The sequence below is a fragment of the Haloarcula marismortui ATCC 43049 genome (assembly GCF_000011085.1).
Lineage (GTDB): Archaea > Halobacteriota > Halobacteria > Halobacteriales > Haloarculaceae > Haloarcula > Haloarcula marismortui.
This window is the reverse complement of sequence record NC_006397.1, coordinates 57672-114502: the sequence shown is the minus strand read 5'-3', so window position 1 is coordinate 114502 and position 56831 is coordinate 57672. Positions and strand designations below refer to the sequence as shown.

Here is a 56831-nt window from a genome sequence, read left to right as displayed (position 1 = left end):
CGGCAAATCCAAATGAGACAGCGGTATCAGCTTGCACGCCGCTAAATGTCCCTCTCACCGCAACAGTCTCGTCTTCGCTGGTGAGCGAGTGGATTTCATGGGACCCAGCAGACAGCGGCCGTTGGTTGAGATAAAAGTCCTTGAGAGCGTCTCTGTTACGAATGTTGTCCTGCCCAGGGCGTTCATACACTATACTCTCATCAAAGAGAGCAAACACTGTATCATACTCTTCAGCATCGACCGCCGTGTAGTACGCTCGAACAGCATCTTCGTTCGTCTGTGACACAGTGGTTCATATTCCGCAGAATAAAAGTAGTTCATCATTTTTCTAAACTCGGTACTGTTTAGTTCCGGATAATTTCGGCTGGTGTTCTCCTGTTGAGTTGTAGTTGGGCATTCGTCTTTAGCTAAGATTCACACCTCGGTTGTGTAGCGGTAGCGAGCGTTTCTTGTAAGATCGGTCGTTGTTGGTGGATCTTCTGAGCATCCTCGATCAGCCGCTCCAGCAACGGTGGTGGCGAGTAGCCAAGGTACTCGCCGAGTTCGTGGAGGATGAGCTGGGCGTGCGACCGGAAGGTCGCCGCCCAGCGTTCCGGCGGAAACACGATCTCATCGTCGGCCTGCTCGGTGACCAGATCCAACAACTCACGACTCACCAGCAGTGACAGCAACGCAGCGTATAGTAGAATTTTCACGACATCAGGGTTGTTCGTGTCGAATTCGTCCAGTTCGTACTGCGTCTTCAACTCACGGAACAACGTTTCTACCTCCCATCGACACCGATACGGCGTCGCTAGATCCGCTGGGAGAAACTCCTCTCGCGGCAGATTCGTGATGTAGAGATGGTAGTCGTCGGCGTCGTCGTTGCGGACGCCGACGACGCGAAACCGCTTCGTGTCCAGCGACCGTGTGCCGTTGTACGGCCCACGTTTGAACTCTGCCTTGACTTCTACGTCGATATACTTCCGCGAGAGATCATCGACCACGTCGTGGATCTGCTTGTCCTCCAGGGGAATGGTGCGGCCGCGCCATTCCCGTAATTCCGTCGTTATCACCGGATTTGCGTTCTGCTTCAGCCAACTCACAAAGTAGCCGTCATTCTCATCGATCAACGCAAAGCGGCGGTACTTGAAGTACGCTCGATCAAACAGAACCAGTCGTCCTTGCAGCCACGATCCTGTCTTGAACAGCGCGCTATCGTGCGTTTTCTCATCAGTCACATCGATCCGTTCAATCGTCTGGTCGGTGGCATTGTGGAGCAGGTGGAGCTTCGCTCCAGCCTGCTCCTCGTGGCGGGCTTGAAACTCATCAGAGAGAAACTCGTGCAACCGCAACACCGTTCCATCAGCGATCATGACGTCCCTGAATCGGTCGATATCAGCGTCAACGGTATCAGGGACAGCGACCTCGTCGAGGCCGCGCTCGACGAGGTCGCGGAGATACTCAGTCGATCACATCGACAGCCGCGTAACCCCGTTTGATGACGGTGAACTAAACCGAACTAGCTGTGGAGCATCTTCGAACCGCTGGTGAGCATGATTTTCGGGATGGACCGTCGCTGTCGGCGGCAGACTGCTGCCGACGCGACAGTGTCACCACTGACGACCGCTGTCCGGCCCGATGGACAGCTACCGGAAGAACCGGTCGTCAAGTGGTTGATTCGCTGGAACAGACCTGCGGACACCGAGTGCTGTCCAAGCTGCGCGAAGCGTCATTTCGCAAAACTCCGTGAACGACCACTGCAAGAGGCGGCGCCCCCCACGGCGGGGCGCCGCCACGTACCTCCAGTGAAGATATCGCCAGCTGTTCTGAAGCAGTAGGCTCACTACAAACATTACCAACCGCAGTCCAGCATCCTGAGAACTAGTGAAAGCGAGGCTCTGCTTGGCTAATCGGTAGCTTGATTCGATGCCGAAGCGCTTGCTGTAGTGCTCTCGTGCATCTCGTGGCGTGTCGATAAAGGGCGCGTCAGCGGCGTAGCCGTGACGCGCCACCCCATGTTCGTCGTACCGTCCCTGCTGGTACACGCAGTCGATGAACACAGGGAACTCCACCTCGCCAGCGAGATCGTGTTCGATCTCGCGGCTCCAGCCTTCGCTGAGTTTGTTTTGAATCGTCTCACCCCACTTGACGATCGGCATCACATAGGCGTAATTGTGCGCGTACAGCAGCCTGAGACAGGTGCTGTTGTAGAAACCTCAATCAAGGTAGACGGCCTTGACGCCGAGGTCAAGGCCGTCAAGGAATTCCAGAAACTCACCGAGGACATCGCTGGTGGTTTCGCCAGCAACGAGCTGGCGAACCGCCAGCGTGTATCGCTTGTTGCGTAGGCGTACGTAGAGCGTTAGTATAGGCGTGAAACGTCGTTGTTCCACGCTTGGCCTGTGAGGAGTACAGAGCCTCGGTTTCGTCCTCATCACCGTAGTAGGGATTGAGGTGGAGGTCTGCGCAGACCTCCACGTCGATCTGGAAGTGTCTCAAGCGTATCTCGTTGAAGCAGCGTGTCTCCAACCGATTCAACCGAATCCAGTTCAAACTGATCGGTGAGATGTCCACAGACGGTATTAGCGTGTGGTGAGTCGTCAGTCGTGTCGCAGACGTGGTTGATTGAGGTCCCGCCGGCGCTGGCGCCGGCGAGGACCTCGCACAATGTCTCTGTCGTGACCTCTACGTTCTCGTCGAGGTCTACCGTAAGCTCCTCTTCGAGGCTGTTGACGACAAAATTAAGCAGGTGCTCTTCCTCTATCTCGCTGTCTGCTTGAGTTGACTGCATATCCTCTCCAAGCAGACGCTTACTCTAACCCGATGTGATCGACTGATGTTCGAGCCGCTGGAGACGTCCGTTGACTCGGCGAACAACACCGTCACCGGCGAGACAGCGCACTTCTCCAAATTTGTCGTCTTTGACGTGCGCAACTGGGCCACCAACTACGAGTCCGAACGGCCGGCCAATGGAACCGACAGCGATGAGATACAGCCACTCGACGTCGTATTCATCATCGACTCCTCCGGGTCAATGCAGAGCAACGACCCACAGGAGTTCCGCAAGCGTGCTTCGAAGGAGTTCGTCGGTGCACTGGTCGATGGCGACCGCGCGGGTGTCGTCGACTTCGACAGTAACGCCTTCGTCAGCCAGGAACTGACAACCGATTTCGGTCGCGTTAATGCCTCCATCCAGCGGCTCGACGCTTCCGGCGGGACCGATATTGGTGATGGAGTTCAGCAGGCCAACCAGCACTTCGCTGCACAGAGTAACAGCTCTCGTGGGCAGTTCGCCATCCTTCTAACGGACGGCCAGGGCAACGGAGGCAGAGCGGAAGCACAGACAGCCGCTGACCGCGGGACGACCATCTACACCATTGGTTTCGGCGGTGCGAACGGTGACAAGCTCCAAGACATTGCACAGACAACAGGCGGGAACTACACGTATGTTGATAGCGCAAGTGACCTGCCGCAGGTATTCTCGCGAGTTGCCGATGACATCGGTGCTCAAGACACCGACGGCGACACTATCCCCGACGTCGCCGAACGCCGCGGTGTCCCGACAGGACAAGGGCTGATTCAGACCGACCCCTATAACAATGATACCGACGGTGATGGTATCTCCGACCAGGTCGAACTAGGACGCTCGACGAGCTTCGAGGACCTCCGGGCGATTCGGAATGGAGAGTCCAATGCAACGGCCATTGAGCAGGCACAGGCACAGACAATCATCTCGACGATGGATGCGGCCGGGTACAACCTCAGCAATGTCTCCGCAAGAATCTATCTCGAACCCGATAGCGATCTCATCTCTGCTCAAGTTGCGTATCAAGCTGGCAATGGAGGACATGCAGGGAAATTGCACAGTTCAGGGTGAATAAGCTATTGAACCCAATTAGTATCAACCAGTGATCAAAACATGATTCCCTTGGCCGGCTGTGAACAGTTTTATAACACGCTGCGTGTTGGTGCTCGTTCTGGACGGGCGTCGGCTGGAGCGTCAACCCAGCCAGCGCCAGCTCCTGGAGGACTTCAGGTGAGTCGCCGACGGTCTCCCGAAGCGCGGCGTCGAGAAACAGCAAGTCCCGAGTCAATCGCTTGTGGTAGCCTGGTCAGTACTGCTGGCTTGGTCCGAGTCAGCAATCGCTCCAGCCATGCCGAGAAGCATGAGTCCGTACCCAGCAAACCCCGCCGGAACTGATGCTTGGAGAAGTAGTGAGCCAGTGAATGCTCCGAGGCCACCGATAATGGCCCCCAGTTTCCGTGTTGACCGAGTGGGGTTCCGACGAGAAAGGGACACCCACTGCTGCTTATGTGCCAAAATCAGTGACGTTACCGCCCCATAGAGTGGGAGAAGCGAAAGCATGATCAGGTGGTCCGCTGTGGCGAATGCTACTGCAAGCGCCGTCACTGCGAGTCCAACGCATACTGAGATGATGTATCGGAGGGCAGGGCGCATGGATGACAGTACAGCTACCAGAAACAAGTACGATACGGAATCTGAATACAGGATTCCCAAGCTTACCGAGCAGTTGTTTCATTCCCTCCTGACGAATCAAGAACACACTTGGTCGGCGGCAGTGAGTGCGAATCGATCACCACTCTTAGTTGGTGAGGAGGTCGGGTGTGACAAACAAAATTACGAGCAGACTCACCAGCACGACAAGTGCCGTGAGGCGTAAGACCCCAGCGGCCCGTCGTCGAGGTTTCGGCAGGGACTCGGCAATGCCAGAGAGGGCCATCCCAGCGCTCAGAAGCAGTCCAGCATAGAACGGTGTCGCCCCTTCTATAATGACGTAGTACCCTTGCTGCCCGGCCAGCAGAAGTGCGCCACAGAGGTACACCACTGCAAGACGTCTGGAGGGTTCGCCGAACACGGTTTCATCGATGATGGAGGGCATCAAGCGTGTCGTCTCCCGCAACGGTCAAATGTTGCGGGGATTCGCGTACCCGCCACTGGGCCGAGCCTGGGTTGCTCGTGAACCGCTGATGAGGTGCTGGTTCGCGCCGATATCTCGCAGGCTACCGAAACATATCTCGGAGTCAGTACAGTCGCTACGGTAGTACGCAGGCCTACTGACCAACCAATTCACTAGCAATAGTTCTTCAATCAGCCGCTTTGTGAATTGTTCCACAGCATTCTTCTGACTAACCAACGTTGGACCGTTTTCTCCACCGAGTGTTGGGTAGTGAATCTCCCGGAAGTACACGCTATCATTATTACATCTCAGCCACACCGGTCAGAGTGCCGCCCAAGCAAGGAATCAAACGGTCAGACTACCATACCGGTGCCGAACGTGATGGTCGGTGTCAAAATCGGTAGAAGCAGGCGTTACCGCTGCTCCGCCAGTCCAGAATAGTTTTAATTTCCGACAGAAGTGTTGCTAGCATGCCCTATTCAGTATCCCCGCGTCGGTTAGCTGTTGGAACTATTGGCGGGTCCCTCTGCTCACTCATAGCGACTATCGGTACGATTGTAACGTATGAACAGCCAGCCACCGGGGGAACAAGCGTAGCTGGGCTCTTTTTTGGCGTGTTTTTGATTGTCGGACTACTGGGCCTTGGAAGCGGTGGGCTGTTGGCCGCACATACGCACTGGGGACAGTCTGGAACGTGGGCACGGCGTTTGCTATGCGCTGGTGCCGGTGCTGGGGCCGTGGCCTCAGTGGTTCTAATTTTCTGGACGATGCTACGTTTCCTCCCGGCGACTCTGTCCCTCGATCAACTGCTTCCACCGCTTGGTGGTGCCCTCCTTGGGATTATCGTGCTGACAGCAGTGGCGATGGTCCTCTGTGTGGTGCTGGGGCTTCTGGCACAAACCGTACAGATACTCACTGACAGTACTGGATATACGTGAATGGGCCACCGTCGGTCTGGACACTAACGAAACCAAATGTCCGTATCTGCCACTTCTGTGATAGTGGGCTAGAGTGATCGAGAGATTCGACGACAGGCCACATAGATGATCACTGCCGATGAGAAGGGATGGGCGTGCGAGTAGGGCTACGAAGTCATAGACCGGCCATTTGGCCCGAGTAGTTGCAACAAGATGGCTTCCCGTCCGGACCCGCTATTCTCCAAACAACTTCTGTGCCCGCCGATAGATCGGCTGTCCAAGCCAGGACCGCTGTTCGGCGAGCTGGTCAAGCTTCTCCAGAGCAGTCTGTCTATCGAGAACCTGCCGGGTTACCAGTGCTTTGAGCACGATGGGTGAAATCGCGACCTGTGCGTCGACAGCGGTCTGGAGCTCGGGCAGGGCACGAAGATCATCAGTAATCAAGAACGCTGCGTCGAGGTCGTTGCACAGGAGCGCACAACTCCCTTCGCCCTCGTCAATCCGGGATGAGGCAAGCGTGCCGTCAACGTGTCTAACAGTGATTTGCGCTGTATTGTCGAGGACAGTCTGTGCGGCGTGGCCGTGGGTATCGTCATAGGCACTGGTTGCATCGAGTTCGTCGATAACTGTCTCCGTGGTAGCGACCTCGAATTCGGTGAGCAACGTATCAAGCAGGTCGACCGACGCGAGTGAGATGAGTGCAGCTGTATCCGCGACAATCATGCAGCGCTCACAGTTGCGCGAGATCGTCGGCCATCTCGTCGCCTTGGTCAAGAAGGGTCTTGGACGCCCGGACGGATTCGGCGTCTTGCCGCCCGATGACCTCTTTCAGCGCGTCAAAGCCAATCTCACCATCGAGATAGAGGTCGACCACAGTTTCCTTGAACGTCTCTTGATCCTCCATCTCATCTAAGTACTCCTGCAGCGCCGCAACGACGATCTCTGTCCGGTTTTTGTGCGTCGCTGCGGCCGCGACATCCGCTTTGTCCAGAAGTTCGTCGGGTAATCGGAAATTGACGCGGGTCGTCATGTATGTACAGTGTACCCACAGATGGATAAATTTCCGGGGCCGCCGCTCAGGCGGCACCCGTCGCAGCGACCGAACAGGTTCTGGTGTGGCGTGGTTGGCCGACGCCCGGGAATGTGTGCGAGTGGGTACTATAGCGGGCGGCGTATGAGTGGCGGCGTGTAGAGGCTCACAATCAGTGATTTCCGCGGGGCCTGACATCCGACTCTCGTGCAGTCCCCGTAACCCCTTATTGCACCGGGTACCGGGTGTGATCGACGTGCAACAAATTACCCCAAAATCCGGAACAACTGTTACAACTTTATGAAATTCTACAAGTAAATGAAAACAAGAAAACTAGTTCTGTGGTTGAGTCTCAGGGGTTACTGTCTCTGGCGGTGTCGGGAGTCGGATATCAACGGAAGTCCCCCGAGTCGTGGCTACAGAAACTTCGCCATCTAGATTTGTAATGATCCAATGAGCTAAGAATAGTCCGAGTCCTTGACCATGGACGAGCGGATCCTCTTCCCCAGTCGCTAGTACCTTTTGCTCGGTCTCTGGGAGCCCTGGTCCATAGTCGCGGATCCTGATCAGAACCTGTTTGTCAGTTACAGTGACATCGATGTCAATCGTCGGCTCCGAACCTGTGTGCTGCGCAGCGTTGTCAAGAATTTCCCATAGCGCAGTTTCGATCCGCGGTTGTGTTTCCGCAATGGCAGTCTCTGGAATGTCCGTTGCCACTGACGCCCCAGAGTACTCTTCATTGAGTTGGGTGAGCAGCTCGCTAATAACCGGTACAATATCAAGCGGTTCTAACTTTGGGGACAGTTCACGATGGGATTCGATACGGCGGGCAGACTCGCTCAGATTCAGAAGGTGATTACCAGCATTAAGAATACGGTCTGCCTTCGAAGCGCTATCTCCGTCAAGATCAGCTGCCAGCATTTTGGCATGTCCGTTAATCACAGTGAGCTTGTTACGCACGTTATGACGCAGAACGCGGTTGATAACGCTGATTAGCCCCTCACGCTGACGGCGCTCACTTGCATCCCGCACCATCACCTGGGCACCGATAATATTCTCTGTAGTCCGTGCGCTTGACGCAACGCTGGGCTCGTAAATTGGCTCTGCCCGAATATCTCCGTAGACCGTGTTACCGGATCGAGTTTCAATTGGGTGGCCACGGACCTGAATAGCTTCACCATCGTTGAGTACGCGGGCAAGATAGTCGCGTGCCTCTTTGATTGCTTGCTCGTCAGACCCAAGTATCGAGATTGGTTCGCCATTGAGCATATCGGGTCTGTACCCCGTGAAGTCTTCGACAGACGGCGAAACAAAACTGAACCGAGCCTCTGTATCAATCTGAAAGACAAAGGCGAAGCTCGCAGAGATGATCGCTCGATAGAGCTCGTTCTGTTTATCGAGTTCACGCTTCCGCTGGATCAGGTTGTGGCGCTGGCGTTCGGATTCTGTGACATCCGAAAGCGCGAGAACTCGAACTGTTGAGTCTCCCATCGTCATCGACCTAGGAGAAATGAGATAGTAGCGCGGTCCATCGCTGCCGTCGCGTTCGATGACCTGATCAGCGTCCTTGTCCTCGGTGGCTGCAACTGCTGGAAGCGCATCGTCGAGAGGTGTGCCTGTTGCTCCATCGAGTTCCGGGAAAATATCCGCAGCAGGGGGTGAATATGCTTGAATCCGCTCTGTCTCGTCCAGTACTATTGTAGCTGCATCACCCTGGGCCGTAGTCCGAACCGCAAGGAACTGATCGCCAACAATAAACAAGGTACCAACGGCAAAGATTGCAACCCCAACTGGGGCATAAATGAATTCAATTAACTGTGGCGTTGCTATGGCAATGAGGTCTATTGTAACAGGCAAAGCCAGCAGGGCTGTCAGCACACCAAGTGGCGTTGTATCGTACCCTGACTCAACATACAGTTCGAAAATCATAAACAAACCAATAGTTGCGAGAACGTACGAAAGACTTGTCGACACCCAATGAACGAGTCCGTGTTCGATCGCTAAATACCGGAACGGAGTCGTCATTTCGGTGGTTGTAAAGTACTGTTTATGAACTGGGTTTGTGAGTTTTAGTACCGTGATAATAAGGAAGGCAACGCCACCGAGTCGGCGGAGTGTCGAATTTTTGTGGAGTGACCGGCCAGTGTAAGCGGAAGCGAAGTACAACCATGCCCAGACGGCTCCAAACCCTGAGATAAGCCCGATAATATAGATTGCCGACTGCAATGAGAGAGGGGCGATAAAAAAGGCTGTTTTGAACAATGCCCAGAGGCCAGTTAAACTGAGTAATCCGACTAAACCATACCGGACCTCAATATCAGCGACCGTCCATGCCCGGGGCAGAGACACCATGCAACCGACCCCGGTAAGAAAAAATAGTCCAATGTATGCAATGCCAGCCGGAGTGGCCCACGGTACCGACATGGTATTTTCAAGTATAATACTCACACACGTATAACCAACTTGGAATATGAGGATTTATACATCCAGAGCGGTAGTTTTGGAGGTAATATCAGACACTGCTGGCCACAGTCTCACGAAGAATAACAGCATAACTTTGCAATCGGATGCATTTATTTCACGCTTGTTTCACTGAGTGTTTGAATTCGTGCCAGCTAGCAGAGTTGCGGCGCGGGGTCACGGTTGATCGGTTATAGTAGTTGAGAAACTTGGCAACAGGCCACTCAGGCGATCGCCGACAACGTGCGAGCAGGTATTCGTCGAGCACGGCTACGTGGTCACGGTTCGGGATCAGCGGCTGGCTGCACCCGTCGCAGCGACCGAACGGGTTCTGGTGTGGCCTGGTTGATCAACGCTCGAGAGTGCGTACGAGTGGACACTGGAGCGTGCGGAGTGCGAGCGGCAGCGTGGGGAGGTTCGCAATCAGTGATTTCTGCGGGGCCTGACACCTAGTTTTCATGCAGCTCTTGTACTCCCCTCATACCATCGGGTACCAGATGTGATCAGCGTGCAACAAATTGCCCCGAAATCCGGAACCACTGCTCTTGTCGCCAACCGCACGCGACCCGGACATGCGCGTCGACATTCTCCACGTTACTACAAGCAAACAGAATCGTCTGGAAGAGGCGACCGAACAGCCTATCTACAAACTCCGCTGGACGGGCAACCGTAGAACGGAGGACCTCTCACTCGTTTTCGAGCGCTGCGTAGATATCTGCGTGGCGACGTCCATCGAGCTTCCCCATTTCAAGCGCAATCTCACGGCGTTCGGCGTCACTTTCGGCCGCCTGATATCGCTCGTACAACTGGCGGACTTCCTCGTCAATCGCCGTCGAGGAATCGGTGCTAGACGCCATTTCTCTATCTATCATTATCCAGTGTATCGGTTTATCAGTTGCGGCGAGCACATGCCCGGAAGTAGATGACTGCAGTGTCTACGTCGACTGTGGTTTCGCCGGTCGCAAACCGGTGTAAGAGCGCTCGAATTTCATCACCGTACTCAAACGTGTATCGGTTCAGTATATAGAAAACGACCACTGTTCGGAGTGCCGTTCGCTTGTTTCCGTCGACGAACGGATGATCCGAAACGAGTAGTCGCATCAGATGGACCGCCTTTTGATGGATCGTCTCAGGTACTTCCCCGAAGAACCCCTCCGAAACGTACTGTAGTGCGGATGCAATCGCGTCCTCTGACCGGACCCCCGGTTCCGTGATGTCGCCTTCTGTCACGACCTGGTCGTGGAGCTCAAGGATGAGTTCGACAGAGGGATACGCGAGATCGTCAGTCACAAGCCCGACTTTTGCATGCTCCTCGTTAACCGTTTCTCAACTGTCGAGGTTGAGTCTCTCTTGTGGGGCCTACTGGCAGTCGGGGCAGCACATCTACCTCTCACCCCGTGGACGCCCCGCAAAAACCTCGCCACTGGCCTGTGCCTGCCGGTGCTGGGCACGAATGTCCGGTCGGTCGTCGGCTTCGGTGCCTGAAGGCTGCTCGTCGACGGACTGCTGTTCGGTACTCATGTTCGGGAACCCCCTCACCCCATTGGGGGGACACAAAATCACCAGTGCGAGTACGGAACCGACGGGGACTCAGGCCTCAGCGACGTCCCAGACAGAGAGATGACCACTGGAACAGACGCTGGCGTGACGCCCGACAGCCATGCAGGGCCCGTACTCTCCGTCGACAGACGCGATGCGCTCGGCGTCGAAGATCGGCGCGTCGCACTCGTCGGTTCTGCAGGTCATATGGTTGGATGAGTCACTGCACATCACGTCTCGCCCGCCATCGCTTGGTCGGTCCCAGCCGCGGTACTCGCGAGCGATGTGGCGTGCTCGCTTGACGTTGCCCGCGCCGCCGGCTGCTGGAGACTGCTGTGCCTCAACGCGCTCTTTCAGATATGAAGGATGGGTGCGTGTGTACGTGCCAAAGCCAAGGCTGTCTGGCCCGCTCTGGCTCATGACGACGTAGCCCTTCAACTTGGTCTGGATCGCGTGTTTCTCTGACATAGCTGGTGGTCAAGACGCTCTCTCTGGAACGCCTCTCACCCGGTGGAGGGTCACAAAATAGGGGTGAGTCCGCGCCGTCAGACTATGATTGCTCTATCGGTTCAACTCAGGCACTCGCGCCGTTGTGGGACCCCCCGCAGGCCCCGGCACGGGGTCGCAAACTGTCAGGAGTAGTCTCGAAACCATCCCGACCCATGCAAAACAGTCACACAGTTCGACAGAAAGATAGAGGAATCGCCTGTCAAACACCCCGTTATCGAAGTGTCGCGTCAGCGCTTCGACTCGAGGTACTCGCAGCCGACGGTGACGAGTTGGTTCGCCTACGAATTGCGGTCGAGCCACTCACAGAACGCCGCAAAATCGTTCGCGCCAGCATCGTCGGCGATGCTTCGGAGCGTTCCCGTTTTGAGTTCATCGTGTAGCGGAACGGTAACGTGTCGTCGGTCGCTCTCGTTGGTTGGGTGCTGGTAGTAGAGTTGGGCGTGATCGCCAGTCGTCCGACGCCACTCGAAGCCACCGACATTTACCAAGACCTTCACGACATCCCGACCAGAGAACTTGCCCCGGGCCATTTACTGCATGAAGTCGGGCAGATCGCCATTACCGGTGGTATTGTCTTCGGGGTCAACTCCCAGCTCTCGGAGTTCTTCGTCGGTGGGTTCGTGGCCGCGTTCGCCCTTGTAGCCCGCGACCGCGTCGTCAAGCATTTCCAGAGCCTCCTGACGAGTCTCGCCCTGCGTGGTGATGCCGGTTTCGACATCCGTGATGATCCACGAGTCCCCCTCGCGCCACATCCGAATCTCATCCTCGTGGGGCTCTCCATCGCGCGTCGAGCTGGCCATACCTCTAGTTGCTGTATGAGTGGCATAAGCGTTCGGTCAGCGCAGACGGAATGAGGGATAGGAGAACTGGAACCGAAGTATGTTAATAAAAAAGTGGAGTATTCGGTTCTGTCAGGCTGTCGCGACGACGTGTTGATGCTCGGCCTGCGAGGGCGTCAGCCGGAGCGTTAGGCCGGCCAGCGTCAGTTCCCGGAGTACCTCGGCTGGGACGCCGTCGGTGTCTCGCGGCACGGCGTCGAGAAACAGCGGGCACTGAGTCAATTGCTTGTAATGATCAAGTCAGTCCGAGGGTGTCATAGAACAGTTACCACACCAAAGAGCAGGGTGAATGCTGAGGTGGTATGGACTCAGCGACCCTGCAGAATGAGCCTTCGGTAGAGTCGTTCTTCAATGTCGCGGAGACCGAGACGTTAGCGTTGTTTGAGCATCTCTCCTTCGAGTTTCTTGGCGAGTTCGACGTGTTCGCCCCGGCGGAGACGGGGCGAACACGAGAGCATAAACCACCAGAGATGCTGCGTGGGTTCCTCCACTGCTATTACCGTGATATCTACGGAATTCGTCCTGCTGAGCGGGAGCTTCAGAACACGGTTGTCTGGCTGAGCTGTGGCTTCGATCGACCGCCGTCAAGAGACGCGGTCGATCGGTTCCTTACTGACCTCGAACACGTCGTCGACGAAGTCTTTGACCACCTCGTCGAGCAGGCCGCCCGGCGCGGCCTGCTCGACTTGACCTACTGCATCGATTCAACCGACGTGAGGGCGATGCCCGCTGACCAAGATGCGTCGAAATGCTACGATCCAACCGATGAAGAGTACTACTACGGCTACGGCTGTACGATTGTTTCGACCGGACAAAAAATACCGATTGCAGCGGAGTTCACCGAGAGCAAACAAGCGCCAGAAGAGACGGCGATGCGCGTCACCTGTGACGCGCTCGCCGTCGCCAAGCCGATTTGGATGGTCGGTGACAGCGCCTACGACACCCTCGACTGGCACGACCACCTGCTGGCCGCAGGGGTCGTGCCAGTCGCCCCGTACAATGCTAGAAACGCTGACGACCCGAAAGATATCGAATACAGGGTCGAGGACCGCATTGAGAAACACAGCGAGGATGTACAGCTGAAACAATCGATACTAAACCAGACGTACAATCGCCGCACTGGAGTGGAACGAACCAACGAATCAGTGAAGGACTGCGGCCTCGGGCGAACGCACGCCCGAGGCCGCGCCCACGCACGAGCGCAGGTCTTCCTCGCACTGTGTCTTCGCCTGGTCGTCGCAATCACCAATTACGAACGCGGAGACAATCCGGGAAGCACGATCATCACGGTGTGAGAAGAGTTCTATGACACCCTCGTCAGTCCAGTTAATTGACTGCTCAGAGTCCGTCAGCGTCTTTCAGCAACCGAAGTAGCAGACCGAGAGTCAGAGTCATCACCACAAAGACTGTGAGAATTATAAGTAGCGTCCCCAGCCCAATCATATGTGAGTTCGAGTGGTCGGTCATAAGAGGGTACCGCCATGGCTTCCTCTACTCAGTATAGCGGACTCATGTATAGGCGAACCCGATCACTCGCTTAGAATCTGTCAGTAGCGGCGTGACTGATACGGCAGATCTCCCCGGGAATCGTCAGCGGTCGTGGCGGTTCCTCTTCAAGAACACACCCGGCCGGCAGCAGTGAATTCGAATCGATCACCGCTCTTAGTTGATAAGGAGGTCGGGTGTGACAAACAAAATTACGAGCATGCTCACCAGCACGACGAGTGCTGTGACCCGCAAGACGCCAGCTGCCCGTCGTCGAGGGTTCGGCAGGGACTCGGCAATGCCGGAGAGGGCCATCCCGGTGCTCAGAAACAGTCCAGCATAGAACGGTGTCGCCCCTTCTACAATAACGTAGTACACTTGCTGGCCGGCCAGCAGAAGTGCGCCACAGAGATAAACCACTGCAAGCCCTCTGGAGGGTTCGCCGAACACGGTTTCATCGATGATGGGGGGCATCGAGTGTGTCCTCCCCCGCGACGTTGAAATGTTGCGGGGATTCGCGCTCGGTGCAACCACATCAACGGACTCAGTCGGCACTTCCTTCTGAATCGACCGCGCAGCTCGCCGAACACGCTTGCGCTCCTCGACGGTGCAGCTCACGCTTCAACACCTCGGACAAGATCGTCGACGAGCGACCCACCGACATTCGGACCAGTCTCCCAACCGCGCTCCAAGTGCGTGTATTCGCACCACTCCGAAAGCGTCTCGGAGGAGCATAGTTCGACAAGAATTGGACTCAAATACTGCTTTGACTCTTCCCCAATCACATACTCCTACAAGCGAATCAGACAACAATGTCCTCATTATTACCCCTGAAACCCACCCCACAAACAGCTTCGGATCGTAGTTTGGAACCGAGGCTCGTTGACTTCGAAGATGAATCAGCGGAACAGATCATCTCAGCAGTTTCCTCAACAACTGCACGCCGCATTCTCAGCCAGATATACGCGGAACCAACGACAGCATCGGAGATCGCAACTGAACTCAATTCCTCGGTACAGAATATCAGCTATCATCTCGACCGACTCCAAGACGCAGACCTGGTGGCGGTCGTCGAGACGTGGTATTCCGAGCAGGGCCGCGAAATGGACGTGTACGCGCCGACCAATAGCGCGCTCGTTCTCTTCGCGGGGGCAGAACGAACAAGCCCGTCGCTCAAGACGGCGTTGAGTCGCGTCTTCGGCTCAGTGGGTATCGTCGGAGCCGTCAGTGTACTCGCCCATATACGCCGGTCAGTACCGATACCAGTATCATCGCCCCGGGCTGGTGCGTCCCCTGTTCAGCAACCCGACCCAATCATGTGGGAGACGCTCGGAACGTTTGCGACCGGGCCTGGTGGAGTCGTGCTGGGAATTGGCATCTTCCTGATTCTGTTGTTCTTCGTTGCTTGGTACTGGGGGACGTATCGGCCAGCACGGAATCACGCCCACTCGGCGTGAGTGAGTAGCCGGGACTCAAAGACGTATTTGAATCTGGGATAGCGCGATACTTCCCCCTTCCAATGGTAGGGTATGAAACGGCGAACGTTTCTGGCAAGCACAGGAATTGGTCTCACAACCGCAGTCGCCGGTTGCACCACTCAAGCTGGATCGAGTGACTCACCGCCGACAGATTCCGAGACGCCAACCTCTGAGGACACGCAAACCAACACTGAACAACAGACCGAGCGTACACACGTCGCCGCCGATGGAACTGTCGAGCGAACCATCGGCGCTGAGTCGCTCGATGAGCGCGGTCTCAGAACTCCCCACCACGTCGCGTTCGGGAATCCGACGGCGGAGTCTCATCAGGGGACGGTGACGGTTTCGACGGCGGACGAAGCCGTGTTCAAGGAATCGGTGGAACTCGAACCGAACGCGAGCATTGTGGCGTCGCTCACTGATCTCGACACGTACACCGCTCGTGTGTCCGTCCCCGAGTTGGATGCGACGGAAAAGATTACCGTCGAACCCAGCCAGTTCACCTGTAACGTGACCAAGACGACGATCAGCGTCCAGGACGACGGGACACTTGACTCGCTGGGTATTTCCACGCGGATGGCGTGCCAAGGCGTCGTGAGCGACCACGTTGCTGCTCGTGAATCTGCGTCGGAAACGCTCGGCGACGACCCGATTCCCGCAGACACGGGGAAAGGCAGCCACACGCTCATGCTCCGGAACCCATCGGAGGAGACGTGGACGACGCGAATCCTCGTCGAGAAGGACTCGACAGCGCACTTCGACGCCGTCTACACGGTCGAACCTGAGGGCACTGTACTGATTACGCTCAGCGAGCCCGATACGTACTCCCTATCGGTAGGTGTGCTCGAAACCGAGACGACCGTCACCGAACAGGTCACGCCCGAAAACTTCGATTGTAACCGATCCCCGACGCGCGCGGAGGTCGACGATACGGGAGAACTCACGGCAAGCACCATTTCGACGCTCATGGCCTGTGACCTCGAGACAAACTCGACGAGCGAGTCCCCTTAATAGCGGGACGACTGTCGCTGCTGTTCTCATCCCAATTGAGAGTTCCAGTCGCATACTCACTGAGCGGATATTTCTGTTGAGCTCGTGACAAACGAACGCCGGGCAGCAACCAATCGCTTCTCGACTAACCAACAGTCGTGAGTTCTGAGCAGCTATTGTTGGTTAGCGGCTTTTACACCGTCGCCGCCACGTGCTGATACTCAGCTTGGGACGGCGTCGGCTGCAGCGTCAACCCGGCCAGCGCTAACTCTCTGAGCACTTCCAGTGGCACACCCTCAGCATCCCGAAGCACAGCATCGAGCGTCCAGGCATCGTACTGACTCGCGTTCGGTGCAAGCACGTCCACAGACTCAGTCGGCACTTCCTCTTGAATCGCCAGTGCTGCCCGGTGCACTCGCTTCCGTTCTTCCTCTACCGATAATCAGCTCTATGTAGCGTCAGTTTCCCTGCTTATCAGGCGATACACACCGCTCAGTAACAGGATGACCCCCGCGAGCCCAACCACGATATCAAGTGGCTCCACGAAGGCACACATCCTGCATGGGTTTGATCCAGTGCCTATGGTGTATATCGTCCCGCTTTTTTCGACGTAGGTATAGTCCATTGTATCATCTGGATAGTCGAAATCTGGCGGTGACTGATTCACTGTGGCAATCCCATCAGCACGGAGTGCTTGGTCGAACACGTCTTGGCCCGCTGCTGAAAGGTCATTGTAACTGACTACCTCGTCATCGGGAGACACTTGCGATTCATTCGTCTCTGTGGTGTAAGCCTTGTTCGTCGGCTCCGGGGGAGCACCAATGAGTAAGCCAGAGATAATAAGCACTGCTACTGCAAATATAATTAGCGCCCAACCACTGAATCGGTTTTTTGATTTCATTCCCATTTTACAGATTTTCTAAAATATACAAGGAGTGCTTTTTTACTATCCTAGCTTGTCAGCCGAGTAAACAATTCCATCTTCTGTGCAATTTCTTATATCCGTTGTGTCTTCGCTTGCGTTCGTCTGGTTCAATTGTATTCTTTGCACGCTTACTGAACGGGTATTTCTGGTGAGATAGCGAAAAACAAACGCCGGACAGAAGCTAATCGGTTCTCGGCTAACCAACAGTCCGGGTACCGATCAGCTGTTGTTGGTTAACGTCTACTCTCTATACTGTCGCCGCGACGTGCTGGTACTCGGCTTGCGACGGCATCGGCTGGAGCGTCAACCCAGCGAGCGCCAACTCCCTGAGCACTTCCGGTGACACACCCTCACAGTCCCGAACACCGCGTCAAGCGTCCAGGCACCGTACTGACTCGCGCTCGGCGCAAGCACATCGACGGACTCAGTGGCCACCTCGTCACGAATAGCCCGCGCGGCTCGACGAACCCGCCGCCGTTCTTCCACAGTGCAGCTCATGCCCCAACACCTCGAATAAGATCGCCGACAAGCGATCCACCGACGTGCGGCCCAGCGTCCCAGCCGCGCTCACCACGCGTGTATTCGCACCACTCTTCGAGCGTCTCGAAGGGCGTCTCCGCCAACACGACCCCCTCAGCGTCACCACCAGCGGCGACAACAGCCACGGCGAACTCGTAGCTGTCCCAGTAATGCGCGGCACCCTCGCCGTCGACGCCAAGGAAGAGCGGTCGGCTCTGGGTGAGTGGCTCGTGTGCGGGTCAGGCAGTACAGGTTACGTATCTATCGATAGGAGGTGCGAAGGCAATAGGACTCCAGAAAAGTTAGAACAGCCACAGTCCAATGTCAGTACGTGACTACCAATGCCCCTCCTCCCCAGTGGACAAATCCAAAATACGTCGCAACTGTCATCGGCGTTCTTGCCACTGGTGCTCTCGTGTTCTACAGTTCACTAACTCAGTCTGGCCCGACTGTCGATGAAATCATATTCGTAGTGCTCGCTATCAGTATCCCTGTTACCATCGCTTACGAACTTGCTCGTCGGTTCGGATGATAGGTATACTTCCTGAACGGTTGGTCCAGGGGATCGAGGAGAGAAACAAATGACGGTTAGAAACCCGAGTGGGTAGCTAACCAACAGCTTTGGGTTCTGCCGGGGCCTTATTGGTTAGCGCTTTTCACGACACCGTGTCCTGCCACGTACTAATACTCAGCTTGTGCCGGCGAGGGCCGTAACGTCGACCTGCCGGACCCTGACGCGGTGCCTGATAGACACGTCAGATAAGATGGTCTATGGACTCCCCGTCCCGGGCTAACTCGGACTGCTCAGGCGAGGCGTCCGTAGCACGTGTGGAGAACGACTCCGGTGAGACGGCCTGTTGTATTGCCGTGAGCTTCGACCGAAGTTGGCCGCTCGTCGAGCGCACCAACTCATCGTCTGGCCAAGAGTGGACGTCGAGCCCGTCGAAGCGCGTTGCGACCTGCTGGACTGTATTCAACTGTTCGAGGGCGTACTCAACCCAGTACTGATGACTGTCCTGCACCTGCTGGAGTTCCTCGACAACGTCGTCGTAGCCGGCTTGCTCGGCGGCAGTGAGACACTGCTGGAAATTCGCGCCACGGGGATTGATTGGTTCGTGGAAGACCACAACCTCACCAAGCGCTCTGAAGTAGCTGAGTAGCTCGTGAAAGTCATCTTCGCCCATCGTCGGGTATGTGTGGTGACATCGAGACGAACACCGACACACCGGCCTGTTGGAGTTTGTCTAAGGCCTGCCAGCGCGTTATCGGTGGCGGGGCGTTCGGTTCCATCGCTCTGACGAGTGTCGCATCAAAGGAGGGAATCGACGGGCCGACGGTCTCAACAAGATCGAGCCGTTTTTACGGCAGTTCCACACTGACGCACTGGATGCGTGGGCACTAGAGAAGATGCCGTCGGTATACCGAGCGGACGTTCTGAACGAACACGAGTCACTACAGGCGTCTCTGAACGGAGTGTGGGGGTGGGTATGCTATATAGCAGTTCAATGGTGAATGCGGCTATGATGAGGAGCTACCATCGCTCGCCTGGTGCCCTGGTCTGGAGACGATCTCTTTGCACGCCTCACACAGTCGACCATATGTGTCGGTACAACTCCCCTCAAGAATGGGGACTTCCGTATCGCAGTTTGTACACTGGGTCATTTGTTGAGAGCCGGCTAGTGAAGTATGAATAATATGCCTGTATTCGGCTTGTGTCTTGCGATTGTGCTGGGTTTGACTGCTGATGAACTGTGACAATTTGGTGAGCCGAAGCGGTTGTGATCGACGAACGGATGCGAGCGGGCTCGGAGGGATTCGAACCCTCTGTCTCGGGATTAAAAGTCCCACGCCTGTGCCTCATAGGCCCCGAGCCCGGAATATAGTATATGTGCTTGACCGGTATACATCTCACGCTGCCGAAACTGGACCCGATGGGAAATCGGCTTCTGGCATTGTGGTTGCCAACCGTTGACGGCATTGGTGACGGGCTGACAAATTATACGAAGACGGCCGAGTCGGCCGGCGAGTTGGCCACTGATGTTGTCTACGAGTTGTGCGGGCTGACCAACGCGGAAACTGAGAGTGGTGAGGATGTGGTTAAGAGGGTGAACGGTCTGCTGGACTGTGGTTATCTCACACAGAGCAATAACCCATTATATGTTAGTTAGATGACCACACATGGAGATAAGCCGGTCGTTGAAATATGAATTACGCCACGACTCGTGAGAAACATAGGTTTTCTTCTGGGCGTGTATAATCAATATATGTAGTCGAATATAATCAAAATTGCCCGATAACTCGAAAATAATGCCATCGAGGGAAAATATTTAATCATGTGCTCTGAGGAACAGCTGTGGTAATAGTGTCAGATACAATTTCCATCGTCGCAATTGAATCAGGAGAAGTGTATGCCAAGTAGTGACGACCAAACCATCCACCAGCCCTCGCAAGAACGGCTTGTAGAACTTGCTGCTGCTGCGGGGTTGAGTCTAAACGACCAGGAGGTTGAGGACTACCAACAGTTAGTTAACTCGACACTTGAAGCGGCTGAGCGCGTTGCTGAAGCCGACAATCCGCGGTTTGGCGTTCACGATATCAAGTACACTGACCGGTCACCGGGGTATCGACCAGATGCTGACGAAGACCCATACAATGCGTGGATCACGAAATTCACCGTTGAAGGAGCCGAAGACGGCCCACTTTCGGGTATGGAAATAGGACTCAAGGACAATATCGCGCTCGCTGGCTACGAAATGACGTGTGGTTCCTCAGTCCTTGAAGGGTATGTTCCACAGATCGATGCTACTGTGGCGACTCGACTACTGGACGCTGGAGCCACTCTCACAGGAAAGCTCAATATGGAGAGCTTCGCGTGGTCCGGGTCGAGTGATACTAGCGACTTTGGCACCGTTGAAACCCCACACGCTGAGGGGTACCTCACAGGAGGGTCATCCAGTGGCAGTGGGGCCGCACCGGCTGCAGGTGACTGTGATGCTGCTCTTGGTGGCGATCAGGGAGGCTCTATTCGGGTCCCAAGCGCTTGGTCTGGACTTGTCGGGCTTAAACCGACCACAGGTCTTGTGCCGTACACTGGTATCTTCCCGATTGATCGTGGGTACGACCACACTGGACCACAGGCCAAGACTGTCGAGGATGCTGCAGCGATTCTTGAGGCGATTGCTGGTGAAGATCTCCACGATGGGCTCAAAATGGACCCTCGCCAACCCCGTGGTGTTGAGGCAGACGATTACACCGGGGCACTCGATGAAGACCTTGAGGACATTTCCATTGGTGTCCTTGAGGAAGGGTTTGGTTGGGAAAGTTCAGATGAAGAAGTTGATACCGCTGTCCGGGATGCTATTGAGGTTCTTGAGGGACTCGGTGTGGAAACAGAGCCAGTGTCAGTTGAGACACACCGACTCACTGTTCCGATTTGGACCGTTGCAGCAACTCAGGGTGGGATCAGTCTCCTGAAAGACGAAGGCGTTGGGACGAACTACAAGGGTTGGTACTGGGATGATCTACTTGAAGCGTTCAGTAAGTTCCGTGAGGCGCGTGCCCATGAGTTCCCGCCAACGGTCAAGACGTCACTCCTTGCTGACGCTCATCTACAGGATGAGTACAGTATTGAACTATACGCGAAAGCAAAGAACCTTGCACTCGACGCCGAACGGAAATATAATGTCCATCTGGAAGAACACGACGCACTAGTTCTTCCGACAACTCCAATGCTTCCGTATGAGCGGGATGACAGTCTGAGTCGGGTTGAGCGGGTTAGCCGAACGCTCGGTAACTTGGCGAATACGGGTATGTTTGATCTGACGAACCATCCGGCACTAACCGTTCCATGCGCGAAGCCGGATGGACTGCCTGTTGGGATGATGCTCGTTGGCAGCCATCTTGACGAGAGGACCCTATTCAAGATTGCCAGCTCATTCGAAGCTGAAGTTGACTGGGAGCAGCGATAAGTCGCGTCAGGCAAAGGACCCCAATCATCCAGTTCATCTCCGAGTAGAGCTAACCAACATCTCGCGGGATATCGGACCGTTGTTGGTTAGTCGTCGGTACCTGTTCGACAGCATCGACTTTTCAGCGCTGTTTCCGTCTGCTGCTTGTCAGCTATTGTCGGAGGGCGGCCCACGAACACGCCACAGCGGGCCAGAGACGAAAATCGGACGGCAAAAGTCCACTTCCGGTCACGCGCGCCCCAGACTTTTACCAAGTCACGTCCCAGTCCCGTCCAGATGCATATCACCGGAGGCGACTGATGACGACCTACCACGACCTGATGGGCTTCCAGCGCGACCTCTTGGAAGCCATCGCCGCCGTCGACGATGATCCCTACGGCCTCGCGCTCAAGGCCTATCTCGACGAGCGCTACGCCGACCCGATCAACCACAGCCGCCTCTACCAGAATCTCGACCAGCTCGTTGAGCAGGACCTCATCAACCGAGACGACCTCGACGCCCGCACCAACGTGTATACGCTGACTGACGCTGGCAGACACGAACTCCAGCACCACGCGGAAACACTCGCAGGCCTGTGTGAGCTGGCCCGACCCGTCGCTGATGGGGGTGCCCGACAGTGACGGCAGTCACACTGACTCAGAAGCGTCCTGAGAACGCACGAGTTCACAGTGTCGGTCAGCAGACCACTGGTGGCCAGCTACAGGGAGCGCAGCTGAAGCCACTCATCTGCTGGTATCAAAAACCCCCCAAGGTGCTGATTCCAAGATTGTGCGTTGCACGGACGCGGCGGCAAGGGTTCCAGAGTCGGGAACAGCACCCGCATAAGTGTAGACAGAACATCATAGATAGGTCTTATGGCGGCCGGTCACAGCAGCGCGGTCACATGGCTGGCATGCTCGTCGCTGGACACACTGCAGGTACAGCCTCGCCCAAAACTAGCCAAAACGACCGGTTTCGCCGTGTAGGCGATGGAAGGAATGGTGGGCAGCCGGTGGGGGGTGGCGTGCAACGCACCATTGGAAGTCGTCATCCACGACGACAGGTTCCGGCCTCGGGCAAACCAATGACTTGGGTGGGATCCATAGGGAGATGGAGCAGAGACCAGAACCCAACCTACCAGTATGTGATTGGTAAACAAAACGCCTGTGATATCGTTCCGCAGTTTATTCATTCGACACCCAGTGTGGACCCGCTGACAGGCCGCTCCCGACACCGGGAGGTGGCCCGATGACTGCTCCTCCGACCGTCGGCGAGATCATCGCGATCACGACCACCGATAGTGAGCCGTTGTTGCTGGTCTCACGCGCCACCGACGAACACATCACCGGCGTGTTGCTGGCCGACCTCGCAACAGAACCGCTCCAGCGACTGCGAGCGTCCAAGCGCAACACACCCACACGCCGGCAGCTGGCGCAGGCTATCGGTCGGACTGACGAGTTGATGTCGTTCACGGTCCCGACCACAGACTGCGCACTGGTTGAACGCGACAGCAGCCGTCCTAACTGCTTCGAAGGAGGGGATGACTGATGGCCCGCGTTGATCCATCACCGGAACCTGCCACCGAGACAGCGCCATCAGAGACAACCCAGTGGCGACTCCACTACCACGTCGGCGATCTCGAACACTACACCGAGTGGACGACCGAGTTCTCCACCATCGAGAACTACTACGACCAGTACCATCACGGGGACCACGCCCACGGTGTCGCCATCGAGCGCCGAGCAGTGGTCGAAACGTGACCCACCATAGCACCCACTCCGGTCCCAGCCACGACTGTACCACTGCCACCAGCGGAGCGCGACCGGTGAACCCAGTGCCACGCCGGTCCGGGCGACGGCAGCACACACGCACTGCTAGTCGGCGGCGCGGTGCCACGACACAAATCCACTAGACGGAGCGGGGTTGCCACGAGCCAACCGCTCGCCTAGAGAGCGCCAGCTACGTCACCGGTAGCCCGTGCTGTGGTCAGCACTGCTCGGTTCGATTCCGAGCACGGGTCCTGTGGTCACAATGCCACGACAAACAAACCCCAACGACGACACAGCCACCGACCAAGCCCTCGCCGACCACCTCGACATGGATATCGGACAAGAGAATACGAACTTTGAGCAACTCCAGTCGCTCGTCAACGACCTCGACGGCGACGTGTCACCCCTCGTTTCGAGTGTTCTTGAGACGCTGGTCGCGACTATCGATGACCTCCACGAACGCGTCACCGAACTAGAGGCCGACCTCGAACGGACCCACGAGGTTGCCACCACGGCGGTCGGTGACGCCGCCACGAACGACCAGCGCCTTGACGACCTCGAAGCCCAGCAGGAGACCACCCGCGAGGTTGCCAAGAGTGCTATCGCCAAAGCCCAGCAACTCGAAGCCGACGCCGACCAGCAGGAAGACGCCGAGCAACTCCCCGAAGGTATCGAACCCAGCAGCTCGCCGCTGGATTTCTTCGCGAATTGCCGCCAATCGAAGGTCAAGACCATGTTCGTCGAGCGCTCGAACCGCCAGAACACCTACCGGGCGATCAGCATCGCCAAGCGCTGGCCGGAATTTGCCACGACACGAACCGACGGCAGCGGCGTGTTCATGACGAAAACCGACCTGCAGACAGCCCTCACCGCGGAACTCGGGAAGGAACCACATCGCCAGACGATCAAGCGCGTCTGGGAGACACTGGTCGACATCGGCGGCGACGACGTCGTCGAGAAAACTCGGCAGGTCGGACGGGACCAGACCCAAACCGAGATTCTCGCGATGGATATGAAGACTGCCGAAGGGTTACTCGAAAAACGCTACATCGGCCTCGATCTGTTGGAAAACAGTGACCACAAAGCCGCCACAGGTGGCGTCACACCCGTTGTGGTGGAATCATCGCCCTAACCCTGTGACACACATCGGATAGGACCAGAACCGACACTGAACCGACGCTACTGGACGCGGTGGTACGTGCCCTGCCGCCGTCGACGCCACTGTTTGCTAGCTGCAGCAACCGGGAGCGACCCCATTCGTACAGGAGTGTAGTGAGCGGTCGTAACACGAACGGAGCGACTACAGCGATTCCACTGGTCACAACAGGTGTGACAGGGCAATGAAAGGGCCCCGACTGGGGAGGTGTATACAACTGCCGATGAGGAGCCTGTGTAGAGACTGGGATAGCGACGCTCACCGACTATGGAGGGTCCACTGTTGATTTGGGTCCCCTTCCCAGTGCCACTGGTGGACGTTCGCGCCGGGTTGTTCGCCGTCAAGCACGCGACCGCTGTGTTTGTTGATGAACGCGTAGCGGTCGTCTCCGACTGATACAGCGTACCACCGCTGGTTCGCATTCCCGGTCCAGGGCCACTGGATGATGTCGACCGCGTCGTCTGTTCCTTCGTTTTCTACATCGAGTACCTTGCCGCTGTGTACTGCGTCGAGTCGGTACGTGCCGTCGCCAGTCGGTTGGATGCTGAACCGCTGGTGGTCACTCTCAGTCCAGTCGGCCTCAACCACGCTCGCGCCGTCGCTGGTATCCCCATCCGTGATTTCGATGACGTTTCCCGTCTCTACCGAGTGGACCGAGTAGACACCTTCTGAAATCGGGGGCGTATCACTTGTCCCATCCAGCCCGGCGACACTCAGTCGGCGGCAGAGCGGGACGATATCGGACGTTTCGTAGTAGTCGACACGGATAAGGTTCGGATTCAGTTCCGGAGCGACGCTGACGACTTGCTCGTACAGGGGTAACATCGCGTTCGTCTGCTGTGCGCCGCTGTAGAGATCTGTTGGTGCGCGGATGATCCACTGTGTCTCGCCCAGCCGGTCCGTTTCAGTGTGGTCGTTCCTGACACCGTTTGCCAGCACATCCCCTGGTGTAGCTGTGTCTGGATAGGAACTCGCTACCCAGCCGGCCCACGGCGCGGTGAAATCAGGCAGTGAGACTGGGTCGTCGTGCTCTGTGAGCGTCCGATAAAAGATCGCTATCTTCGGTCCATCGAACTCGGAGAGTGTTGCATCAAGGAGGGCATCAGTGCCGCCCACCGCACCCAAGTCGAATGCGTACGCCCCGAACGTGTCGGTCAGGAGCGTCGACAGCGCTTCCCAGTCGTCTGCCTCGAACGCATCGTCGCTGAACGCACCGGAATCATAGAAATGCGAGAGCTTGAGTAAGATCAGTTCCGAGGCCCCGGCGTTGTCGACCGCTGAGAGGTACTGGGCAATCTTTGGGAACACCGTCTCATCGAGGGACTGGCCGGTTTCATCGGCGTGATGGCCGTAGAATACGGTTCCGTCGCCGTCGCCCTGTGACTCGACGCGAACGTCCAGAAACCGGATTCCGTCCGAGAGTTGCGTGTAGACATCTCTGGTCTGGCAGTCGTAGTACTCTGGCGAGTCCGGCTCATCGGTCACCATCGCAGCGTGATGGGTCCCGGGGAAGCTTAGTTCCCGAACCGGTGTTTCGGGGACGGCGTCCGTCTGCCACGTCTTCGTCTCGAACGAACTCTCTGCCGTTGTTGTGTGCGTCATCACTGTCCCTCCGAGTGCCGTACCACCGACCGCGAGGCCGGCCGGCTGTAGCACTGCGCGCCGGCTCGCCGGGTAGTTTCTGTCCGAGACCTGTTCGTCCGTCGTGTGACGCCTGTTCTGCGTGTTATTTACCATTTCATTGTCTGAAACCTTTTATTCGCCTGTGTAATACTGTCCGCAGTATGCCGAGTTCTACCGATGGTACGCCGCCACATCTTACGGCTGGCTACCGGTGGGAACGGCGGTATCTGTAGATAGCTCGGTCTGTCGAATCCGCGCTCCCGTTTCGACGTCGAACACGTAGGCACGTTCGCCGGAAACGCCCAGCCAGATGGTGTCACCCCGTGTAACGCTCACGTCAAACGGCGCTCGAACTGCAATCTCCCTGTCGTCGCCGTCGAACTGGACCGTGAGCAGTTGCTCGTCGCCCATCGGTTCCGTTACTGTGACCTCGGCTTTGGCTGCGCCGTCGATTGGTGACTGGTGAACCGAGAAGTACTGGGGCCGGACGCCGAGGACAAATGGGTCGGTGTCGTCAACAGCGGTGGGTAGTCTTTCGACGCTGAAAGAAAACGTAGCGTCGTTGGCAGCCACGACTCGCTGTGAGCCGGCCGCCTCACGGCGGACCCGCAGGAAATTCATGCTCGGGCTGCCGATGAAGCCGGCGACAAACTGGTTCGCGGGGTCGTGGTACACCTCGGCCGGCGTCCCGACCTGTTGGACGGTCCCATCGTTCATCACGATGAGCTTGTCGCCAAGCGTCATCGCCTCCTCTTGATCGTGGGTGACGTACAGGGTCGTAATGCCCAGCTCTCGCTGAAGCTTTTTGATTTCGTTTCGCATCTCGACTTTCAGCTTCGCGTCGAGGCTCGCCAGCGGTTCGTCCATCAGGAACACGCTCGGACGACGGATGATCGCCCGGCCGATTGCGACCCGCTGGCGTTGACCGCCGCTGAGTTCGTCTGTCTCGCGGTCAAGCAGTTCGCCGATGTCCAGCGTCTCTGCGACGTCTTCGACGCGCTCCCGCCGCGTCGCCCTGTCAATGCCCTCCACTTTGAGCGGATAGCCGATGTTCGCCGCGACGCCCATGTGCGGGTACAGGGCGAGTTCTTGGAACACCATCGCGATGTCGCGGTTTTTCGGATGCCTGTCAGTGATGTCTGTCCCGTCAATGCGGATTTCGCCCTCTGTGGGGTCGGTAAGCCCCGCGAGACAGCGCAGCGTCGTCGTCTTCCCACAGCCGCTCGGGCCGAGCAACACAGCGAACTCGCCGTCCTCGACGGTGATATCGATGTTTTTTGCACCAATCTCGTTTCCGTACCGTTTCGTCACGTCGTCGTAGCGTACGCGTACCATTAGTGTTCGCTCCGCCTGTCGCTAGTTATTGTCTGTACACGGTGCCGTGTCGTCGTCATCGGACCGCCCCCATCGTGAACCCACGGAGCAGTTTCTCCCGGACGAGGAACGCGAACAGCAAAACGGGGGCCATCGCAATCGTCCCCGCCACGGTCAGCAGCTCCCACTGAATCGCGTAGGCCGTCTTGAACGTCGCAAGTGCGACGGGGAGGGTCTGTGCCTCGGTGTTGCTCGTAAGAATGACCGCAAACAGCAACTCGTTCCAGGCGTTGATGACGGTGAAGATGGTCGCCGCGATCAGCCCCGGGCGCACCATCGGCAACACGATCTTGAAGAACGCGCCGAGTTCCGTGTGCCCGTCGAGAACGGCGGCTTCGACGATGCTGTCCGGGAGCTCGGCGAAAAAGCCCTTCAGCATCCAGACGACGAAGGGGATGTTGAACGCGGCGTAGGCGAGCACGAGGCCCAGCCGCGTGTTGAGCAGGTTCGCGGTATCGAAGATGACGTACAGCGGAATCACCGTCACGATGGGCGGCAGAAAGCGCGTCGTCAACACGAGGAAGGGCAGGTGGAATCGACCAAGGTCGTACGGGAACTCGTAGTTCACGAACCCGTAGGTCGCTGCGGTCCCGAGCAACACTGCGAGGGCGGTCGAGCCGACCGTCACGACAACGCTGTTGAACAGGAACTCGTAGAACGCCGGACGCTGGGCGAACAGCTCGGGGTAGTTCCCGACCGTGAGCGCCGTCGAGACCAGCTTCGGCGGCGTTGCGAGCAGGTCACTTCGGGTCCGGAGCGATCCGGACACCATCCAGTACACCGGAAACAGCGTCCAGATGACGAACAGCAGGGCGATGCCGTTCGTCACGGTCGGGACGAGCCCGTAGCTGTCGAGCGTTTCGTGGATGCGCTCGACGCCAGCAAGCAGCGCCCTGCCGACGCCCCGTTTCGGTTTCGTGTCGGTCGCCATCTCAGAACTCCACCTCCGACACCGTCGCAAAGGCGTAGGTGATCGCCAGGGCGATGAGCAACAGGAGCAGCGCCATCGTCGACGCCCGGCCGTAGTTCCCATAGCTGAACGCCTCCCGGTACATGGCCATGCTGATGACCTCCGTTGATTTTGCCGGGCCACCTCGGGTGAGGACGAACACCTTCGCAAACACACGCATCGTCCCGATGACCCGGAGGATGAGTACCAGGACGACGAGTTCCTTGATGTACGGCAGCGTCACGTCGACAAGTCGCCGCATCCGCCCGGCACCGTCCATCATTGCCGCTTCCTGGACGTGGTCAGGGACCGACTGCAGGCCAGCGAGGACGATAAGCGTCACCAGCGGTGTCATCTGCCAGACATCGGGGAGGACGAGCGCGTATAGCGCAATGGAGGGGTCGCTGAGCCACGGGACCGGACCGCTCGTCAGCGGGGCGACCAGCGAATCGAGGACGCCGCCGTTCTGGTACAGCAACTGCCACAGCAGCGCGACGACCGTCGGCGAGATGACGAGCGGAACGAGGCCGATAGTCTGGATCAGCCCCCGGAACCGCACCTTGCTGTTGAGGACGAAGGCGATGGCGATGCCAAGGCCGACCTCAAGCGAGACGGCGAAGAACATGAACTTCGCCGTGATCCACAGCGACTGCCAGAATGCGCCCGCCGTTAGTATCGCTACGTAGTTTTCGAGCGCAACGAACTGCCGCCCGCCCGTGTCGAACTGGTACAGTGACAGCACCAGCGCACGACCGACCGGATAGATGAAAAACGCCGCGAGAACGGCAAGCGCTGGAAGCGTCAAGATCCACCGGAGGTGATCCTCGACCCACAGCAGGACACGCTCGTAGCGGCCGCCGCCGACCGTCTCGGAGTAGTGTGACATGGCTATCGACTGTCCCGGTCCGGTTCAGTAGCCGTTCTCATCGAGAATCGATTCGATCTGTGACTCGGCCTCGGTCATTGCCTCTTCGACGGACATATTATCGACGAGCGCGGCGTTCAGCGGCTGCCCCTGTGCGGTCTCGATCTCGCTCCACAGCGGCGTCCGGGGCCGCGGTTTCGCGTTCTGGAGACTACCGTACAGGGCCTCGAACCACGGCTGGGCGTCCATCTTTTCCTCAAACGTGTCGTGTCGGAACGGCACGCCACCGAGGTCGACGTACTGCTCTTGGGCCTGCTTCGAGACGAACGACTGGAGCACGTCGCCGGCGGCGCTTTTCGTCTCCGCATCGGCGTAACTATTGATGCCAAGCAACCAGTTCCCCTGGACAGGGGCCGCCCGCTTTGTACCCTCTGGGATCGGCAGGAACGTGATGTTCTCGTACTCAGTCGCCTTGTCCTCGTTCAACAGGAGCGAGGTCCCGGAGGGCCACTGTGGGGCCGCAGCGATACTTCCGTCAGCCAGTCCCGAGAGCACCTGGCTGTTATCAAAGGAGGCGACCCCGTCTGGGCTGATAGAACCGAGATCGTTGAGGAAGAACGCGGCTGCCTCGATACCGCTGTCGTCGGCCCAGTCGTAGCCCCAGTTCTCGTCAAACATATTCCCAGCCATGCTCATGCCAACGCTGAAATACGAGGACATGATGGGGTTCCCGCTCTTGCCACGCATGGCGTACCCTTCCGCACCATCGACCTGCTCAGAGATTTTTTGTCCAGCGCGGTAGACATCTTCCCACGTCTCGGGCAGATCCTCGCCGACCTCCGAGTACAACCGCTCGTTAACGACGAAGATGTGTGAATTCCCCACCGCACACAGCGCTTTCAGTTCCGGTTCAGCGTCCTGTGCGTTCGGCGGGACTGCCTCACCGGGCGTCGGCCAGGTCCCGATGTCGAGGGTCTGCTGAATGATCTGGTCGGTCGGCAGCGAGTCGACGTGGTCCCGGACCGGCGCGAGATGCCGCGCGAACTGTGGCATCCACGGATCGTCCATGGCGACGATGTCGTAAGTCGCCTTCTCGCTTTGAAACATCGTCGAGAGTTTTTCAAAGAGGTTCGCGTTCGGGAGAATCGTTGTCTCCGTCGTCACGCCGACTTCCGATTCGACGTGGTTCTTCAGCAATCGCTTGATCAGCTCCCCGTCACCGCTGGACACAGCGAGTGTGATCGTCTGGGTCCCCGACCCACCGCTTGAATCGCCGATACACCCCGCGAATGCCGTCGCCCCCGCCGCACCTGCAGCGGTGATGAACCGTCGCCGCGTCTGTTGGGCCTCACCCTGCGATGTGGTGCTGTTCCGTGTCATCAGCTGAGAGAATTACAAGTATATAAAAAAGATCTTATAATATTATGCTATACGTCGCTATATATCTACAAACCGGGGTATTTAAACGAACGTGGCCGTGACAGCTACTAATTTTCGCCCCCTTTGCTCCTACTGGCCGTCCATCTTGGGGACAGTCCCGGCCGACACCAGCGCGACGAGATCCTGATGGATGGCCTCGTTTGAGGCCAGCACCATCTCGCTGTTCTTTCCGTCAAGAGCTTTGATTCGGGTCACCTCGCCGCCGGCCTCCTCAACGATTTTGACACCTGCCGCAGTGTCCCAGACGGAGAGTTGCCGCTCGAAGAACGCATCGAACTGCCCGGCGGCGACCATCGCTAGTTCGCCAGCCGCCGAGCCGAACCGCCTGACGCCCTGTGTCACATTGAGGATGGTGCGGAAGTGGTCGTATTCCTGTGCCTGCATCGACGCTGTGTCAAACCCTGTCACGATAAGCGCCTCGGACAATTCAGTCGTTGCCGACAGTGACAGCGGCTGGCCGTTGGCGTATGCACCGCCCCCCTCGATGGCAGTGTACATCGTCTCTGAGGGGACATGATAGACAATTCCAACATCTGGTTCGCCTGCGCCCTCGAAGGCAATAGAGATGGAATAGTGGGGGATGCCATTGAGGAAGTTCGTCGTGCCATCAATCGGGTCGATGATCCAGCGCGGTTTTGTCGTGAACTCCGGCGCACTCTCTTCGGAAACGACAGTATGGACGGGAAACTGCCCACTCAGCTCCGCTAGTATGGTCTCTTCGACCGTACGGTCTGCCTCAGTGACTATATCGCCGTTGTGTTTCACTTGAAACTGATCGGCGGCCGGTTTGACGGACTCAAGCGTCCGGCCAGCTTTCCGCGCGGCCCGGACAGCGGCCCACAGTTGCGGGTATGTTGCATCTCGCATACCCGGCTGTTCCGGGCAATACTAAATTGGATTGCTATGAACGCTATACAGACCTCGATACCGCTCCCTACAAGGGGTGTCTTTTTACGATATCAATGCGGGTGAGAAAGTCGCCGATGCCACGGGCCAATGGAGGTTGCGCCGTGCTCGCATATCAGGGAGCTACTCTGGCCGCAAATGTCCCGGAATCCAAATCCACCTTCCAGCATTTATCACAAGATGGAGTCTATCAGCTCGGGCGGCTGGAGGGCATCAGCGACATGAGAATGTTTGTCTCATAAAGATACGTCATATCTGCTCGCGAGCATCCCGGACCGTGGCAACAGCGTCAACATCGACATCAACGGCGACTGCAGCAAGAGCGTCCCCAAGTCCGAGATTCTCATCACCAGTCGGATCGGAACGGGTAAACTCCCGAAAATCATCTGTTGTGAGACTTATATGTACCACTTATACTGGCGGTTGAAAAAGTGTGCCGGTGATATTGCCTGCCGATTGCCACCGGGTATTACCTGTTCGTCGACGGACCGCTGTTCGGGACTCATGTTCGGGGACCCCCTCACCCGGCGGAGGCTCACAAAATACGGGCGAGTCCGCGTCGTTGGGCTAGGATTGCTCTATTGGCTCGACCCACTCGGGAGCGCAATCATGGGTCCCACCGTAGATCGAGCGCTCGGGATACTGGTCGTCGGCAGCCTCGACAGCGACGATCACGTTGCCGCCGGAACGCGAAATTTCTGTAACGGTTCCGACGACTGCATCGAGTGGGTCGTCTCCGTCGGTCCAGTCGACTCGGACGTGGTCACCGCGGTCAAAGTCATACTCCTCGAAGGAGGGTGCTGTCGTACTCATAATCTCCTCCAGCCATGAGGGAGACACAAAATGGCTCGTATGCCAGCCAGAGCGCTGATGCTTTTCGCCGAGAGAAGAAGAACTGATGACCGAATTGCGGGTCCGGAAACCCGATGGCTGGACAACCGTCTCGTTTCCCGAGGAAGTCGGTACAATCTCAGTTGCTGGTGGGAAGGTCGACGGCCAACTTTGCCTGACTCTCACCGGCGAACGGGAGGGCGGTCCCGGCATCGTCGAAACCGTATTCTTTATATCGCCCCCCCCAAGAGACCGGTTCAGCCATCCGTGGGACAGCGTCCTCTGGAGCAATCGTTCCGTCACTGCATGGTCGGGTTCATCAAACCTGCCGTCCCTGTGGACCGTCACCCGTCTTCCGTGGGCGTCGCCGTGACGACAAAGGGGTCAGCCTTCAAACCGGTCGCGTCCGGATTGAGCTCTAGCGACTCGGTCATGTGTATTGCCGTCTCCTCCATGAATTCCAGACACTCGTCTGACACTTCCTCGTCCTCGGGGCTCACCTGAAGGGTAAATTTGGTTTCGAAGTACAGCGTCCGGCCGTCAACCTCATAGGGGAGATAGGTCCCCCAGAACGTTTTGCTTCGGGCAGTCTCTGTGAATAGAGACGCGGTGACCGCCTCCCCGTTGAACTCGGTCTGGGTCAGCTCTTCCCAAGTCTCGGAAAAGGTTGCTTGGTCCTGTGTCGTTCCGCGCCCGAATTGCTGGAGGTTGAGTTGGAGGAAAACCCCGTCCTGGCTGTCTGGTCCGAGCGTGACTATGAACAATCCCTGAGCGTTCTCGTCGAACCCCGGCGTCGCTTCCGACTGGTCGCCGAACACATCTGGGTAGTCACAGGTATACGCGAACGGGCGCTCGCCGGGCTCAAACCGCCGGTAGTCCGATCCGATGTCTTGACAGACCCGGACACTGCTCCCGTCGCTCCCATCACTTCCGCCGCTACTGTCCGACCCGCCATTTCCGTTCCCGTTCCCACTTGCTCCATCAGCGTTGTTGTCCGTCCCGCCGTTGCTCTCCCCGTCGTCGCCTGCTTGGTCGTCGCCGGAACACCCGACGAGTCCCATCGTGACCGCCGTCCCGAGCGAGACAAGCACCCGTCGCCTGCCGTGTCGGTTCCGGCTGGTTCTGTTGTTGCTATCGTGTTCCATAATTGACGATACTGAAGGAGGGAGAATAGGCCTGTTCACCATCCGTTCTATGATCACCCCGTTTTGGCAGGAAGCAACTCTACTCTAACAGAACACTGTTGTTTAGCCGGATATAAACACACCATCGAATATATTCCGGCTGTTGCCACAGATAGTCGAGCGCAACAGACACTGGCAGGGAGACACAGCCGGTGCGCAGAAAGCAGATTTGTCCGCTTATTCGACGACAATAGCGCCTTTCATACCGACGCCCTCATGCGGGACACAGACGTACAGCACCGTCTTGGCTTCGTCGAAGGTCTGTGTATACGTCGCGCCCTCCTGTGACTTTTGCTCACTCGCGAAATCGGTACCGTGCTGTGCGACGACGTTGTGAGTACTTCCTTGGCCCGTCCACTCCCAGGTGACCACCGTCCCGCTGTCGACGCGAATCGCTGCCGGACTAAAGCCGAAATACGCGCCGTTGGCCTCAATACCAACGTCGACCGTGACGGAGTCAGAACCAGTCTTGTCGACGATGCTGTCGTAGTTGTCCGTCTCCGAGAGGAATTCGTCGACAGATGGTGGCCCTTCGGTCTCCACAGACGTGTTAGCGGGTGTCGCTTCCGGAGACGGCGTGTCGTCACTCGATTCGTCCATATCTTGGGCCGTGGAATCGCCGCCACATCCGCCAACGGCACCGGCAACTGCGACCCCCGCAGTGCGCAGGAGTGTCCGCCTGCTGTATGAACTAGTCATTATCAACAGTATGCACAAGCGAGACCAGCTCAATATATGTTTGGGTGAGTGAATTATACAATGAGATTGCAACAGAATCTCGTATTAGTATATGCAACAGTGCTAGACAAATTCGAGACGTTTTCGCAGTTATTCTGTAGCTTTCACTCCCTCAGCGAAATCGAAAAGAACTCGAATATCCCGCAATCGCGTCTTGGTCACGGTTTTGATAGCAGATAGTGGGATTTTTCGGCAATATCTCCGCAGGCGGAACAAGGAACGGTGAAGAGAAAGTCTAGATAGCGAATTTTAGTATCTCCCCAATATATAAGTGATGTCTGATATCATAATGTGTTACGTCATGTCATACGAAGACATCCGTGACAAAATCAGCGAAACGAGCAGGCGGAAGTTCATCGCTGCTCTGAGCATCACAGCGGGTGCATCACTGGCTGGCTGTAGTATGGGTGGCAGCGATGACGGTACGCCGACGTCAGAACCCAAAGCTGCACCAAGCCAGACTCCAGACGAACCAGCGGAACCGCTCGAGCCGCCCGAACCGGACGAACGAATCACGTCCGCGCGACGCATCGGACCCCGCGACGTGAGCGACTTCGGGTTCGAGGACCTGTGGGCCTACCGGAAGCGCCAGGCCGTCGAGGCACTGGTCTCCGACCCGCGTGTCAACGACGTCGCCAGCGACTGGGTCGCCTCCTTCGAAGCATACGACCCGCTGACGAACCGCCTCGACGCGGTTAGCATCCAAGGGACCACCGGGATGGCCGTCGATGGCAGTCCAGACGACACGCCGTTCGAGGTCACAGCAAAGAACCGACAGGTCGCCTACGGACTGGTCGACCGAGTGACCGACGAACTCGTCGGTTTGAAAATCAACGAACCGATCGACGTGACTTGGACGCGAGGCAACTGGAACGACACCCAGCGGGCACGCCATGAGAAGATGCTGGACAAAGAAGAGATCTGGCAACACCTCGAGGGCAAGGAGTGGTACCCGATGGTCAAGGCCGCAGAAATCATCACCAGCTACGGCGATTACGCCCACGGTGAAGCCTCCAACCTCGCGTACTTCGTGATGGACGGGGGTGAACTGAAGGTTGTCAGCGGCTTCATGGACGTGACTGGTGAGGAAGCCGAGTTGCTCGACGTACACATCGTCAACGACTTTGCCGAACACCCGGCCTACAGGATAGCCCAGAACACCGGGACCGTAGGCGAGTCTGTGCTGGGCGAGGTTCCGGAACCGCCGGTGATGCAACGGCCACAGATTACGGCTCCCAATGGCTACCACCGCATCGAAGAGCCACCGAACGAATTCGAACAGGACGGCTGGTCGATAACCTGGAGCGGTCCCCGGACGGTCGGGGCCGAAGTCAGCGCAGACTTCAACGGGAAGCCGGTCTTCTCGCTGACTGCCCCCTACAGCACGTCCACCTGCTACGACATGCCCAAACGAAACGGCCGGAACACCCGCGAGTGGATGTTCCCCGACAACGAGCCGGTCATCAGCGGCGAGCTCCTCTACTGGGATATTCACAGTCTCAGTCTCGGAGGTCCCGGAATCCTCGGCAAGACCGAATACCCATCGACACAGAGCCGTCCGGCGGGGTTCAACATCCGTACGCACTACCACACGGGTGCAGTCCAGAACGCGCGTGATTTCCACTCTGGACATCGTTTCGCACCGTACAACTACTACATCAACTACCAGTTCTACGAGGACGGCGTGTTTATGCCGGTGTTCCAACGGCACGGTCCCGGCTACGTCAACGAGTTCTACGAGTACCGCGAGCGCGAGAACGACGGCCCCGCACAGTACTATTTGGAAAACTGGCTGACGAAGCCGACGCCGGGGACCACAGATGGTGTCGAGACGAAGATATTCGACGGCAACGAGTGGCAGACCCCCGAAACCGAGTTCTATTTCGGCAGTAACGATGTGAGCGAAGAGCATCTACTCCGGTTTACGAACCCTGATGGTCCGGAAACCATCGACATCCCGCTAGACAACCTGAAAGAAGTCGTTGTTGTCAGGCCAAAAGACGACGAAATAGGCGAGGTGATCCGAGCTAATCCGCAGAAGCCGATGCCGGAACTCAACTTCTACCACCCCGCACAGTATGTCGATGACGAACCGATTCAGGGCGAGGAAGTCTTCTTCTGGCTCCTGATGGAAGCTCCCACTGACGAAGTGCCACACGCTTCAGGGATTACGACCTACACGCAGATGGGCGAGTTCAACCTCAGCGGCTACTGACCATCGCCCAGGTTCATCGTTATGGATTTCGTCTGGGTATACTCCCGAAGCGTCTCCATCGCTCCTTCTCGACCGATTCCGGATTGCTTGTAGCCGCCGAAGGGCTGGCCTGCCGGCAGACGGTTGAACGTGTTGACCCAAATGTTGCCGGCCATAATGTCCTCGGCGATGCGGTGGGCGAAGGAGAGGTCGTCGGTCACCACACCGGCAGCAAGGCCGTAGTCCACGTTGTTCGCGCGTGCGACCATCTCGTCGTAACCGTCCCACTCAAGCATGATCTCGACGGGTCCGAAAATCTCCTGTGTCGCGACGGTGCTGTCGGCGCCGACGTCCGCGATGACAGTCGGTTCGACGAAACAGCCCTCAGCGAGGATTCCCTCCTCAACAGTGCCACCGCCCCGGAGGATGCTTGCGTCTGAGTCCCTGGCGAGGCCGATGTAGTGCAGCGTCTTTTCGACTTCTGCACGGCTGACCTGTGGGCCGATGTCGGTGGATTCCTCAAGCGGGTCGCCCATTTGGAGTTTGCCAACGGCGTCGAGAAACGCGTCGACGAACTCGTCTGCGATGCTCTCGTGGATGAACAGTCGTGTCCCGGCACTACAGCACTCGCCGCCGTTGAAAAACATCGCGTCAACAGCGATGTCCGCTGCCTCTGCCGGGTCTGCGTCCGGCGCAACGATGAGTGGACTCTTCCCGCCGAGTTCGAGCGTGATGTCACTAATCGTGTTCGCGGCGGCTTTCATCACGCCCTGTCCCACTTCCGTCGAGCCGGTGAAAGCCACCTTTGGAACGCGCTCATGAGAGACCAGCGGCGCACCTGTCTCGGGACCGAATCCGGTGACGACATTGACGACGCCGTCTGGTAACACGTCCGCAATCTCGCGCATGTACGTAAGCAGTGAAATCGGTGTCTGCTCGGCTGGTTTGAGGACGACCGTGTTGCCGGCGGCGAGTGCCGGCGCGAGTTTCCAGGTGGCAAGCAACAGCGGGAAGTTCCAGGGGACGACCTGTCCGACGACGCCGTAGGGTTCTCGTCGGGTCTGGATGTGTAACTCCTTGTGTGGGACGGTTTTTCCTTCGATATTTCGAGCGGCACCGGCGAAGTATCGGAAGTGGTCGACGGCGAGTTCGATGTCCTCGCGAGCCTCAGTAATTGGTTTCCCGTTGTCGAGTACCTCGATAAGCGCGAAGTCCTCGGCGCGTGCTTCGAGCCGGTCGGCCATTGTCAGGAGCAACTGCTGTCTCTCCGCCGGCGTGGTCTCTGACCAGCGTTGCTCGTATGCTTCCCAGGCGGCATCGACCGCTCTGTTGACTTCCTCTTTGGTCCCCTCGTAGACGCCCACCAGCGACTCACCCGTCGTCGGATCTATGGACTGAAACGTGTCGTCGCCACGTCCAGTAATCCACTCGCCATCGACGAAGTGTTTGAGTGGTCCCGACGGGAGTAGCGATTCAGCAAGCTCCGCGTGCCGGGCCTTGATTCGCAGTGTGTCGATCTCTGAATGAGATGTCATCCTAACCCTACTGACACACCTTGTTCACTGGTGTCTCTACGCACACTGCGTAAGCAACCGAAATAAGCGTTCACCTAAATCAAGGCGGAGGTGCCACGCTTGACCAGCGCCTGCCTTCCGACCCCGGCAGAAGCACAAGCGAATAGGGTGGGATGGCTCTGTTGAAATCCTATTATTCAGATATATTCATACACGAAACAGTCGCTCGCTGAAGCCTGCAAATTAGCCGTCACAAGGCTTATTATTAGTTTGAGGGCAGACAACAACATGAGTGCAATCGCAGGGTTCTTGCTGTTTATAGTTGGTATCACCGGCGCAATTTGGCCCGAAGCAACCATTCGATTTTGGTTCTTCGGGGCGGTTGATGAAGATTCTATGTCCGATAGTGGGAAGATGTTCTTTCAGGGATTAGGGGCACTTTGTGCAGTTATCGGCATATTAGTATCATTCATGGGCTGACCTGTCTTGACCACTCAGAGTGACCGGTCTACATTATGAACGAGACAGGCGATAGTGAGTTCACGGAACTGTTTCCACCAGCGTCGTGATCGGACGAACGCACCGTACTTCCGCTTGAGCGTGGAGTTCACAGTCTCAGATTGACTCCGCTGACCGTAGAGATTGGCGTCTAAGCGCGCGTTCCATGCCTTGTGGAGCGATGTGGACTCACGATGCTTGATCAGTGGTCGAACCTCGTGGTAACGGGCAAGTCGTCTGATCTTCTGGTCGTCGTACCCTTTGTCACCAAGCAGAATATCAATATCATCGGGATTGCGTTTGATCAACGACGGTGCAATCTGGCTATCGTGTTTTCGTGTCGTTGTCACGTGGAGATCAAGGATTGCGTTCACCTTCGCATCGGCCAGCAGTGTCACTTTGAGCTGCTGAATCGTGAGTTCAGCGCGTTTCGTGTAGTGTTTCGAGGCGTGACTGCGGTCAAATCCTGATGCATCAACTCCAACAATGCCGCTCGTCGGAAGTAGCGTGGCTGAGAGAGTCAATATAACACGCCACACTGCCATATCAAGCCGACTGAACGCCTTACAAAGCGTTGATGGCGTAGGAAGTTCGGATAGCCCGAGAGCGTGACGAATGCGTGGCATCTCGATTAATTCGTCAAGCAGGCCACGGTAGGTCGTGTTCTTCCGGACTTTGAGACACAGTAAAACAACGTGCTGGGGAAGTGTGTAGCGATGGTTGGAGAATTTCGAGGAGTATCGAGAGACCGCTCGCCGTGCCAGATGGATTGCCTTCTCAGTAAACCGGAGAATCTGCGACTTCGGGAGGACCTTCATCTCGTGGAATTACAGGACGAATATGTAACTCCCTGAGGGTTTCAACAGAGCCGGTGGGATAGTTTACTGATTTACCGAGACGCGGTCAGTCTCCTCATGCTCGCCAGTCTCCTGCTCTCCGTCCCCAAGATACTCCTCACCGCCCATATCTCGCAGCAGGTCGTTGAAGACAGCTGCTGCCGTCTCGAACTTATGGACCGTCGGGAATGCCGTTTTGTCTATCTGTGCGATGAAGTCGCCGTACTCCCTGACGAAGTCGTGACGCCACGCCTCACTCTGCTCTGGTGATGCGAATTGCGCGATGAACTGCCACTCGTGGTAGTCGTCCGCGCTGGCAAAGAACATCACGTGCGGGTCGTCGAGCAATCGTTTGTAGCAACGCTCCCAGTTCTCATCAAAATTCGAATAATGAAAGGCAACCTGAAAGATATAGTATTCGAAGATGTTCTGATTTGGGATTGCACGCATCGAGAACACATCCTCGTCGCGCATCTCGTTTAGGATCTCGTTCACGCGATTGTGAGAGAGTGAGATATCAAACTCTTCTTCCAAGATATCACGAAGTTTACTGGCAGGTTTCTCGGGATATTTCACTCTAGCCTTGAGAATAGCCACATCGCGGGGTGAGAGATCGAACTCGAAATCGTTCCCGTTGATCATTGTGTTCTGTTCGTTCCAGTTTGGGTTCGCAATCGCAATAAGTGTTCTCCAACTATGCTATGGCCGCAAATGTTGGAAATATAAGACATATTCAGTCCTTGTTTCCCGCAGCCAGCGGTCCTTCATTGGCGGGATTCGGATATGCTATATCGACCAACGTACCACTCGTCACCCCAGATAGCGTGATTATACAATTCACTGACCAGTATCGTAATATTACACTCTCATATATTGTGCTGTATAGTAATGAAGTATAATATAATATCAACTAATTATTTACTATCGCGTGACAAATATTGTTACTGGCCCAGTATGAGTACAGCCAGTGATGATTCCACAGAGACGGATAGTGCAATCAAACAACGCCATCGGGACGCCGCTGCAGATGCGATACCGGACAACCTCTCCCACTACATCGGTGGCGAGTTCGTCGCTGGCAATAGCCACAAGACAATCGAGACCCGGGATCCGACGACAGATGCGGTACTCGGTGAAGTGCCCGCGGGCAACGCTGCCGACATCGACGACGCAGTCAAGGCTGCACAGCAGGCCTTCGACGGGGGGTGGAAGGACGCCTCACCGGGAGAGCGTCAGCGCGTCCTCTCAGAGATGGCCCACGCCGTCGAAGAGAACCGGAAGACTCTCGCCACGCTCGAAGTACTGGATACTGGCAAGACGATCACCGAAGCGATGGGCGACATGGGACTGGTCATCGACCACCTCACATACTACGCTGCCGCCGCCCGCAACGTCAACGGGGAAACTCGTCAGACGAACGACCTCTTCGACCGGGAGAAACAGGTCTTCACTGTCAAGGAACCCTACGGCGTCGTCGGCGCAATCGTACCGTGGAACTTCCCGCTGCTCATCGCCATCTGGAAGTGCGGTCCCGCTCTCGCCGCCGGCAACACGGTGGTTCTCAAACCCTCTGAAGAGACGCCGCTGTCCACTCTCAAACTGATGGAACTCGTCGACAACACCGTTCCAGACGGCGTCATCAACGTCGTCACCGGCTACGGTGAGGACGCCGGCGCCCCTCTCTCGACCCACGAGGACGTGCCCAAGATTTCCTTTACCGGTTCGACGGAAGTCGGCAAAGAAATTATCCGCAACTCCGCGGAGGACATCAAGAAGACGACGCTCGAACTCGGCGGAAAGAGTCCCGTCATCGTCTACCCTGACGCCGACCTCGAAGAGGCAGTCGAGGCGGCGATGATGGCCATCTTCTTCAATAAAGGCGAGTGCTGTGCCGCAGGCTCCCGATTGTTCGTTCACGAGGATATTGAAGAGCAGTTCCTCGAGACGTTCACCAATGCCGCGTCCGGCATGACCGTCGGTGACCCACTCCTCGAAGAGACGGACATGGGACCGAAAGTCTCCGACGAACAGGTCCAGCGAACGAACGAGTTCGTGGAGGCCGCCCGCGAGAGCGGTGCAACCATCCGAACCGGCGGCAGCGCACCCGACGACGAGTCGCTCGCCGGCGGTGCGTTCTACGAACCGACCGTTATCGACGATATCGACCACGACCATCCCTCGGTGCAGAAAGAAATCTTCGGTCCCGTCATGGAGACGTTCTCCTGGAGTGACGAGGACGACGTGGTCGAACTGGCCAACGACGTCGACTACGGCCTCGCCGCTGGCGTCATCTCCGGTGACGTGACTAAGGCCCTCCAAACAGCCCGGCGTCTCGAAGCCGGCGTCGTCTGGGTGAACCACTACAACGACGTGTCGGCGGGCCAGCCCTTCGGCGGCTACAAACAGTCCGGCACCGGCCGGGAGAACGCTGCTGAAGCTATCGACGAATTTACACAGACCAAAGCCATCAACGTTAATCTCGGATAGCGCTGACATCCGTCCGTGTCACACGCCTATAATATGGGTTTCGTTCGTTGGCCACGATGAACCAAACAATTATCAGCACCTCACAAAGCATCGCCAGTTAGCCTGGCTGAGTCACTGGGTCTGTTGTGCTCAGTCGTCGATAGCCCTCGAGGAGCGTTGATCGAAGACACGAACTGTCGCTGTTGGCGGCGTTTAGCCGCCGACGCGACAGCGCTTCCACTCAGGCAGACGCTGCTCGGTCGGTGACTACCAGTGGCACCGATCGTCTGGGGACGATTTACGGGGACGGCCCGACGCACCGCGAGGGCCGTCCACGCTGCTCGGCAGATCATATTGCTGAACTCCTTGTCCGGCCACCGCCAGAGGCGATGCCTGCCTCGGCGGGGCGTCGCCACGTATTCGTGGTGAGGATACCGTCACCCGTTCTGTAACAGCAGACTCACCACAATGTACAGTAGCCTCACCGTCGTGTCTCGTGTCGCTGTCGTCGCTATCGCTTGTTCAACAACCTATCGGTCGACGCGATGCCGAAGCGTTTGCTGTAGTGGTATCGAGCGTCGCGTTGAGTCTCGATGAACGACACCTGCCTTCTGATTCGGTCTTTGTTCCCCGCTGGCGGGACAGACCTTTGCACGTTCCACGACAGGAGTCTCACGATTGCACCGCTCCGATTGAGTCCGCTCCGGTCCCACACTGGTTGACCGCCGAAATCGCATACCGCAGGGGAACCTATTCAAAACCTAACCTCTTAGAAATTTCTCACTATTCTGCGGCCTATCGTGACCCTCTCTGCTGACTGACTCGGGCCATATATTCAGTACGGATCGGACCACCTCACCAGAAGATGCCAGGAGTCAGCTGCTGAATACAGAGGACGGAGGATGAGTTTCCCAGAGGAGTCTGTCCGCTTCGGCACGGACGAGCGGAGCGGGTGATAGGTACCTTGGTTGCCCATTTGGCTGTGTGCGCTTTCCGATCTCCTCTGACTCCGAGGGGGACACAAAATCGCCCCTACGCCAGCCAGAGTGCTGATACTGCTTGCCGAGAGAAGAAGAACTGATGACCGAATTGCGGGTCCGGAAACCCGATAGCTGGACAATCGTCTCGTTTCCCGACGCAGTTGTGACAGGACTACGAGGTGTGGACGATAATCCCGTCTGACTGGAGTTTAAGCGTAATTTGGTCGACTTGGAGTGTGAATACTTTCCGATGGTGACCGTCCGGGTCGTACCGCATCGCCGTGGTGACGACGGTAGCTGCCTTCAGCTCCTTGAGTCGACGGTACACCGTCGGTCGTGAGCAGTCACAGGCCGCGACGATATCACGCGCTGGCATAGGGCCATCTTGCAAGGCAGTCACGATCTGGCGGGTGTACTGGTCTTCCAGACACGACAGTAGTTCGTCGGCCGTCGGTCCGGCGTGCATTTCGTCGGAGCCCGACGATGATCGCGTGGTGGCACTTGTCATTAGGCCGCACGCTCCCGTCCGACGGAGAGGAATGCATCGGTCATGAGGCCGCCGGCCGCAGCAACCACGTTGATGACATTACACAGTATCCAGATTCCGGCGACACCGACGGTGGCAACACCGATTGCCTCTGGAAGGGTTGAGACGGCGTACTGTCCGAACTGGTAGTTTACTCCTGGATCGTCGTAGACGAAAGGGGCGGCCAACAGCGTGCCGACTAGCGCGGTGCCGGTGATAGTGACGACGAAAGCCACTATCCCGTACACGAATTTCAGGAGGACTACCGCTACGCTCGTCCAAGTGGTCGGTTCAGTGGCAAAACGCCACACTGCCGCAAGATAGCCGTCATCGGAGTCAAGTGTCTCTCGTGGCGATGGAGGGGTTGCCACCTCTTGATCCAGCAGGACCGTTGCGAGGCGAGCTTCCAGTCCGGCTGCTCCCGTCGTGGCGACAAGCGTCACGAGCAAGACCGGAAGGCCCACCAGTGTGAATGCCAACCCGAGGCCGAGGGAGGACCCTGTGGTGAATGCAACAAAGTAAGCCACCCCCAGCGGGAACGCGAGCAGGAGGTAGAGCAGTCGCTTGTACGTCGCTGTACGAACCGGTGCGGTGACGAACTGCTGGAGTGTGTCACCTGCAGTCGTTTCCATCATCTGTCTCACGGGTAGACAGAGGTCCGGATAGGTGGTATATACACACTGATGGCTGTAGGTTTGACAGCTGTGGGAAAGATTTATTAACTAGAACTGAACGTCCGGTAGATGGCAAGCAGACCAATAGTGTGTGAGAGTGTCGCGCCCAGAAGGGCCTGTGCGTCAGTCAGCGGCAGTAGTGGGGTAACTACCTCGACGACGAGGAACGGAACAACAGCGATAGCCACGATACCGATTGCCAACCCACGCATCACCGGACTGTCGTTGCGTCGGTAGCCGCGGAAAGCCAACGACGCGACAACGATACCAAGCAGTGCAGTCCCGGCTGCACCAACCGTGGCGAGGGTATCTAGCACAGTCATCGGTCCCCCTGATAGATGACTGCGAGGATAACGAGCAGTCCCATTGCTTCGACCGCGGTGGTTGATAAAACGCGTACTGGAGTAGTCACAGTGATAATATTCCCTGCAGTGAGACGGAGGAGCATTGGCGCTGGAGCCAGCAGGAACATCCCGATGGCCAGTAGTAGAATGGGCCTAGAACGCGACTGGAGATATCCCTGCAGGAATCGATATGTAACGAGCACGGCGAGCACTGTCGCCACAAGAAAGGTAATCAGCGCCGCAATGCTGGTCACCGTTGCACCACCTTCCACAGTCACTTGCAGCGGTATGTGGTTATTGCAGATCATCCGGTAAATTCCTCGTATAGGCGCGTAAAGCGGTCGGAAGGCAGTTCACGGCGGTCGACATCAATCTCGACGCCCGAGTTGGTAAATTCGATTTCGACCCGCTCCAACCGGGCCGAATACGTCTTGTAGTGGTGGCCATCGGGGTCCAACTCCTGATGAGCGATGAGGAGATTTCGATCTTGTAGCCGGTCCACGAGGCGATACACTGTCGAGTCATCGGCCCCACAGCAGTTGCTCAGCGCCTCAACCGACTGAGACTCCTCTCTTGTCTCGACCAAGATCGTCCGGACGTTCTCATCGTCAAGGAGCGTGAGGAGCTCCTCATCCGGCTCGGCGGCCGGCTCCATCAAAATGTGGTTGTACCGCTTGAGGTATTAATTACGGTCCCACGTCTCAGATATTGCAGTCCTCCAATATCTTTAGACGGCGGCTTTCCAAAATATGCTTGTGCCAGCATCGTTGCCCTCCCTCCGATCTATCGTTGTCACGCCGTTGCAACCTCGGACCTACCTCCATCTCCTCTATCTCGGGTTGGCTTTTCCCTTCGGGATAGCGTACTTTGTCATCCTCGTTACGGGGTTTTCGATTGCAGTGCCGCTGACTGTCCTTATTATTGGCATACCGTTGTTCATCATGACATTACTTATTGTTCGAGGACTGGGTGCCGTTGAGCGTTTGCTCGCCAATCTCTTACTCGGTACTGACATCGCCGCGCCAACGTATCCGTTCCGGGACGGCAGCGTCCTAGGTCGCCTGCGAGCGCTCATAGTGAACCGTCGAACGTGGGCCGAGTGTGGCTATCTCCTATTGAAATTTCCTGTCGGTATCGGTGCTTTCGTGTTCCTCGTGACCGGACTGACAATGTCGATTACATTTCTTGCCACACCGGTGTTCTACGACGAACCCGGCTTGCGTGTCGGTATCTTTCCCGCTGACCCGGTCACGCTTGTGCCGTCACTGTCAATTCCGTGGGACAACGTGCTAGTTGGTGCGGAGTTCGTAGTCACAGTCAGTGAGTGGGCTGTCGACTCGTTGGCTGACGCGCTCTTGTTCTCGGCCATCGGCGCCGTCCTGTTTCTGCTAACGCTGAATATCGTCAACCTCGTGGCGTGGCTATCTCGTCGGTATACACGCGCCCTTTTGGGAGATCCAGCCGCGGTGTTGGATTGGCTCTCGAGCCTCTAGACGGCACTTGGCTCTAGCTCAGTTGACTGCTCTGTTGCGTAGCGGCGTTAGTCAAAGTAGTCAGATTTGAGTTGGGCCCTCAGGGGTTGTGCCGGTGGTCTAAAGATCGGTGTCACTTCAGCGTCGCTCAGAGGGCACTATTTAACACAGCCGACAGAATGCTTCCTGATCAGTGGGCATTCTATATTGACTACTGGTGAAACTGTGCTGGTTTTGTATGATAGGTTGGTATCTTCACGTACTCTTTCACTTTGCCGGGCATCAGCACTCACCTGTCTTCTTCATTGTCACCCCACCTCCGCACGGCGCTGAGCCCCTAGTTGCGCATACTTAACACGCAGGTGTAGTGAACGGATAGTTCATCTCGATTGCAGCGAAAGGAATACGATTCGTATCGTTCTATGACATCCTCGGTCGTAACAAAAGTATAGCTGTCCGAGTGCGAAGCCAGCCAACTCTTCAACAATGCCGGAGACACAGAACGGCGGGTTACAGTATCATTTGCCATACAGTCTGGACTCCGCTCGAAGGCAGGCGCTGTCGTACTCATGATCTCCTCTGGCTCCGAGGGAGACACAAAACCTCAGCTGTTCACCGGTCGGTCATGGACGTCGAACACGAATCGTATCGTAGCCAAATTGCACTCCCATCTACGAGAACAGACGTTTTCGACCGCACAGGTGAGACTACACGACGCCATATGCGAATAGCGCAGCCAAACACTCAATAATCGGGTTATCCAACAGACGAGTATGGCTACTATCGAAATTGACGAGGAGGTGTATGAGGCGCTCCAAATTCCTGAGGGAGAGCGGCCGCAGGCAATGAAACAAGAGTTGGCTGTCTCGCTTTACGCACGTGATGTCCTTTCGTTCGGGAAAGCGCGTGCATTGGCAGAACTGTCCCACCGAGAATTCCAGACATTACTCGGAGACCGCGAAATCCAACGCCATTACACCGACACTGAACTTGCTGAAGACCTCGACTATGCCGAATAACGAGCTTGTAGTCTCGGACACGTCACCGCTGCTGAATCTTGCACTTATCGATCAACTCACCCTTCTCAAATCGCAGTTTTCGAGCATCACCATTCCGCGTCAGGTGTGGGACGAACTCACTGATGGAGAGGCAGGTGTAGACACGCTTCGCTCGTTGCATGACGATGAGTTCCTGACGATTACCGAGGTCGAACAGTCGCACCTCTTCACTGAAATCTTCCACGAGCTGGATCTCGGGGAAACAGCTGCTATTTGTCATGCCATCGAGCACGATCCTGACCTCATCCTTTTGGATGAAAAAGACGGTCGACAGGTCGCTCGGAGACACAGCCTGACCGTAACGGGAGTCATCGGAATACTACTCCGCGGAGCCAATGCTGGAGACATTGAATTAAAACACGAACTTGACGCCCTTCGTGACGCTGGCTTCTGGATCTCTGATGAGCTTTACTCAAAAGTCCTCTCTGAAGCCACAGAATAGCTACCGCTCCCACGGAAAGGAGCCAATCCGCTTGCGATAGGCACTAATCTGGTCCTGAAATTCCTGCTCCTGGAAGTCTGGCTCGTCGCCGTGGATGTCTTCGGGAGAGACGCCGTCGGGAAGATGCTCGTAGTCCGTGACGTCCCCCGTGTCATCCTCTTGGTCGGGTTCGTGTCGGTGCTGCCCACACTCCCTGCAGGTCCAGATCAGCCGGTCAAGGTGTGAGTGACACTCGAAACCGTCCAGCCCGTGTGATTCGTGTCCCGTCACGGCGCCACACTGCCGACAGTAGAATCCGATGCCGATTATCTCCGGTTCGGCTCTTGCCTGATGGCGCTTCACAACGCCGGGAACAAGCCAGTACGTCCCATCGTCCTGTCGGAACTCATCCGTGAGCTGCTGGAACTCCGAGCGGTCGGTGACTGGCGACCCGTCCTTGAGGTAGATCCGTGGCTTGACGTCGTCCCCATTCCCGCCCCAGTTGGTCTGCTCGTCGGCTGTCTCTAGAAGCGCCTGTCCGGATTCCTCGTCGATCGTGGCTTCGGTCGGCAGGTCGGGCCAGCCCTTGGTGAGAGTGGCGGCTGGCCCGGTCCCGAAGGCTGCTCGACACTTCACCGTTCCATGGGAGACATCCTCGCCGGTCGCGATGCTGTCGGAAACGGAGAAGGCCGCAGCGCCGAGGGCTCGTGCATGGAAGTCAGTGTTCGCTTCGACGAGCGCGAGTACTACTCGACCGAACGTCCACTCCCCAAGTGGACTACTACCTTGATCGTCGGAAGGTATCTCTGAGACGCCGGTTTGAGCGCAGAACGGACACTGGCGTTCATCCCGTGGGATATCCTGTCCGCAGGTTCTGCAGGTACGAGTCTCATCCTCTGTACGGTCGGGATAGCCGGTGGATTCGAGGACTCGTTCCCGTCCGTTCCCCCTCGTTTCAGGGTCGGAACTCGCTGCGCCGAGGATATCAGCGGGATCGTACTCAGGATTCCGGTCAGTCACACGCTTGGTTGCGTTCGTCATCGTATTTAAACTCCAGCCCCGAGGGAAGTACAAACCGACAGAGACCAAGACAGGACGGGTTGACTACTCGCCGTCCGTGCTGTCTGTCACTTCTGCGATGAACGTGTCCGTTGATCTGTCCAGATCGTACTGATTGATGAGTTCGAGGGCAGCCAGCGCTGCGCCTGTGTCTACGAGGTCTGCGGCGAGCAACCGTTTGAGACGAAGAGTGCCTTTGTCGGCACGGTCGGAATCTGAACCGCGCATCTGGGAAAATTCCATCAAGAGTCGTCGCCACGCAGTCGCCGAGCCGGTCACCGTGAGATTCCAGTCCGGGGCTTCATACCTAGAGGACGATTGCCGGCGGTAGTGGTCTTCAAGTCTGTCGAGCAAGTCGTCGATGATCGTGCCCTTCTCAACGGTCCGTCCGTGTATGGCGTAGTCTGGGTCGACGAGATTGCGCCACTCGTCGTAGGAGGCGATATCGTACTCGACAGCTAGCTCAACCTCGACTGTTTCGAGACAATCGGCCTTCCCGGGTTCATTGACTCGCCGAAGTCGATCTGCGGTCCCCTCGGCGTGGAGTGTGAGGCCTGGGAACTGCGCTTCGCTAGATGCTGGGTGCTGTTCTCCGGTCTGCTCGCCGTTTGTGGTCTTCGATGCCATGGGTACTGTCGGGACGCCCTCACTGGACCGCCCCGCACCCGACCGGGGGATCAAAAAATGGGTCTTGGTCTATAATATCAGCCACTGAATATAGTTTCTTCACCTGTGGAGACGAGTGAAACAGCCGCAAGGTAGACCTGCGAATTGACCGCCGAGAGTTCTACCAACTCAGAGAGATGTTCTGATAGCCGTGCAAGATACGACGCGCATATTCAGCATTACCGCCCTTCGCTCAAGGGATGTCCTCTCGAAATAAAAGGCGCCTTTCAGAATCCGCGCTCGGCAAACGCTTCCTGTGCCCGTTCGTATACTGTCTCTCCACCGCTCGTGTAAAGTGACGGGAGGTTCACGCGGCGTTTACAGGTTGTTCCCCCGTCAGTGTACCTAATGACGAGTCGAGAACGTGTCAGTCCCATCATGCCATCTGTTGCAGAGACCTGCTCAATAGTAGCAAGTCGAATTCGGTCTGGTGATCGGAACCCACATGCGTAATTCACCGCCCAGAGTACGAGGATCAACCCGCCAACGACGGCGATGTGGAGGAAGCTGCCACCGCGGACCGCGCTGACTACCCACCAGATGCCGATTGGAAACGCAAACAAATAGCCGACAAGGGCACTGCTGGACCACCACGTTCCGCGCTGCCAGTAGTCTCGGTAGAGTGACTTAATGTACCCCCAAAACGACTCCTCGAAGTACACGTAATCCTCGGTGAACCGTGCTGTGCCGCGTTTCGTCGGGAACGACTCTATGGAGCACACGCTTCACCCGACTACTCAGAAAGGTCCGCATAGAGTTGAGTAAACCCGCACTCCGGACAGAGGTATGCAGAAAGTGGGGCTTGATACCCGACACCGAGGCGGTCGAGGATACCGCCGTCTCTCTCAGTTTCGATGTAGAGGTCACCGACGCCTTCGGCAGTTACGTTTGTCTGCTCCATCAGGACATCACAATCCGGACAGGATCGTTCGCTCATGTCTCAGTATCGTGTTTCGCTCATCATACGCAAAAAGACCTAGCCGCTGTTTCATTGGCTGAAATGCTACTATCGGCATCTCCCTACGTTAAACACATGCTCTGGCTCTGTATGCAGCACTCGACTTCTATCAATCTTGAACTCTGGTTTGCTTCGATGGGTCTCACGGTTCTCGTCGGGTTTGTTGTCGCTGTACTGGCGGCTACCGGTGAATGATTGTTGCTGACTACAGCTTCCGGGTCCACGATGTTCCTGACAGAACCAGGGTAAATCGTTGCCATTGTGCTATACAGAGGGGGTATGGCGTATGTTCTAAGGCCAGCATACTACGGCTGATTAAACAGCCAGAGAGTCAAGCAGATTTGGCAGGCACGGATATCTGCGCAGATTAACGTGGCCCAAAGAACGCTACTCGTTCAGTACTTCAACATCAAACTTCGAGTGCCAACGGTACCGTCGCCCTCCCCAAACAAATGTGTCCCGGGCGAAAGCATACAGCCCCAAGGGGACAGCGGCTACAAGTGCTGGTACCGTTAGCAGTAGCGAGGCTCGTCGAACCCCGAAGCTAGCACTGACACCGGCTGTCAGTACCGTTAGTACCACCGCGAGGAGCGGGAAGAAGACACAACCGATGAGAACGGCGACCAACACACCAAATGAGAGTTTCGCTACCGTTGGATCATGCGTTGAGAAAATCTGGTTGAACCGGATATGGCGTTCAAGCGTCTGCCGGAGACTTCCACCCATTGGCACCCGGCGTACGCGTTGAACTGATGTCACACTAATGTGTTCCCCGAGGAGACCATCGTCGCTGATCGTCTGGCGGAGCTCCGAAAGGAACCTTTCCTCGTCAAGAGCACTTCTGTCAAATATGACAGCCCCGCCCCAGGCGTGGTCACCCATGTATGTCCCGAGCGTGCCCCCAAGGACATAAACAGGCTCTAACAGGACTGCAAGCGGATCTTGACCGACGAACGCCGGCAACTCTGTTGTCGGGCCGTATTCGGCGTAGTCCTTGTGGAGGCGGTCAAGCCAGTCCGGGGGGTGATGAAAGTCATCGTCGGTCCAGACAAGACGGTCGTGATTGGCGGCTTCCATCCCAGCGGCAATAGCATTTGCTTTCCCGGAACACCCGACAGGGTCGCCAGCAGGGATGAACTGGACGTTCTCCGAGAGCGGTTTTCGGTCCACAACCGGGTCGTCCTTGCTATCGTGGATGATGAGGAGTTCGTCTTCGGGACCTAATTGTGCGGCGACGTCGTCGCAGGCGGCGGTCCAAGACACCGTTGGGAGGAGGACACTTGTTGGCGTGCGTGTCTGTCTGTTCGACATTCGTACTCGAAACGTGAGCGCGGATATGGATGGTAGTTTCTTATGACTTCTCTGACTGAAGCCAGACAGAAAGCCCAGAACGGCACAACCTATATTGACGAACCAAGAGATGGCCCGCTTACAGTGTCCGACGTGCGAGATCCTGAAGCACTCGCAGACCTGCTCGGTGACGAGTGTGCGCGCACGATTCTCGTCGAGGCGAAAAAGAAGCCTCGCTCGGCGGCAGAGCTCAGCGACTGCGCCGGGGTCTCGGAGCCGACAGTCTACCGCCGACTCGAACGGCTCCGAGAGTACGATCTTGTCACCGAAGATATCCAGCCAGTCACCGATGGGAAGAATTACAAACTCTATCGGACAGAACTCGATGGCATCGAACTCGATCTCAGCGAAGACGGCTTCGACATCACGGTCTCGCGTCGGGACCGGATGGTCGACCGCTTCACACAGTTCGTAGAGGGTAGCTGATATGCTCGCCATACTCCAACTCAATCTCGAAACGTTACGAACAGTCCGCCAGGTCAGCGAGATAGTTCCGATGATTCTCGGACTGGCAATCAGTTACCTTGCCTACACGGCGTACCGGCAAAACCGGAGCCGCCCGATGTTGTATATAGCGATCGGATTCATACTGGTGTTGTTCGTGCAGGCTCCGCTGGCTTTGATATTTATTCACATTCTGGAACTCCCCACCCCGCTACTCAATAGCCTCCTTCAGATTCCTGAGTTTGCCGGCCTGGGACTGATTCTCTACGGCTTGTGGACCCCGCGGCGGGACTGAACCGCCTGTCGAACATTGAACTTGACGATTGGGTCAGGGCGTCACACGAATTTTTGTAGTCAATTGCCGGTCATCGCCGGAGACGGGGTCAGGATGACCGGTAATTCGTTACAAAAGTCCGTATCAGTCGGACGGTTCAGTTCCGTGTCCATCGCTGGAGGGATTACCGGACACGGCTCCGTCAGTCGACCGGGAACCCGTCCAGCGCGGCTGGACGGCTTCGTTGTGTGAAAGCGTTTCAGGACCGTAGCGGACGACGAACAAGGTAGCGAGGACCCCGAACGTGCCGGTCAGAATCGCCGCGTATGGGACCGGCACTGCTGCCGCGCCGCCGACAGCCTGCCCGGGGACGTTCACCGCGGCGTTGAGCGTCCCGTGAAACAGTACGGCACCGAGAACAGATCCGTCCGACGCGTTGTAGTACCACGTGAGGATGACCGCAAAACAAACCACGCTGGCAGTGTACAGAACCGGTGAGTGGGGGTACACGTCGTAGACGAACATCGGGACGTGCCAGAGTGCCCAGACGCCACCGACGAGAACACTCGCGGTGAGCGCACTGAACCGCTTCTGGAGATGTGGGAGTGCGAATCCCCGCCACCCGAACTCCTCGTTTCCACCGGTGAACAGTGTCGCCAGCACCAGATTAAACAGGAAGAGCGGGGCCAGTTGCCCAAGGGAACTGCTGTCGGGAAGCCCCACGAGCGAGAAGACGACGACAGCGACTCCAAGGGCCCCAACCACCGGGACGGCGATTGCGAGTCCGTACCAGCGGAGTGGTCGTCGCCAATCGAAAATCGTTGCGAGCCAAGCGTGGACTGATTCACCACGGAGGCGTGTCACGACCGCTCCCGCGGCTCCAGGGCCGAAGGCTCCGAGGACTATTCCCAACATCCATAGTCCCGACCGTGAGGTAGTTATCGAAAACGTCGCAATCCACACCGTCCAAGAGAGTCCGATTGCCAGTGCGGAGAACACCACAACCGGATGTTCGTTGATGAGTCGTGCGAGCAGCGAGCGGTTCGATTCCATCACACTCGGAGAAACGGCTGGAATACCTATCAGGGACGCCGGCCGGCTTCATTCGCTGAAGTTACCGTCCACTCTTATACTACCCGTCAGTTGAACATTGCCGAATCGGGATATCTGCTCCCAGGAACGCTTTGACGGTACAGAATCCCAATCTGCTCTAATAACAACTGGTAGTATATACTTAGGGTCCGGATAGATTGTGAGCGAAATCGCAGGACGGCAGAAATCAATTCCCACAATTACTCTTGGCGGTCGGTATAGCTTGAGACCCACTTGCTCTCAGTGAGCAGTTCTACTAACGGACCGATTCATCCGAGTTAGCACGGAATCGATAGTGACGGTTCGCTGTACTTAATCTCTACGCTCATATGAAGCACGTTACTGGTGAGTCAGAGAACGGTTCGGACGATTTCTTTGAGAGCTTCTCGACCAGGTTAACGTAAGATTCGGCGGCGAAGTCGGAAAGCTCTGAGATATGGCGTGAGCTTATCTTTTGAGACGCCTCGGTGCGGCGAGAGCCACGCGTCGCACAGAGCCGCCTCAGGCGCTGTCTGTCAGAGGTGTTGCTCAACGTTTTCGCACTCTCAGGCGCTCTCTCGGACGAATCGTCCGAGTTTCTCTTGTTTGATATCAACCATGCTTGCGATTCCTTGGATAGATTTGTTGTTCACAGGTCGAATGAGTCCGCGAAAGTACTGTGTCCCACGACGCCACGTCGTCTCCCAGTTTGGTCACGAAGAGCCGTCGGCTCTCGTGGCGAAGCACGCCTGGTACTGTCTGAGAAAGCCTGCCACATTCCCGTGGTTATGTGCAAGTTCGGTCATCGCAGTGCTTCTTCAGCTGCCACAATCAGCTTGCCGAATTAGCCCCCAGAAGTAGTGCTAGTCCGAGCTCAGTTTGGGTAGCATTGTCCGTGCGACCACACCCACGACCCAGTAGTCGGGGACGGCTCGGGGATTCGTCTCTATTCACTAGTTTCATGCGCGGAAGAGTATCCTTACGTGAAACACGCTTTTGAACAAAAAAACATTTTACATACACCCACAAAGGCCTGCTGTGGACCGACGTAGATTCCTCCATGGCGCAGCCCTCCTTCCGACAGCCGGTCTGGTCGGACTCTCTGGCTGTAGTAGCTCAGAGAGCCCGCCACCACGCCGGTCCCGAGTCCTCAGCACAGTTACAATCGATAGCGCCCAACTGCTGGCTGAGCTCGTTGACGACCCGTGGGTAGCCACCAGACGAGACGGCGTCCCAATCAATGGACAGAACGCGCAGTCACTCGACAGCAACGCCAAGGATTCACCGAGTGGACTGTCGGTCATCGGCTCGCTGAGTCCCGTTGGAACGGCCCAAGCACAGAAAGGCGGTGGTGGCGGTGGCCGCGGTGCTGTTGGTCGTGGCCGAGGCTCCTCCTATTCTGATGCGCCTCGTACTGGACGAGGCCGTGCCAAGTACCACGGTGGCGCCTACGTTGGGACGTGGTACGATGACCACGATGACGAGGTGCGCCGGGCCGAAACCGAAATCTCCGAGGTGGGAATTGCCCGCATCGGCCCAGTAAGCGACACCGACGAGGAGCTGCCTGCGCCAGGGCCAGTTTCGTGGGATGAGACGTGGCAAAATCCCGACGATACAGTTAGTATCGACGTCACGAACGCAGGCTGGTACCGAGTCGGCACACACACTACCGCAGCCGACGGCACTAATCTCGGCTGGGAGGCCGTCGATGTCCTCGTCAAGGACGACAATGATACCTACAGCATAGCCCAGAAGTGGAAGGTTTCACCCCGAATTTGACCCGCAGCTCGCCCGTCCGCCGTTCGTTGCCCTGAGTCCCCCCAATGACACCACGACCGCACCATCCGCGCCACAGCGTCCCGCTGCTGCACGCGCTCACGTTTATCGTTGCGCTGTGTAGCTTTGCGTACGAACTCGTCTTTGCCGAGCTCTACACAGTTGTCTTCGGCGGGAGCGTCACTCAGTACGGCCTCACTATCGGATTGTTCTTTTCGTCGCTGGGGCTAGGATCGTTCCTCTCAGGCCGATTGGAGACAGACCCCGAGTCGAACTTCTTCCGTGTCGAAACGTACCTCGCCGTCGTTGCACCGCTTGGGTTCCTCCTCGTCATCCTGCTCGGAACGCTCAGATACCCCGCTGCATACGCGCCACTAGTCGGCGCGATTGCCCGGCTCCCGATTGTCACAATCGGGTTCCTCTCAGGGTTCGAGTTGCCGCTGTTGACCACACTATCGGAATCGGTTCGGGATACGGCGCGGCCCCCCTCCAGTATCGCCCGCGGGGTTCGGCGACTCACCAGCCATCTGAATCGGGCCTTTGGAGTGGTGTTGGGCGCCGCTTTTAGCATCAAGCGGCGAGAGGGCAAGCCGAGCGACCCAGCCGATGAAACAAGTGCCTATGCAGCAGTATTGGGCTTTGACTACCTTGGCGGGTTAGTCGGCTCACTTGTCTACGTGTTCTTCCTCTATCCGGCAGTTGGACTCATACCGTCGGTGTTCGTCCTTGCGTTCCTGAACGGCGTCGCTGCGCTAATCTTCGCGAGCACGACGGCGAACACACACAGACCAACGCTTCGAAGCCGACTCCCACAGCCAGTAGGATCAACGGGGAAGGCGCTGTTCGCAGTCTGCCTGCTCGTCACAGCAAGCACGGGCGCCGCGGCTGTCAACGCGGGCCCGGTTGGCGAGGACGTCTCTGAGTACTACTTCGAACGAGAATTCGAGTTGGAGTACGCTCCGGGGGCGATGGACGTTGCTGTCACAGACACGTGGACGACGAGGTACCAACGCGTCACGGAGTACAACCGAACGTGGACCGGCAGCGGCGACAACCCGTACTTCGGTGCCACCACGGAACACTGTCTCAGATTGGATTCCGCTGTCCAACTCTGTGAGTCGTGGGCAGACAGCTATCATCAAGGGCTCGTCGACGTCCCGCTGTCGATGTTCGAAAATAGTACTGACACGAAGGTTCTCCTCATCGGTGGGGGCGATTGGGCGGCGATGGACCGACTGCAACGACACGGGGTTAGTGTCGACCACGTCGATATCGACGGCGAGTTCATGCAGCGGGCGAAGACCGATCCGTTCCTTGCGCAGTACCACGACGGAGCCTACCGATACCAAAATAAATCGACGCGCGTGCAAGACGCGTTCCAGTACCTCGAGCAGTCCGAGCAGCGCTATGACGTAATCTTGCTGGACATCCCTGGGGCGACCGACGACGACCAGCTCCCGCTATACTCTGTGGAGTTTTACAGTCAGCTGCGCCAGCATCTTACAGCAGACGGCGTGATCGCGACGTGGACGTATTCACGATACAGCTACGCCCAGCACAGAACCGCGTACTACAACACGGTTCACAAAGCCGGCCTGACGAGTGCAGCACCGTATTTCGCATGGGAAGATATTGACGCAGATGGCGAGACAGAGCGCGTCGAGCGGTTCACACTGCTCGCACCGGCACCGCGCGATTCGCTTTCGCCACATAACGGCACAGCATACATGAACCGCTATCAGCACCGCTACCAAGCGGTCGAGTGGGTAGACACGCCGAGATACGCCGGTGTCCGGCCGAATAGCGTGTTCCATCCAAACTACGATATCCTCATTAAATAATGGGCGACACAACACACCAGACCACGACTGAACT

The 56831-nt window shown here is 57.0% G+C and carries 57 protein-coding genes, 1 tRNA gene and 7 pseudogenes (2 of these 65 cut by a window edge); 20 read left to right on the top strand and 45 right to left on the bottom strand.

What is annotated here, in order from left to right; all coding sequences use genetic code 11:
* The 3 genes and pseudogenes from RR_RS20360 to RR_RS20350 form a co-directional block, all read right to left on the bottom strand.
* On the bottom strand, positions 1-286 hold the 5' portion of the coding sequence (locus tag RR_RS20360) for a nuclear transport factor 2 family protein (RefSeq protein WP_049939215.1). It extends 71 nt beyond the left edge of the window; the window shows 286 of its 357 coding nt (coding positions 1-286); its start codon is at positions 284-286; its stop codon lies beyond the left edge, outside the window.
* 121 nt (positions 287-407) lie between these two features.
* Positions 408-1445: pseudogene (locus RR_RS20355) on the bottom strand (IS4 family transposase); the annotation flags it as partial.
* 183 nt (positions 1446-1628) lie between these two features.
* Positions 1629-2773 (bottom strand): annotated as a pseudogene (locus tag RR_RS20350) (ISH3 family transposase).
* Positions 2774-2818: 45 nt separating this feature from the next.
* Here RR_RS20350 and RR_RS20345 point away from each other — a divergent pair.
* Positions 2819-3859 carry a vWA domain-containing protein gene (locus tag RR_RS20345; RefSeq protein WP_049939214.1) on the top strand — a complete coding sequence of 347 codons (1041 nt, stop codon included), beginning with the start codon at positions 2819-2821 and terminating at the stop codon, positions 3857-3859.
* 727 nt (positions 3860-4586) lie between these two features.
* Here the strand turns inward: RR_RS20345 and RR_RS20335 are convergent.
* The 10 genes from RR_RS20335 to RR_RS20295 form a co-directional block, all read right to left on the bottom strand.
* Entirely contained in the window at positions 4587-4883 is a 297-nt protein-coding gene (locus RR_RS20335; RefSeq protein ID WP_011224996.1) for a hypothetical protein, read from the bottom strand.
* A 1169-nt stretch (positions 4884-6052) separates the two neighbouring features.
* Positions 6053-6541, bottom strand: a complete 489-nt coding sequence (locus RR_RS20325; RefSeq protein ID WP_011224998.1) for a hypothetical protein — start codon at positions 6539-6541, stop codon at positions 6053-6055.
* A gap of 7 nt (positions 6542-6548) precedes the next feature.
* A complete protein-coding gene (locus tag RR_RS20320) occupies positions 6549-6848 on the bottom strand; it encodes a ribbon-helix-helix protein, CopG family (RefSeq protein ID WP_049939213.1) in 300 nt (99 codons plus the stop codon).
* A gap of 333 nt (positions 6849-7181) precedes the next feature.
* Positions 7182-9296, bottom strand: a complete 2115-nt coding sequence (locus RR_RS20315) for an ATP-binding protein (RefSeq protein WP_229380468.1) — start codon at positions 9294-9296, stop codon at positions 7182-7184.
* 698 nt (positions 9297-9994) lie between these two features.
* On the bottom strand, positions 9995-10180 hold the full coding sequence (locus RR_RS22125) for a hypothetical protein (RefSeq protein WP_137440597.1): 186 nt from the start codon (positions 10178-10180) through the stop codon (positions 9995-9997).
* Between the two features lie 19 nt (positions 10181-10199).
* On the bottom strand, positions 10200-10598 hold the full coding sequence (locus RR_RS20310; protein WP_049939212.1) for a type II toxin-antitoxin system death-on-curing family toxin: 399 nt from the start codon (positions 10596-10598) through the stop codon (positions 10200-10202).
* A gap of 93 nt (positions 10599-10691) precedes the next feature.
* Positions 10692-10829 carry a hypothetical protein gene (locus RR_RS22635; protein ID WP_011225003.1) on the bottom strand — a complete coding sequence of 46 codons (138 nt, stop codon included), beginning with the start codon at positions 10827-10829 and terminating at the stop codon, positions 10692-10694.
* A gap of 69 nt (positions 10830-10898) precedes the next feature.
* Positions 10899-11315 (bottom strand): hypothetical protein, encoded by a 417-nt coding sequence (locus tag RR_RS22860; protein WP_011225004.1) that lies wholly within the window; start codon positions 11313-11315, stop codon positions 10899-10901.
* Positions 11316-11635: 320 nt separating this feature from the next.
* Positions 11636-11887 (bottom strand): type II toxin-antitoxin system HicA family toxin, encoded by a 252-nt coding sequence (locus tag RR_RS20300; protein WP_011225005.1) that lies wholly within the window; start codon positions 11885-11887, stop codon positions 11636-11638.
* Positions 11888-12157: a type II toxin-antitoxin system HicB family antitoxin gene (locus RR_RS20295; RefSeq protein ID WP_008313657.1), complete on the bottom strand. Its 270-nt coding sequence runs from the start codon at positions 12155-12157 to the stop codon at positions 11888-11890.
* A gap of 341 nt (positions 12158-12498) precedes the next feature.
* Between RR_RS20295 and RR_RS20290 the strand changes: the two genes are divergently transcribed.
* Complete coding sequence (locus RR_RS20290; RefSeq protein ID WP_011222280.1) at positions 12499-13491, top strand: IS5-like element ISHma6 family transposase; 993 nt, start codon at positions 12499-12501, stop codon at positions 13489-13491.
* A gap of 367 nt (positions 13492-13858) precedes the next feature.
* Here the strand turns inward: RR_RS20290 and RR_RS20285 are convergent, their stop codons facing one another.
* Positions 13859-14155 carry a hypothetical protein gene (locus RR_RS20285; RefSeq protein WP_011225007.1) on the bottom strand — a complete coding sequence of 99 codons (297 nt, stop codon included), beginning with the start codon at positions 14153-14155 and terminating at the stop codon, positions 13859-13861.
* Between the two features lie 338 nt (positions 14156-14493).
* Between RR_RS20285 and RR_RS20280 the strand changes: the two genes are divergently transcribed.
* Both RR_RS20280 and RR_RS20275 read left to right on the top strand, forming a co-directional pair.
* Positions 14494-15138, top strand: a complete 645-nt coding sequence (locus RR_RS20280; protein ID WP_011225008.1) for an ArsR/SmtB family transcription factor — start codon at positions 14494-14496, stop codon at positions 15136-15138.
* 72 nt (positions 15139-15210) lie between these two features.
* Positions 15211-16170, top strand: a complete 960-nt coding sequence (locus tag RR_RS20275) for a hypothetical protein (protein WP_011225009.1) — start codon at positions 15211-15213, stop codon at positions 16168-16170.
* Between the two features lie 172 nt (positions 16171-16342).
* On the opposite strand, the gene RR_RS20270 is transcribed toward RR_RS20275, so the two are convergent.
* The 6 genes and pseudogenes from RR_RS20270 to RR_RS20255 all read right to left on the bottom strand — a co-directional run bounded on the left by RR_RS20270 (position 16343) and on the right by RR_RS20255 (position 19467).
* Positions 16343-16564, bottom strand: a complete 222-nt coding sequence (locus RR_RS20270; RefSeq protein WP_049939210.1) for a hypothetical protein — start codon at positions 16562-16564, stop codon at positions 16343-16345.
* 33 nt (positions 16565-16597) lie between these two features.
* On the bottom strand, positions 16598-17050 hold the full coding sequence (locus RR_RS20265; protein WP_232508585.1) for a hypothetical protein: 453 nt from the start codon (positions 17048-17050) through the stop codon (positions 16598-16600).
* Positions 17051-17321: 271 nt separating this feature from the next.
* Positions 17322-17572: pseudogene (locus RR_RS21655) on the bottom strand (hypothetical protein).
* Positions 17569-17829: pseudogene (locus RR_RS22630) on the bottom strand (hypothetical protein); the annotation flags it as partial. The pseudogenes RR_RS21655 and RR_RS22630, both read right to left, overlap by 4 nt.
* A 519-nt stretch (positions 17830-18348) precedes the next feature.
* Positions 18349-18859, bottom strand: a pseudogene (locus RR_RS20260) (radical SAM domain-containing protein).
* Between the two features lie 534 nt (positions 18860-19393).
* A tRNA-Lys gene (locus RR_RS20255) sits at positions 19394-19467 on the bottom strand.
* 534 nt (positions 19468-20001) lie between these two features.
* Between RR_RS20255 and RR_RS20245 the strand changes: the two genes are divergently transcribed.
* The 5 genes from RR_RS20245 to RR_RS20225 all read left to right on the top strand — a co-directional run bounded on the left by RR_RS20245 (position 20002) and on the right by RR_RS20225 (position 24441).
* Complete coding sequence (locus tag RR_RS20245; protein WP_011225012.1) at positions 20002-21561, top strand: amidase; 1560 nt, start codon at positions 20002-20004, stop codon at positions 21559-21561.
* Positions 21562-21860: 299 nt separating this feature from the next.
* Positions 21861-22181 carry a PadR family transcriptional regulator gene (locus RR_RS20240; RefSeq protein WP_011225013.1) on the top strand — a complete coding sequence of 107 codons (321 nt, stop codon included), beginning with the start codon at positions 21861-21863 and terminating at the stop codon, positions 22179-22181.
* A 607-nt stretch (positions 22182-22788) separates the two neighbouring features.
* Positions 22789-23088, top strand: coding sequence for a hypothetical protein (locus RR_RS20235; protein ID WP_011225014.1), 300 nt, complete (start codon positions 22789-22791; stop codon positions 23086-23088).
* Complete coding sequence (locus tag RR_RS20230; RefSeq protein ID WP_011225015.1) at positions 23088-23300, top strand: hypothetical protein; 213 nt, start codon at positions 23088-23090, stop codon at positions 23298-23300. The genes RR_RS20235 and RR_RS20230 overlap by 1 nt, the downstream gene beginning before the upstream one ends.
* Before the next feature lie 271 nt (positions 23301-23571).
* Positions 23572-24441 carry a hypothetical protein gene (locus tag RR_RS20225; protein ID WP_011225016.1) on the top strand — a complete coding sequence of 290 codons (870 nt, stop codon included), beginning with the start codon at positions 23572-23574 and terminating at the stop codon, positions 24439-24441.
* Positions 24442-24723: 282 nt separating this feature from the next.
* Here RR_RS20225 and RR_RS20220 read toward each other — a convergent pair whose 3' ends face one another.
* From RR_RS20220 to RR_RS20180, 9 genes are all read right to left on the bottom strand, one after another.
* A complete protein-coding gene (locus tag RR_RS20220) occupies positions 24724-26067 on the bottom strand; it encodes an RICIN domain-containing protein (protein ID WP_232508584.1) in 1344 nt (447 codons plus the stop codon).
* A 216-nt stretch (positions 26068-26283) separates the two neighbouring features.
* A complete protein-coding gene (locus RR_RS20215) occupies positions 26284-27423 on the bottom strand; it encodes an ABC transporter ATP-binding protein (protein WP_011225018.1) in 1140 nt (379 codons plus the stop codon).
* A gap of 55 nt (positions 27424-27478) precedes the next feature.
* Positions 27479-28393: a carbohydrate ABC transporter permease gene (locus RR_RS20210; RefSeq protein ID WP_011225019.1), complete on the bottom strand. Its 915-nt coding sequence runs from the start codon at positions 28391-28393 to the stop codon at positions 27479-27481.
* A gap of 1 nt (position 28394) precedes the next feature.
* Positions 28395-29297, bottom strand: coding sequence for a carbohydrate ABC transporter permease (locus RR_RS20205; RefSeq protein WP_011225020.1), 903 nt, complete (start codon positions 29295-29297; stop codon positions 28395-28397).
* A gap of 24 nt (positions 29298-29321) precedes the next feature.
* Positions 29322-30656 carry an extracellular solute-binding protein gene (locus RR_RS20200; RefSeq protein ID WP_011225021.1) on the bottom strand — a complete coding sequence of 445 codons (1335 nt, stop codon included), beginning with the start codon at positions 30654-30656 and terminating at the stop codon, positions 29322-29324.
* Positions 30657-30785: 129 nt separating this feature from the next.
* Entirely contained in the window at positions 30786-31583 is a 798-nt protein-coding gene (locus tag RR_RS20195) for an inositol monophosphatase family protein (RefSeq protein WP_011225022.1), read from the bottom strand.
* A gap of 606 nt (positions 31584-32189) precedes the next feature.
* On the bottom strand, positions 32190-32435 hold the full coding sequence (locus RR_RS20190) for a hypothetical protein (RefSeq protein ID WP_011225023.1): 246 nt from the start codon (positions 32433-32435) through the stop codon (positions 32190-32192).
* 362 nt (positions 32436-32797) lie between these two features.
* A complete protein-coding gene (locus tag RR_RS20185; RefSeq protein WP_117614934.1) occupies positions 32798-33598 on the bottom strand; it encodes a hypothetical protein in 801 nt (266 codons plus the stop codon).
* A 216-nt stretch (positions 33599-33814) separates the two neighbouring features.
* A complete protein-coding gene (locus tag RR_RS20180) occupies positions 33815-34237 on the bottom strand; it encodes a halocyanin domain-containing protein (protein ID WP_004966829.1) in 423 nt (140 codons plus the stop codon).
* A 439-nt stretch (positions 34238-34676) separates the two neighbouring features.
* On the opposite strand from RR_RS20180, the gene RR_RS20175 reads away from it, so the two are divergent.
* The gene (locus RR_RS20175) at positions 34677-36590 is read left to right on the top strand and encodes a hypothetical protein (RefSeq protein WP_232508583.1); all 1914 of its coding nucleotides are present in this window, start codon (positions 34677-34679) and stop codon (positions 36588-36590) included.
* Here the strand turns inward: RR_RS20175 and RR_RS20170 are convergent.
* Positions 36584-38104 carry an aldehyde dehydrogenase family protein gene (locus tag RR_RS20170; protein WP_011225028.1) on the bottom strand — a complete coding sequence of 507 codons (1521 nt, stop codon included), beginning with the start codon at positions 38102-38104 and terminating at the stop codon, positions 36584-36586. The two genes, RR_RS20175 and RR_RS20170, sit on opposite strands and share 7 nt — an antisense overlap.
* Positions 38105-38371: 267 nt before the next feature.
* Between RR_RS20170 and RR_RS20165 the strand changes: the two genes are divergently transcribed.
* Positions 38372-38563: a hypothetical protein gene (locus RR_RS20165; protein ID WP_049939209.1), complete on the top strand. Its 192-nt coding sequence runs from the start codon at positions 38372-38374 to the stop codon at positions 38561-38563.
* Between the two features lie 14 nt (positions 38564-38577).
* On the opposite strand, the gene RR_RS20160 is transcribed toward RR_RS20165, so the two are convergent.
* Together RR_RS20160 and RR_RS20155 are read right to left on the bottom strand one after the other, a co-directional pair.
* Positions 38578-39399 (bottom strand): IS5-like element ISHma13 family transposase, encoded by an 822-nt coding sequence (locus RR_RS20160; RefSeq protein ID WP_011225029.1) that lies wholly within the window; start codon positions 39397-39399, stop codon positions 38578-38580.
* Positions 39400-39462: 63 nt separating this feature from the next.
* Positions 39463-40014 carry a helix-turn-helix domain-containing protein gene (locus tag RR_RS20155; RefSeq protein WP_229380462.1) on the bottom strand — a complete coding sequence of 184 codons (552 nt, stop codon included), beginning with the start codon at positions 40012-40014 and terminating at the stop codon, positions 39463-39465.
* A gap of 357 nt (positions 40015-40371) precedes the next feature.
* Between RR_RS20155 and RR_RS20150 the strand changes: the two genes are divergently transcribed.
* Positions 40372-41904 carry an aldehyde dehydrogenase family protein gene (locus RR_RS20150; protein ID WP_049939208.1) on the top strand — a complete coding sequence of 511 codons (1533 nt, stop codon included), beginning with the start codon at positions 40372-40374 and terminating at the stop codon, positions 41902-41904.
* A gap of 246 nt (positions 41905-42150) precedes the next feature.
* Here the strand turns inward: RR_RS20150 and RR_RS21640 are convergent.
* The 6 genes and pseudogenes from RR_RS21640 to RR_RS20125 all read right to left on the bottom strand — a co-directional run.
* Positions 42151-42481 (bottom strand): annotated as a pseudogene (locus RR_RS21640) (ISH3 family transposase); the annotation flags it as partial.
* Positions 42482-43035: 554 nt separating this feature from the next.
* Positions 43036-43371, bottom strand: a complete 336-nt coding sequence (locus tag RR_RS20145; RefSeq protein WP_004966834.1) for a winged helix-turn-helix domain-containing protein — start codon at positions 43369-43371, stop codon at positions 43036-43038.
* Positions 43371-44024, bottom strand: coding sequence for a sensor domain-containing protein (locus RR_RS20140; RefSeq protein WP_011225031.1), 654 nt, complete (start codon positions 44022-44024; stop codon positions 43371-43373). Before RR_RS20140 ends, RR_RS20145 begins: the two co-directional genes overlap by 1 nt.
* An 83-nt stretch (positions 44025-44107) precedes the next feature.
* Positions 44108-44386, bottom strand: coding sequence for a DUF7521 family protein (locus RR_RS20135; protein WP_011225032.1), 279 nt, complete (start codon positions 44384-44386; stop codon positions 44108-44110).
* Entirely contained in the window at positions 44383-44661 is a 279-nt protein-coding gene (locus tag RR_RS20130) for a hypothetical protein (RefSeq protein WP_229380461.1), read from the bottom strand. Before RR_RS20130 ends, RR_RS20135 begins: the two co-directional genes overlap by 4 nt.
* A 50-nt stretch (positions 44662-44711) precedes the next feature.
* The gene (locus RR_RS20125; protein ID WP_011225033.1) at positions 44712-45062 is read right to left on the bottom strand and encodes a hypothetical protein; all 351 of its coding nucleotides are present in this window, start codon (positions 45060-45062) and stop codon (positions 44712-44714) included.
* A gap of 94 nt (positions 45063-45156) precedes the next feature.
* On the opposite strand from RR_RS20125, the gene RR_RS20120 reads away from it, so the two are divergent.
* The 3 genes from RR_RS20120 to RR_RS20110 all read left to right on the top strand — a co-directional run bounded on the left by RR_RS20120 (position 45157) and on the right by RR_RS20110 (position 47379).
* Entirely contained in the window at positions 45157-45900 is a 744-nt protein-coding gene (locus tag RR_RS20120) for a sensor domain-containing protein (protein WP_011225034.1), read from the top strand.
* Positions 45901-46652: 752 nt separating this feature from the next.
* The gene (locus RR_RS20115) at positions 46653-46898 is read left to right on the top strand and encodes a UPF0175 family protein (protein WP_004966840.1); all 246 of its coding nucleotides are present in this window, start codon (positions 46653-46655) and stop codon (positions 46896-46898) included.
* Positions 46888-47379 carry a DUF3368 domain-containing protein gene (locus tag RR_RS20110; RefSeq protein ID WP_011225035.1) on the top strand — a complete coding sequence of 164 codons (492 nt, stop codon included), beginning with the start codon at positions 46888-46890 and terminating at the stop codon, positions 47377-47379. Before RR_RS20115 ends, RR_RS20110 begins: the two co-directional genes overlap by 11 nt.
* Here the strand turns inward: RR_RS20110 and RR_RS20105 are convergent, their stop codons facing one another.
* From RR_RS20105 to RR_RS20085, 5 genes are all read right to left on the bottom strand, one after another.
* Positions 47380-48399 carry a hypothetical protein gene (locus RR_RS20105; protein ID WP_011225036.1) on the bottom strand — a complete coding sequence of 340 codons (1020 nt, stop codon included), beginning with the start codon at positions 48397-48399 and terminating at the stop codon, positions 47380-47382.
* A gap of 63 nt (positions 48400-48462) precedes the next feature.
* On the bottom strand, positions 48463-49044 hold the full coding sequence (locus tag RR_RS20100) for a hypothetical protein (RefSeq protein ID WP_011225037.1): 582 nt from the start codon (positions 49042-49044) through the stop codon (positions 48463-48465).
* Positions 49045-49310: 266 nt separating this feature from the next.
* Positions 49311-49805 (bottom strand): hypothetical protein, encoded by a 495-nt coding sequence (locus RR_RS20095; RefSeq protein WP_004966844.1) that lies wholly within the window; start codon positions 49803-49805, stop codon positions 49311-49313.
* A gap of 11 nt (positions 49806-49816) precedes the next feature.
* Positions 49817-50020 carry a hypothetical protein gene (locus RR_RS20090; RefSeq protein ID WP_004966845.1) on the bottom strand — a complete coding sequence of 68 codons (204 nt, stop codon included), beginning with the start codon at positions 50018-50020 and terminating at the stop codon, positions 49817-49819.
* Positions 50021-50428: 408 nt separating this feature from the next.
* Positions 50429-51352, bottom strand: a complete 924-nt coding sequence (locus RR_RS20085; protein WP_004966847.1) for a glycosyltransferase — start codon at positions 51350-51352, stop codon at positions 50429-50431.
* Positions 51353-51394: 42 nt separating this feature from the next.
* On the opposite strand from RR_RS20085, the gene RR_RS20080 reads away from it, so the two are divergent.
* Both RR_RS20080 and RR_RS20075 read left to right on the top strand, forming a co-directional pair.
* A complete protein-coding gene (locus RR_RS20080) occupies positions 51395-51817 on the top strand; it encodes an ArsR/SmtB family transcription factor (RefSeq protein WP_004966848.1) in 423 nt (140 codons plus the stop codon).
* Position 51818: 1 nt separating this feature from the next.
* On the top strand, positions 51819-52130 hold the full coding sequence (locus RR_RS20075; protein ID WP_004966849.1) for a DUF7521 family protein: 312 nt from the start codon (positions 51819-51821) through the stop codon (positions 52128-52130).
* 123 nt (positions 52131-52253) lie between these two features.
* Here RR_RS20075 and RR_RS20070 read toward each other — a convergent pair whose 3' ends face one another.
* Both RR_RS20070 and RR_RS21965 read right to left on the bottom strand, forming a co-directional pair.
* Positions 52254-53162: a type II CAAX endopeptidase family protein gene (locus RR_RS20070; RefSeq protein WP_011225041.1), complete on the bottom strand. Its 909-nt coding sequence runs from the start codon at positions 53160-53162 to the stop codon at positions 52254-52256.
* Between the two features lie 434 nt (positions 53163-53596).
* Positions 53597-53701: pseudogene (locus tag RR_RS21965) on the bottom strand (IS1595 family transposase); the annotation flags it as partial.
* Between the two features lie 517 nt (positions 53702-54218).
* Here RR_RS21965 and RR_RS20065 point away from each other — a divergent pair.
* The 3 genes in view from RR_RS20065 to RR_RS20055 are tightly spaced (at most 44 nt apart) and all read left to right on the top strand, a layout consistent with a single transcriptional unit that may run on beyond the window.
* On the top strand, positions 54219-54959 hold the full coding sequence (locus RR_RS20065; protein ID WP_049939207.1) for a hypothetical protein: 741 nt from the start codon (positions 54219-54221) through the stop codon (positions 54957-54959).
* Between the two features lie 44 nt (positions 54960-55003).
* The gene (locus tag RR_RS20060) at positions 55004-56797 is read left to right on the top strand and encodes a spermidine synthase (RefSeq protein WP_011225042.1); all 1794 of its coding nucleotides are present in this window, start codon (positions 55004-55006) and stop codon (positions 56795-56797) included.
* A protein-coding gene (locus tag RR_RS20055; protein WP_011225043.1) for a DUF2617 family protein crosses the window boundary here: on the top strand, positions 56797-56831 show its start. Its footprint extends 445 nt past the window's final position; only the first 35 of its 480 coding nucleotides appear in the window; the start codon lies at positions 56797-56799; the stop codon falls past the right edge of the window. Before RR_RS20060 ends, RR_RS20055 begins: the two co-directional genes overlap by 1 nt.

Coding starts and splice junctions, on each gene's coding strand:
- RR_RS20335 (WP_011224996.1), bottom strand. CDS start 4,883: ATGCCCTCCATCATCGATGAAACCGTGTTCGGCGAACCCTCCAGACGT.
- RR_RS20325 (WP_011224998.1), bottom strand. CDS start 6,541: ATGATTGTCGCGGATACAGCTGCACTCATCTCACTCGCGTCGGTCGAC.
- RR_RS20075 (WP_004966849.1), top strand. CDS start 51,819: ATGCTCGCCATACTCCAACTCAATCTCGAAACGTTACGAACAGTCCGC.
- RR_RS20190 (WP_011225023.1), bottom strand. CDS start 32,435: ATGAGTACGACAGCACCCTCCTTCGAGGAGTATGACTTTGACCGCGGT.
- RR_RS20060 (WP_011225042.1), top strand. CDS start 55,004: ATGACACCACGACCGCACCATCCGCGCCACAGCGTCCCGCTGCTGCAC.
- RR_RS20100 (WP_011225037.1), bottom strand. CDS start 49,044: ATGGCATCGAAGACCACAAACGGCGAGCAGACCGGAGAACAGCACCCA.
- RR_RS20135 (WP_011225032.1), bottom strand. CDS start 44,386: ATGACTGTGCTAGATACCCTCGCCACGGTTGGTGCAGCCGGGACTGCA.
- RR_RS20085 (WP_004966847.1), bottom strand. CDS start 51,352: ATGTCGAACAGACAGACACGCACGCCAACAAGTGTCCTCCTCCCAACG.
- RR_RS20105 (WP_011225036.1), bottom strand. CDS start 48,399: ATGACGAACGCAACCAAGCGTGTGACTGACCGGAATCCTGAGTACGAT.
- RR_RS20140 (WP_011225031.1), bottom strand. CDS start 44,024: ATGATGGAAACGACTGCAGGTGACACACTCCAGCAGTTCGTCACCGCA.
- RR_RS20240 (WP_011225013.1), top strand. CDS start 21,861: ATGACGACCTACCACGACCTGATGGGCTTCCAGCGCGACCTCTTGGAA.
- RR_RS20210 (WP_011225019.1), bottom strand. CDS start 28,393: ATGGCGACCGACACGAAACCGAAACGGGGCGTCGGCAGGGCGCTGCTT.
- RR_RS20125 (WP_011225033.1), bottom strand. CDS start 45,062: ATGGAGCCGGCCGCCGAGCCGGATGAGGAGCTCCTCACGCTCCTTGAC.
- RR_RS20195 (WP_011225022.1), bottom strand. CDS start 31,583: ATGCGAGATGCAACATACCCGCAACTGTGGGCCGCTGTCCGGGCCGCG.
- RR_RS20215 (WP_011225018.1), bottom strand. CDS start 27,423: ATGGTACGCGTACGCTACGACGACGTGACGAAACGGTACGGAAACGAG.
- RR_RS20180 (WP_004966829.1), bottom strand. CDS start 34,237: ATGGACGAATCGAGTGACGACACGCCGTCTCCGGAAGCGACACCCGCT.
- RR_RS20080 (WP_004966848.1), top strand. CDS start 51,395: ATGACTTCTCTGACTGAAGCCAGACAGAAAGCCCAGAACGGCACAACC.
- RR_RS20110 (WP_011225035.1), top strand. CDS start 46,888: ATGCCGAATAACGAGCTTGTAGTCTCGGACACGTCACCGCTGCTGAAT.
- RR_RS20115 (WP_004966840.1), top strand. CDS start 46,653: ATGGCTACTATCGAAATTGACGAGGAGGTGTATGAGGCGCTCCAAATT.
- RR_RS20275 (WP_011225009.1), top strand. CDS start 15,211: ATGAAACGGCGAACGTTTCTGGCAAGCACAGGAATTGGTCTCACAACC.
- RR_RS20175 (WP_232508583.1), top strand. CDS start 34,677: ATGTCATACGAAGACATCCGTGACAAAATCAGCGAAACGAGCAGGCGG.
- RR_RS20235 (WP_011225014.1), top strand. CDS start 22,789: ATGACTGCTCCTCCGACCGTCGGCGAGATCATCGCGATCACGACCACC.
- RR_RS22125 (WP_137440597.1), bottom strand. CDS start 10,180: ATGATAGATAGAGAAATGGCGTCTAGCACCGATTCCTCGACGGCGATT.
- RR_RS20265 (WP_232508585.1), bottom strand. CDS start 17,050: ATGAAATCAAAAAACCGATTCAGTGGTTGGGCGCTAATTATATTTGCA.
- RR_RS20120 (WP_011225034.1), top strand. CDS start 45,157: ATGCTTGTGCCAGCATCGTTGCCCTCCCTCCGATCTATCGTTGTCACG.
- RR_RS20300 (WP_011225005.1), bottom strand. CDS start 11,887: ATGGCCCGGGGCAAGTTCTCTGGTCGGGATGTCGTGAAGGTCTTGGTA.
- RR_RS20070 (WP_011225041.1), bottom strand. CDS start 53,162: ATGGAATCGAACCGCTCGCTGCTCGCACGACTCATCAACGAACATCCG.
- RR_RS20295 (WP_008313657.1), bottom strand. CDS start 12,157: ATGGCCAGCTCGACGCGCGATGGAGAGCCCCACGAGGATGAGATTCGG.
- RR_RS20200 (WP_011225021.1), bottom strand. CDS start 30,656: ATGACACGGAACAGCACCACATCGCAGGGTGAGGCCCAACAGACGCGG.
- RR_RS20225 (WP_011225016.1), top strand. CDS start 23,572: ATGCCACGACAAACAAACCCCAACGACGACACAGCCACCGACCAAGCC.
- RR_RS20220 (WP_232508584.1), bottom strand. CDS start 26,067: ATGACGCACACAACAACGGCAGAGAGTTCGTTCGAGACGAAGACGTGG.
- RR_RS20285 (WP_011225007.1), bottom strand. CDS start 14,155: ATGCCCCCCATCATCGATGAAACCGTGTTCGGCGAACCCTCCAGAGGG.
- RR_RS22860 (WP_011225004.1), bottom strand. CDS start 11,315: ATGTCAGAGAAACACGCGATCCAGACCAAGTTGAAGGGCTACGTCGTC.
- RR_RS20165 (WP_049939209.1), top strand. CDS start 38,372: ATGAGTGCAATCGCAGGGTTCTTGCTGTTTATAGTTGGTATCACCGGC.
- RR_RS20245 (WP_011225012.1), top strand. CDS start 20,002: ATGCCAAGTAGTGACGACCAAACCATCCACCAGCCCTCGCAAGAACGG.
- RR_RS20160 (WP_011225029.1), bottom strand. CDS start 39,399: ATGAAGGTCCTCCCGAAGTCGCAGATTCTCCGGTTTACTGAGAAGGCA.
- RR_RS20290 (WP_011222280.1), top strand. CDS start 12,499: ATGGACTCAGCGACCCTGCAGAATGAGCCTTCGGTAGAGTCGTTCTTC.
- RR_RS20185 (WP_117614934.1), bottom strand. CDS start 33,598: ATGGAACACGATAGCAACAACAGAACCAGCCGGAACCGACACGGCAGG.
- RR_RS20280 (WP_011225008.1), top strand. CDS start 14,494: ATGTCCTCATTATTACCCCTGAAACCCACCCCACAAACAGCTTCGGAT.
- RR_RS22635 (WP_011225003.1), bottom strand. CDS start 10,829: ATGAGTACCGAACAGCAGTCCGTCGACGAGCAGCCTTCAGGCACCGAA.
- RR_RS20145 (WP_004966834.1), bottom strand. CDS start 43,371: ATGACAAGTGCCACCACGCGATCATCGTCGGGCTCCGACGAAATGCAC.
- RR_RS20205 (WP_011225020.1), bottom strand. CDS start 29,297: ATGTCACACTACTCCGAGACGGTCGGCGGCGGCCGCTACGAGCGTGTC.
- RR_RS20150 (WP_049939208.1), top strand. CDS start 40,372: ATGAGTACAGCCAGTGATGATTCCACAGAGACGGATAGTGCAATCAAA.
- RR_RS20230 (WP_011225015.1), top strand. CDS start 23,088: ATGGCCCGCGTTGATCCATCACCGGAACCTGCCACCGAGACAGCGCCA.
- RR_RS20170 (WP_011225028.1), bottom strand. CDS start 38,104: ATGACATCTCATTCAGAGATCGACACACTGCGAATCAAGGCCCGGCAC.
- RR_RS20090 (WP_004966845.1), bottom strand. CDS start 50,020: ATGAGCGAACGATCCTGTCCGGATTGTGATGTCCTGATGGAGCAGACA.
- RR_RS20345 (WP_049939214.1), top strand. CDS start 2,819: ATGTTCGAGCCGCTGGAGACGTCCGTTGACTCGGCGAACAACACCGTC.
- RR_RS20320 (WP_049939213.1), bottom strand. CDS start 6,848: ATGACGACCCGCGTCAATTTCCGATTACCCGACGAACTTCTGGACAAA.